Source organism: Longitalea arenae, from assembly GCF_016924755.1.
Taxonomy (GTDB): Bacteria; Bacteroidota; Bacteroidia; order Chitinophagales; family Chitinophagaceae; genus Niastella; species Niastella arenae.
The window spans coordinates 57,672-115,342 of the sequence record NZ_JAFFJX010000015.1 but is presented as its reverse complement, the minus strand read 5'-3'; the positions used below and the strand labels follow the sequence as shown (position 1 = coordinate 115,342).

The 57,671-nt window shown below is 46.7% G+C and carries 44 protein-coding genes and 1 tRNA gene (2 of these 45 cut by a window edge); 26 read left to right on the top strand and 19 right to left on the bottom strand.

Going from position 1 to position 57,671, the window contains the following annotated elements; translation table 11 throughout:
* Both JT717_RS23175 and JT717_RS23170 read left to right on the top strand, forming a co-directional pair.
* A protein-coding gene (locus JT717_RS23175; protein ID WP_205513415.1) for a phosphocholine-specific phospholipase C crosses the window boundary here: on the top strand, positions 1-1,232 show its 3' end. Its footprint begins 1,297 nt before the window's first position; 1,232 of the gene's 2,529 nt are visible here — the last part of the coding sequence; its start codon lies off the left edge, out of view; the stop codon is at positions 1,230-1,232.
* 192 nt (positions 1,233-1,424) lie between these two features.
* On the top strand, positions 1,425-3,815 hold the full coding sequence (locus JT717_RS23170; RefSeq protein WP_205513414.1) for a hypothetical protein: 2,391 nt from the start codon (positions 1,425-1,427) through the stop codon (positions 3,813-3,815).
* 11 nt (positions 3,816-3,826) lie between these two features.
* Here the strand turns inward: JT717_RS23170 and dusB are convergent, their stop codons facing one another.
* The 6 genes from dusB to JT717_RS23140 form a co-directional block, all read right to left on the bottom strand.
* Positions 3,827-4,864 carry a tRNA dihydrouridine synthase DusB gene (dusB, locus tag JT717_RS23165; protein WP_205513413.1) on the bottom strand — a complete coding sequence of 346 codons (1,038 nt, stop codon included), beginning with the start codon at positions 4,862-4,864 and terminating at the stop codon, positions 3,827-3,829.
* A gap of 156 nt (positions 4,865-5,020) precedes the next feature.
* The gene (locus JT717_RS23160) at positions 5,021-7,087 is read right to left on the bottom strand and encodes a RagB/SusD family nutrient uptake outer membrane protein (protein ID WP_205513412.1); all 2,067 of its coding nucleotides are present in this window, start codon (positions 7,085-7,087) and stop codon (positions 5,021-5,023) included.
* A gap of 28 nt (positions 7,088-7,115) precedes the next feature.
* The gene (locus tag JT717_RS23155; protein WP_240348375.1) at positions 7,116-10,550 is read right to left on the bottom strand and encodes a TonB-dependent receptor; all 3,435 of its coding nucleotides are present in this window, start codon (positions 10,548-10,550) and stop codon (positions 7,116-7,118) included.
* A 454-nt stretch (positions 10,551-11,004) separates the two neighbouring features.
* Positions 11,005-12,333: a FecR family protein gene (locus JT717_RS23150; RefSeq protein WP_205513410.1), complete on the bottom strand. Its 1,329-nt coding sequence runs from the start codon at positions 12,331-12,333 to the stop codon at positions 11,005-11,007.
* Positions 12,334-12,433: 100 nt separating this feature from the next.
* Positions 12,434-13,027 carry an RNA polymerase sigma factor gene (locus JT717_RS23145; protein ID WP_205513409.1) on the bottom strand — a complete coding sequence of 198 codons (594 nt, stop codon included), beginning with the start codon at positions 13,025-13,027 and terminating at the stop codon, positions 12,434-12,436.
* A gap of 367 nt (positions 13,028-13,394) precedes the next feature.
* A tRNA-Ser gene (locus JT717_RS23140) sits at positions 13,395-13,481 on the bottom strand.
* A 353-nt stretch (positions 13,482-13,834) separates the two neighbouring features.
* On the opposite strand from JT717_RS23140, the gene JT717_RS23135 reads away from it, so the two are divergent.
* Both JT717_RS23135 and JT717_RS23130 read left to right on the top strand, forming a co-directional pair.
* Positions 13,835-14,752, top strand: a complete 918-nt coding sequence (locus JT717_RS23135) for a hypothetical protein (RefSeq protein WP_205513408.1) — start codon at positions 13,835-13,837, stop codon at positions 14,750-14,752.
* Between the two features lie 211 nt (positions 14,753-14,963).
* Positions 14,964-15,401, top strand: a complete 438-nt coding sequence (locus tag JT717_RS23130) for a CBS domain-containing protein (protein ID WP_205513407.1) — start codon at positions 14,964-14,966, stop codon at positions 15,399-15,401.
* A gap of 169 nt (positions 15,402-15,570) precedes the next feature.
* Here JT717_RS23130 and JT717_RS23125 read toward each other — a convergent pair whose 3' ends face one another.
* A complete protein-coding gene (locus JT717_RS23125; protein ID WP_205513406.1) occupies positions 15,571-17,685 on the bottom strand; it encodes an endonuclease MutS2 in 2,115 nt (704 codons plus the stop codon).
* 90 nt (positions 17,686-17,775) lie between these two features.
* On the bottom strand, positions 17,776-18,222 hold the full coding sequence (locus JT717_RS23120; protein ID WP_205513405.1) for a hypothetical protein: 447 nt from the start codon (positions 18,220-18,222) through the stop codon (positions 17,776-17,778).
* 156 nt (positions 18,223-18,378) lie between these two features.
* On the opposite strand from JT717_RS23120, the gene JT717_RS23115 reads away from it, so the two are divergent.
* Both JT717_RS23115 and msrA read left to right on the top strand, forming a co-directional pair.
* Positions 18,379-19,242, top strand: coding sequence for a hypothetical protein (locus JT717_RS23115; RefSeq protein ID WP_205513404.1), 864 nt, complete (start codon positions 18,379-18,381; stop codon positions 19,240-19,242).
* A gap of 257 nt (positions 19,243-19,499) precedes the next feature.
* Positions 19,500-20,156: a peptide-methionine (S)-S-oxide reductase MsrA gene (gene msrA / locus JT717_RS23110; protein ID WP_205513403.1), complete on the top strand. Its 657-nt coding sequence runs from the start codon at positions 19,500-19,502 to the stop codon at positions 20,154-20,156.
* A 57-nt stretch (positions 20,157-20,213) separates the two neighbouring features.
* Here msrA and JT717_RS23105 read toward each other — a convergent pair whose 3' ends face one another.
* The gene (locus tag JT717_RS23105) at positions 20,214-21,839 is read right to left on the bottom strand and encodes an ABC transporter substrate-binding protein (protein ID WP_205513402.1); all 1,626 of its coding nucleotides are present in this window, start codon (positions 21,837-21,839) and stop codon (positions 20,214-20,216) included.
* A 77-nt stretch (positions 21,840-21,916) separates the two neighbouring features.
* On the opposite strand from JT717_RS23105, the gene JT717_RS23100 reads away from it, so the two are divergent.
* From JT717_RS23100 to JT717_RS23090, 3 genes are all read left to right on the top strand, one after another.
* Positions 21,917-23,650: a M1 family metallopeptidase gene (locus tag JT717_RS23100; RefSeq protein ID WP_369411735.1), complete on the top strand. Its 1,734-nt coding sequence runs from the start codon at positions 21,917-21,919 to the stop codon at positions 23,648-23,650.
* Between the two features lie 189 nt (positions 23,651-23,839).
* On the top strand, positions 23,840-25,342 hold the full coding sequence (locus JT717_RS23095) for a lipopolysaccharide biosynthesis protein (protein ID WP_205513401.1): 1,503 nt from the start codon (positions 23,840-23,842) through the stop codon (positions 25,340-25,342).
* A gap of 379 nt (positions 25,343-25,721) precedes the next feature.
* Entirely contained in the window at positions 25,722-26,156 is a 435-nt protein-coding gene (locus tag JT717_RS23090) for a sensor histidine kinase (protein WP_205513400.1), read from the top strand.
* A 376-nt stretch (positions 26,157-26,532) separates the two neighbouring features.
* On the opposite strand, the gene JT717_RS23085 is transcribed toward JT717_RS23090, so the two are convergent.
* Entirely contained in the window at positions 26,533-27,306 is a 774-nt protein-coding gene (locus tag JT717_RS23085; RefSeq protein WP_205513399.1) for a C40 family peptidase, read from the bottom strand.
* A gap of 327 nt (positions 27,307-27,633) precedes the next feature.
* Here JT717_RS23085 and dnaE point away from each other — a divergent pair, with 327 nt between their 5' ends.
* From dnaE to mqnE, 5 genes are all read left to right on the top strand, one after another.
* Entirely contained in the window at positions 27,634-31,275 is a 3,642-nt protein-coding gene (gene dnaE, locus JT717_RS23080) for a DNA polymerase III subunit alpha (RefSeq protein ID WP_205513398.1), read from the top strand.
* 223 nt (positions 31,276-31,498) lie between these two features.
* On the top strand, positions 31,499-31,816 hold the full coding sequence (gene trxA, locus JT717_RS23075; protein WP_205513397.1) for a thioredoxin: 318 nt from the start codon (positions 31,499-31,501) through the stop codon (positions 31,814-31,816).
* A gap of 90 nt (positions 31,817-31,906) precedes the next feature.
* Positions 31,907-32,326, top strand: coding sequence for a thioredoxin (gene trxA / locus JT717_RS23070; protein WP_240348373.1), 420 nt, complete (start codon positions 31,907-31,909; stop codon positions 32,324-32,326).
* A 317-nt stretch (positions 32,327-32,643) separates the two neighbouring features.
* Complete coding sequence (locus JT717_RS23065; RefSeq protein WP_205513396.1) at positions 32,644-33,939, top strand: NupC/NupG family nucleoside CNT transporter; 1,296 nt, start codon at positions 32,644-32,646, stop codon at positions 33,937-33,939.
* A 198-nt stretch (positions 33,940-34,137) separates the two neighbouring features.
* Positions 34,138-35,307, top strand: coding sequence for an aminofutalosine synthase MqnE (gene mqnE, locus JT717_RS23060; protein ID WP_205513395.1), 1,170 nt, complete (start codon positions 34,138-34,140; stop codon positions 35,305-35,307).
* A 22-nt stretch (positions 35,308-35,329) separates the two neighbouring features.
* Here the strand turns inward: mqnE and JT717_RS23055 are convergent, their stop codons facing one another.
* From JT717_RS23055 to JT717_RS23045, 3 genes are all read right to left on the bottom strand, one after another.
* On the bottom strand, positions 35,330-36,757 hold the full coding sequence (locus JT717_RS23055) for an L-serine ammonia-lyase (RefSeq protein WP_205513394.1): 1,428 nt from the start codon (positions 36,755-36,757) through the stop codon (positions 35,330-35,332).
* Between the two features lie 86 nt (positions 36,758-36,843).
* On the bottom strand, positions 36,844-37,329 hold the full coding sequence (locus JT717_RS23050; RefSeq protein ID WP_205513393.1) for an FKBP-type peptidyl-prolyl cis-trans isomerase: 486 nt from the start codon (positions 37,327-37,329) through the stop codon (positions 36,844-36,846).
* A 339-nt stretch (positions 37,330-37,668) separates the two neighbouring features.
* A complete protein-coding gene (locus JT717_RS23045) occupies positions 37,669-38,004 on the bottom strand; it encodes a hypothetical protein (protein ID WP_205513392.1) in 336 nt (111 codons plus the stop codon).
* A gap of 115 nt (positions 38,005-38,119) precedes the next feature.
* On the opposite strand from JT717_RS23045, the gene JT717_RS23040 reads away from it, so the two are divergent.
* The 5 genes from JT717_RS23040 (at position 38,120) to JT717_RS23020 (ending at position 43,157) form a co-directional block, all read left to right on the top strand.
* Positions 38,120-39,118 carry a hypothetical protein gene (locus tag JT717_RS23040; protein ID WP_205513391.1) on the top strand — a complete coding sequence of 333 codons (999 nt, stop codon included), beginning with the start codon at positions 38,120-38,122 and terminating at the stop codon, positions 39,116-39,118.
* A gap of 157 nt (positions 39,119-39,275) precedes the next feature.
* The gene (locus JT717_RS23035) at positions 39,276-39,785 is read left to right on the top strand and encodes a cupin domain-containing protein (RefSeq protein ID WP_205513390.1); all 510 of its coding nucleotides are present in this window, start codon (positions 39,276-39,278) and stop codon (positions 39,783-39,785) included.
* A gap of 217 nt (positions 39,786-40,002) precedes the next feature.
* Positions 40,003-40,602, top strand: coding sequence for a 3-keto-disaccharide hydrolase (locus tag JT717_RS23030; RefSeq protein WP_205513389.1), 600 nt, complete (start codon positions 40,003-40,005; stop codon positions 40,600-40,602).
* Positions 40,603-41,059: 457 nt separating this feature from the next.
* On the top strand, positions 41,060-41,803 hold the full coding sequence (locus JT717_RS23025) for a hypothetical protein (RefSeq protein ID WP_205513388.1): 744 nt from the start codon (positions 41,060-41,062) through the stop codon (positions 41,801-41,803).
* A 715-nt stretch (positions 41,804-42,518) separates the two neighbouring features.
* Positions 42,519-43,157 carry a DUF6266 family protein gene (locus tag JT717_RS23020; RefSeq protein WP_205513387.1) on the top strand — a complete coding sequence of 213 codons (639 nt, stop codon included), beginning with the start codon at positions 42,519-42,521 and terminating at the stop codon, positions 43,155-43,157.
* A 171-nt stretch (positions 43,158-43,328) separates the two neighbouring features.
* Here JT717_RS23020 and JT717_RS23015 read toward each other — a convergent pair whose 3' ends face one another.
* The 3 genes from JT717_RS23015 to JT717_RS23005 form a co-directional block, all read right to left on the bottom strand.
* On the bottom strand, positions 43,329-43,964 hold the full coding sequence (locus tag JT717_RS23015) for a hypothetical protein (RefSeq protein WP_205513386.1): 636 nt from the start codon (positions 43,962-43,964) through the stop codon (positions 43,329-43,331).
* 131 nt (positions 43,965-44,095) lie between these two features.
* Positions 44,096-45,733: a chaperonin GroEL gene (gene groL / locus JT717_RS23010; RefSeq protein ID WP_205513385.1), complete on the bottom strand. Its 1,638-nt coding sequence runs from the start codon at positions 45,731-45,733 to the stop codon at positions 44,096-44,098.
* A 156-nt stretch (positions 45,734-45,889) separates the two neighbouring features.
* On the bottom strand, positions 45,890-46,180 hold the full coding sequence (locus tag JT717_RS23005) for a co-chaperone GroES (protein WP_205513384.1): 291 nt from the start codon (positions 46,178-46,180) through the stop codon (positions 45,890-45,892).
* Positions 46,181-46,523: 343 nt separating this feature from the next.
* Here JT717_RS23005 and nusB point away from each other — a divergent pair, with 343 nt between their 5' ends.
* The 3 genes from nusB (at position 46,524) to yajC (ending at position 48,598) form a co-directional block, all read left to right on the top strand.
* Positions 46,524-47,489, top strand: a complete 966-nt coding sequence (gene nusB, locus JT717_RS23000) for a transcription antitermination factor NusB (RefSeq protein WP_205513383.1) — start codon at positions 46,524-46,526, stop codon at positions 47,487-47,489.
* A 165-nt stretch (positions 47,490-47,654) separates the two neighbouring features.
* Positions 47,655-48,092: a DUF1573 domain-containing protein gene (locus tag JT717_RS22995; protein ID WP_205513382.1), complete on the top strand. Its 438-nt coding sequence runs from the start codon at positions 47,655-47,657 to the stop codon at positions 48,090-48,092.
* A 167-nt stretch (positions 48,093-48,259) separates the two neighbouring features.
* Entirely contained in the window at positions 48,260-48,598 is a 339-nt protein-coding gene (yajC, locus tag JT717_RS22990) for a preprotein translocase subunit YajC (protein WP_205513381.1), read from the top strand.
* Between the two features lie 11 nt (positions 48,599-48,609).
* Here yajC and JT717_RS22985 read toward each other — a convergent pair whose 3' ends face one another.
* Complete coding sequence (locus tag JT717_RS22985) at positions 48,610-48,900, bottom strand: hypothetical protein (protein WP_205513380.1); 291 nt, start codon at positions 48,898-48,900, stop codon at positions 48,610-48,612.
* Between the two features lie 42 nt (positions 48,901-48,942).
* Here JT717_RS22985 and coaE point away from each other — a divergent pair, with 42 nt between their 5' ends.
* Positions 48,943-49,557: a dephospho-CoA kinase gene (gene coaE / locus JT717_RS22980; protein ID WP_205513379.1), complete on the top strand. Its 615-nt coding sequence runs from the start codon at positions 48,943-48,945 to the stop codon at positions 49,555-49,557.
* A gap of 99 nt (positions 49,558-49,656) precedes the next feature.
* Here coaE and JT717_RS22975 read toward each other — a convergent pair whose 3' ends face one another.
* Together JT717_RS22975 and JT717_RS22970 are read right to left on the bottom strand one after the other, a co-directional pair.
* On the bottom strand, positions 49,657-50,619 hold the full coding sequence (locus tag JT717_RS22975; RefSeq protein WP_205513378.1) for an MBL fold metallo-hydrolase: 963 nt from the start codon (positions 50,617-50,619) through the stop codon (positions 49,657-49,659).
* Between the two features lie 391 nt (positions 50,620-51,010).
* Positions 51,011-52,201, bottom strand: coding sequence for a pyridoxal phosphate-dependent aminotransferase (locus JT717_RS22970; protein WP_205513377.1), 1,191 nt, complete (start codon positions 52,199-52,201; stop codon positions 51,011-51,013).
* A 324-nt stretch (positions 52,202-52,525) separates the two neighbouring features.
* Between JT717_RS22970 and secDF the strand changes: the two genes are divergently transcribed.
* The 3 genes from secDF to JT717_RS22955 form a co-directional block, all read left to right on the top strand.
* Positions 52,526-55,579, top strand: a complete 3,054-nt coding sequence (secDF, locus tag JT717_RS22965; protein WP_205513376.1) for a protein translocase subunit SecDF — start codon at positions 52,526-52,528, stop codon at positions 55,577-55,579.
* Between the two features lie 213 nt (positions 55,580-55,792).
* The gene (locus JT717_RS22960; RefSeq protein WP_240348371.1) at positions 55,793-57,034 is read left to right on the top strand and encodes a multidrug effflux MFS transporter; all 1,242 of its coding nucleotides are present in this window, start codon (positions 55,793-55,795) and stop codon (positions 57,032-57,034) included.
* A 199-nt stretch (positions 57,035-57,233) separates the two neighbouring features.
* Positions 57,234-57,671, top strand: the beginning of a protein-coding gene (locus JT717_RS22955; protein ID WP_205513375.1) for a trifunctional glycoside hydrolase family 18/polysaccharide deacetylase/glycosyltransferase family 2 protein. It continues 3,057 nt past the right edge of the window; 438 of the gene's 3,495 nt are visible here — the first part of the coding sequence; the start codon lies at positions 57,234-57,236; its stop codon lies off the right edge, out of view.

Genomic DNA, 57,671 nt, shown 5'->3' with positions numbered 1-57,671 from the left:
AAAACCCGGAAGTATGGAAGAAAACGATCTTCATTCTGACCTACGATGAAAATGACGGCTACTATGATCATATGCCACCATTCGTAGCGCCAGATCCGCAGGATCCGTCAACCGGATCTGTGTCCGCCGGTATTGATACCAGCCTGGAGTTCGTGGCCAATGAGCAACAACAATCCGGCAAAGGCGCGCATGCGCGGCAAAGTCCTATCGGGCTCGGATATCGTGTACCCATGGTGGTAGCATCACCCTGGAGCCGCGGCGGCTGGGTGAATTCAGAAGTGTTTGACCATACCTCTTCCCTGCAATTCCTCGAAACCTTTTTATCCCATAAAACCGGTAAGAAGATAGAAGAGCCCAATATCTCGCAATGGCGGCGCACGGTATGCGGTGATCTTACCAGCGTGTTCAGGCCGTATAATGGCGAAAAGATAAGTTTGCCGCAATTCCTGGAAAGAGATGAATTCATTGAAAGCATACACAAAGCGCAATTCAAAGAATTGCCATCGAACTTTAAACGATTGACGGCCGCTGACATTGCAGCGCTCAATAAGGCGCCCGGGACATCACCTTACATGCCAAAGCAGGAGAAAGGCATCCGCAATGCCTGCCCCCTGCCCTATGAGCTCTACGTCGATTGCGCATTGACTGCCGACAGGAAGATGGTAGAGATCACCCTCAAAGCGGGCAATATCTTCGGCGAGCGTTCGGCTGGTTCGCCCTTCCATATTTATCTGCCCGGGAAATACCAGCAAAAGGAGCTGCATAACCGGTCCTATGCAGTGAAAGCGGGCCAGGGTATAAAAGACAAATGGCAGCTAAGCGATTTCGAGAACGGTCTCTATCATTTACAGGTCTATGGTCCGAACGGGTTCTTCAGGGAATTTACCGGCAATAGCCATGACCCGCAGGCGGAAATAGAATTTGTATACGAAACAGATGCAAAGCGGCAGGACCTGCTCACCGGAAACATCTATATCAATTTCACAAATACCGGTTCGCAACCGCTTGTTTTTGAGATCACCGACAACGCCTATCAATCGCCTGTAAAAAGCATTTCAGTACCTGCGTCGAAAGTAACCAAATCGATACGCATTGTTACCAGCAAGCATTTTGGCTGGTACGATGTATCCGTGAAACTGAAAGGCAATCAACAATTTGAAAAGAGATATGCCGGCCATGTTGAAACGGGTGTTCCCAGTAAAACAGATCCTTTAATGGGCAATATATTGTAGCAGGAACATTAATAGCAGCAAGCCGAATGTATAAGTGTGCCACAGCTCGAACCTGTGGCACACTTATTTTTCAGGCGGGTTATGACGGTGGTCATCGTTTCATTAATAAAAATACTTTGGCCGGAATACCTTGGTTAATTGTTAACTTTATAGTCTGCCAATAAAATTTTACTCACTTCTAAATACTGCTATATGCAAGAAACGATTGCTCCTGCCATAGGACCTGCGAACCATGCGAACATAGTGGCGGCAGAAAGCGACAAACTGAATAACGATATTGTTATCGACAGCAAGATCTCCTTCCGGCCATTCGTAAATTATTTAAAAGAAAAAGTAAAGGGCGGCTCTGAAACAAGATCCAGGATCTACAATTACCTGATCCAACGATTTGAAGAAGCACCGGCTTTGCTGGAACCGGTAACGGATGCACATGTGCTCGAAGAGCACCAGGACCTGCTCGATATGCTGGGCACCACGCTTTTCCCCGTCGTAAGCGAACAGGAAAAAAATATGTTCACCATGAGTGTTCCATATGAGTTTTCCGTGTTTAATTACTCTACTCCATTCAGAAACCTGTTCATCGATGAAACGGAAGAACATTTTCTGTTACCAGATGGCGTAACAGCCGAGAACCTGAAAATGGCGCAGTGTGCGCTTATCTATGAACATATCCTGGAGAAATTCTACCATATAAAACTCAATGAAGACCCGCACCTCGTTTACCCGGTTGAAGATAAAAGAACCGGCATGAAGCGTTATTATAAATTGCGGTACGACCGGCGTTTCATCGATATCATGCCCAAAGGACCACTGCCGCAGATACAGGATTGTGGAGTGTGTTTGAATTCACTTCGCATTCTCGACCTTGACCGGCAACTGGAGAAAATGCCGCTTCATCTTTTTGAGGCTGAAGGTTTCGGTGTGTGGATCGCAGAAGACTTCACCATCCAGGAAACCCTGGATGCTATTAAAAAAATATTATTACACCAGGAATCCTGTGATATCAGGATCATCAATGATCTGAAAAAAAATATCCAGGCCCTGGTTGGTTATAAGGAAGTGGAAGTAGGGCTTACCCCTTTTGTACAACTCAATAACCGCTTTGTGCTTGATGAATCCTGCACAAAAAACGGCCTGGTCGGAAGAGACTGGAAAGCATTGGATGCGGAAAGTATGGCTACTTACAACATGTGTGTTGAATTTTTCAGTGCACACCCTGAGCCAATGCCGCTCTCCATCCTCGACGAAAAAGTAGTGGAAGTGGCGCCCTTTACGAAAGTGCTGCTGGATGCAGGGTTTAAAAGTTATATCATTTATCCCATTCAGAATAACGACGGTTTACTGGGATTACTGGAACTGGCATCACCCATTCCCAACCAACTGGACCAGGAAGTAATGAACCGGGTAGAAAAAGCCATGCCCCTGTTGTCATTGGCCTTGCTGAAGAACCGCGATACCTTTACCACCCGCATCGAAAAGATCATCAAGGAAAAATTCACCCCGCTGCAACCGGCCGTGGAATGGAAGTTTGCAGAAGTAGCCTGGGAATACATGCATAAGCAACACAGTGAAGAAGCTACCGAGATCACCGGCAATGTTGTTTTCGATAATGTATACCCGTTATATGGAGCCATCGATATCAGGAACTCTTCGGTGGAACGAAGCCGGTCTATTCAAAAAGACATGAAATCATACTTCCAGCTGGTGGATGACACGCTCGATAAACTGCAAACCCGCCTGCACCTGCCTTTGCTGGAAGGCCTGAAGTTCAAGAATTTTACCTTCAGCCAGGCCATTGATAACGGACTACAGGCTGAAGATGAAATACGCATCAACGAATTTTTTGAGAAAGAAGTGGGGCCCGTGCTTGAACACCTGCGCAACAGCCATCCGCAGGCCCAGCAGCTTATCGACAATTATTTCAACCTGGTGAATGATTTCGAGGGCTATTTATATCGCCACCGGAACGAATACGAAAATTCCGTCGCAACCATCAACAACACGGTACTGCAAAATTTCGAAAAGCAGGAAGAGATCATGCAGCAATCGTACCCCCATTATTTTGAGAAATATAAAACCGATGGGGTTGAATATACCATATATATCGGCCAGTCCATTGCGCCCAATAACCCGTTCAACATGTTGTTCTTAAAGAACATCCGCTTGTGGCAATTGAGCACGATGGCCGATATTGCCCGCATTACCCATGCATTGATACCGGGCCTGCCTGTTCCATTACAAACAACCCAGCTGATATTGATACACAGCCAGCCCCTCAGCATCAGCTTCCGTAAAGATGAGCGGCGCTTCGATGTGGAAGGTTCGTATAATATCCGGTATGAGATCATGAAAAAACGTCTCGATAAAGTAAATATCCGCGGCACCAACGAAAGGCTCACGCAGCCAGGCAAGATCGCAATGGTGTACAGTAATCCCAAAGAAGCCCAGGAATACCAGGAATACATTTTATTCCTGCAAAGTAAGAACCTGCTGAAACCAGGTATGGAAATGCTGGAGCTGGAAGAATTGCAGGGTGTCAGCGGATTGAAGGCAATCCGGGTAGATATTAATCTGGAGAACTAAACGCGTAAAAACTATAACGGGCAATTCTCATGATAGTTCACCAGCTCGATCGGTGTTCTTTCCATCATGTACCCTTCATAACGTTTGGCAATGTCATCAAGCACGGTACAAATGGCTTCCGGTTCGGTAAGGGTTACAAGTTGCGCCCGGAAATCTTTTATGCCCGGTAAACCCTTCAGGTATTGAAAGTATTGTTTCCGCATGCTATAAACTCCCGCCACAGGGCCTTTCCATTGTACTGACCTGCTGAGTTGCTGCTTGCATACATCGATCCTTTCGGCTAGGGTGGGTGCAGGCAGCAGCTCACCGGTTTGCAGGTAATGCCGCACTTCGCGGAAGATCCACGGATAGCCAATCGCAGCCCGCCCGATCATGATGCCATCAACTCCATAGCGGTTCTTGTATTCGAGCGCTTTTTGCGGACTATTAATATCTCCGTTGCCAAAAACAGGAATATGTATACGCGGATTGTTTTTTACTTTAGCGATCAGGCTCCAGTCGGCTTCCCCTTTGTACAACTGGCAACGGGTGCGGCCATGAATGGTAAGCGCCTTCACGCCCACATCCTGTAAACGTTCTGCCACTTCTTCAATATTCTTGCTGGCATCATCCCAGCCCAGGCGCGTTTTCACCGTTACCGGCAAAGTAGTTGAGCGTACGCAGGCTTCGGTAAGCTTTACCATCAGCGAAACATCGCGCAATACCCCGGCCCCGGCGCCTTTTGCCACGATCCCTTTTACGGGGCAGCCAAAATTGATATCCAGCAGTTCCGGCTGGGTAAGGTCTACGATCCTGGCCGCCTGCGCCAGCTTTTCTTCATCTCCACCAAACAGTTGAATGCCGGTAGGCCTTTCTTCATCAAAGATGTCGAGCTTTTTGCGGCAACGGAAAGCATCGCGGATAAGTCCTTCGCTGGAAATGAATTCGGTATATACGAGGTCGGCGCCGTTCGCTTTGCATACGACGCGGAAAGGCGGATCGCTCACGTCTTCCATGGGCGCGAGTAATAAAGGAAAGTCAGGCAATTCTATGTTATCGATCCGCAGCATCGGGGTGCAAAATTGCAACAATACTTTCCATTTTCATGCATTCGTCCCCGATTTTATCATTTTTTATGGTTTCCCGCTCAAATAACAGCCTCTTTGCCGGGCAGAAATAAAAATGCCCCTGGCTGCGCCGGGGCATTTAAACGAAATATCTGCTAACTAATACCCATTAGTGCCAAAATCATTGGCGTTATTGATCTGGTTAAGGAATACAAATGGGATCGGACGATTATAATGTTTAGACGGAACAAAATTCGCATGGGCCGTTCTGTTGTAGGTCTGCAGGCGGCTTTCAAAGGCTTTATTACGCTTGAGCAGCGCCCAGCGGTTATACTCACCGCACAATTCACGGGCATATTCGTCAAATACATCATTCATGGTTGCCGTGGTTAACTGCATGCCGGTACCGGTGTTGAAATCGGCCGGATTGCGGCAGGCGCGTCTGCGCAATACATTCAGATATTGAGCAGCTGCCGCTCCATCACCTGCATTGACATGAAGCGTGGCTTCAGCAGCAATTAAATATACTTCCGCCATCCGCATGATCATGATATTGCCCAGCTTTTGCTGGAAATTACCACCCAGCCATCCGCCATCGAAATTCGTATTGAACTTACTCATGGCAGGAAAGAGATTGGCAAGGCTGGATAAGGGCAATCCATTCGTTGACGTAACGCTTTTATACGTACTGCCTGTAGGATCGGCCGCCAGATCGAAGAGATCGTCAATATTCACCGTTACATACTGGCGTTTACTTTTATCTGCTGCGCTGAGCGGTTCTTTGCTCAGGTAGGCAAAAAAGCGGTTCTCATCTTCAGCGAGCGGATATGGATGTACATTGGCATTGGCTACCTCTACCAGGTCTGCGGTGGAGCCTGACGTAGCCCCTTTCTGCCACACCTTTGGAATGTATTGCCAGGTAGCATTCCGCGAAGCATTGCGGGCGTTCACATCCACGTAAGGGTAGATCTTTTTTCCTACATGCGAAGCATCGAGGCCATACTTGTTAGCCATGGCAGCCGTTAAGGTAACGGTAGCGGCATTGTAGGTTACATTGGCAGGGCCGGGAACCCCGGCGCCCAGACTGCTGATCGCCTGAACACCTGAATAGTTGGTGAAGGCTGTTACAAAGGTATTCTCCCAACGTTTATCATAATTGGCATTGAAGCAATTGATCAGGTATTTTGTGGGCGCAATGAACTGCTGGTTCAAACGTCCATAGTAGGCATTGGACGTATTGGAGTTGACACTTCTTTTGAAAATATCTCCTGTGCCGAAGGCATCATCCAGCTTGGGATAATAATGCAGGTACAGGTTCGGTTTCGTATTACCGGTGGCATAATCGTATGATTCGCTATAGGGATTAAGTCCATAAGCGGTAAATAATGCTTCCAGGTTATTCCTGTTATTGGCCGATGCGAAGACCCTGGCAAAATCATCATACAATACCGCGTTGTAAGCGCCCATATTGTTAATTAAGCTGTCGGCCACTTCTTTCGCCCGTAACCAATAAGATTTACCCCCTTCATTCAATCCTTCCCCGGCGCCCTGCGCATAAACCCGGGCCAACAATCCCAATGCCGACTTTTTGGTTACCCTTTGCAAATTATTGTCGAGCGGTGTTGTACGCAGGTTATCAAATGCAGAACGTAAGTCAGCAACGATCTGGCTATAGATCTCGGGAACGCTATTGCGCGTTGGACTTAGATTCTTTATTGGATCATCTACGGTTATCAATGGAAGTTCGCCGAAATGCGCCACGAGCACTGAATAATAGTATGCACGCAACAGCTGTGCCTCCGCTACCAATACCCTGATCTCATTGGCATCGCCATCGACCAACTGGTCAGCCAGCTGGATTGTTTTATTGCAATCCTTGATAGAACCCCAGGCAAAATCCCAGGTGTTTCTCACAACACCTGAATTGATGGTGAACTCCTCGTATGCGATCACATCGCGGAACTGGTTGTGGTTGCCATAAGGGAAAGTCCACAGATCAGTACCAGCTTCTGAAACGATCCCATAAGGCATACCTATAAGTGATCCCCAAAGCCCGGTATAACAGTTGGATTGATACGCTTTCCAGTCATTGAATTTACGAAGCACTTCATTTTCCGCTAAGGAGGTAGGATTGTATTCATCCAATTTACAGGAGGAAACGGAAAATGCGATGGTCAAACATAGCAGGGATTTATATAATAGTCTGTTTATTTTCTTGACTTTCATAATTACGCTGTTTTTGATCGTTCTGCAATTAAAGGGTCACATTCAGACCCACAACAATTTGTTTGGTCAATGGATATTCGAGTGAACCGTTCATTTCAGGATCATAGTTCTTTAAATAATGGCTCCTGGCAATGATCAATGGATTCGTAACAGTGCCATATAAGCGGAAACGTTCTATGGACATCCTGTTTATAAGCGCTTTGGGCAAGGTGTAACCAAGCGTGATATTTTTTATCTTAAAGAAGGATCCATCCACAAAGTTCAAACCCGAAAAGCCTGTCATTGTTGAACTCGTTTCCAGGTAGTTCATCATCGGGAAATCGTTCGTTGGATTCGTTGGCGTCCAGTAGTTGAAATGCTCTGGGATTGTTCTCGACGGGCTGGCATTGGTGGCGAATGAATTCGGCTGGTACCATCCCATCATGTTATAGCTGATCATTTGTCCCCACCTGAAATAGGAATAGATAGTCAGGTCAAAATTCTTATAGCTGAAACTGTTCTGGAATCCCAATGACCAGTCGGGTGTATTATGCCCCAGGATCTGGTAATCGTTGGCGCTATAGGTATATCTTCTGGTGGCGTCTACCAGCGCAGGATTGTATTTCTGCGCTTCCGCCAGATCATTATAATAATAGTTCACCGTACCATCTGCGGCTGTTTTCGTATATACACCTTCGCCCAGGCGGGTCATACCCGGAACATTTACTTTCAGGTCGCCCGGCCTTTTATTAAATACAGCGGCATCATTTTCTTCCCCGATCTGCCAAACGCCATCCAGTTTATAATTACGGAAAGACCGTACCGGCTGACCGATCGTAAGCGAGTACACATCGTTTGCGATATTGTTCGCTACCCCACCTGTCAATCGCAGGATCTTCTCTTTGTTGTAAGAAAAAGCAACCGATGAATTCCAGGTAAAGTCCTTGGTAACAACGTTACGCGTGTTCAATGCCAGTTCTATACCCCTGTTCTGCGTTTCGCATACATTCAGGTTGGTTTGATATTGTGTACCAGGCCGGTAGGTACCGTAAATGATCGGGGCGGTAACACTATAGATAACGCCTTTGGTCTTTGTATCATAAAGATCCAATGAAACGTCGATCCGGTTCTTAAGGAATGCCGCATCTACCCCGATGTTCGTATTGTAGGATTTTTCCCACCCTAATTCCGGGTTGGTAATAAACTGCGATTGGCGGTAAATGGGTTGCGTTACACCGCCCAACGACATATTGGTTGATTCCAGGTTGTTTACTGAGCTATACGGGTTGATTTTGGCTGTTCCGGTAATACCCCAGCCTACCCGCAGTTTCAGGTTGTTCAGCCAGCTGGTGGCGCCATCCATGAACGACTCGTCAGAGATCCTCCAGCCTACTGAAACTGCCGGGAAATTATCCCATTGGTTATCCTTGTACAGTACAGAAGACCCATCGCGGCGCACAGAAGCCTGCAGCAGGTATTTGCCCCGGTAAGAATAATTCAAACGGCCGATAAAACCCAGGGTCTTCGACATCGTGTATTCTGATGTCGCCGTCGTGTTTACATCACCGGTAAATTTGTACCATTTGAAATTGTTCGACAAAATATTGCTTTGGGTCATAGACGTGTTGGTATTGCTGTTATCATACCAGGAAGTAATGCCCGTCAATGTAAAAGCATGGTCGTTTGCCACTTTAAAATTATAGGTAAGAATGTTCTCCCATTGGTAACCGGTTTGGCGGTTCTGATCAACATAAGCCCTGGCAATGCCGGCATTGGCATAAGTATAGTTTACGGAACCGATACCATCGAAACGGTAAGTGTTGGAGAAATTAAGCCAGGTGCTCAGGCGCGACAAAAAGCTCAGGCCTTTTAATGGCCTGATCTCTACATAAGGATTTACATAGAGCCGCAGGTTATTGTCTACATTGCCATATACGCCGGGCTGATTATTGAGTAACAGGTTATATACGTTATTACCAAGATCGGGGTTCAGGGTGCCATCGGCTTTGTAAGGCCTGGCCAGCGGATCCGTTACCAGCGCATTCTCGAGTTTGTCCTGCGCTTTGTCCCGGTCTACATACGAAGCCTGCAGGCTGCTTCCGATCGTGATCCAGTTCTTTACTTTATGATCTATCCGCATAGTGGATGCAAAGAGCTTATAACGGTCGCCGAAGTATTGCCCTTTTTCGTCGGTGTAATTGAAAGAGATATAGCCCTTGGTCTTATCATTACCGCCAGATACACCGATACTATAGTTTTGGGTGGCCGCATTTTTTTGCAGGAAAAGATCTGCCCAGTCGGCAAAATAGCCTTCCTGGAAAGTAGCATAGCGTTGAGCACCGAAAATAGCTTCATCATTTGCTTCTGATTGCCAAAGCGCACCGGTCCTTGTCCATTGTTTGTTGGCAGCATCCCACACATAACTGTAAGCATCGCGCTTGGTTTGCAAATAGGCGTCTCCCGTGCGCATTTTAGGGGTCACAGACCAGCCATTATACCCGTAATAAGTATTGAGATCTATGCTTAATTTTCCTGCTTTCCCGCTTTTTGTAGTAATGATAATCACCCCGTTCGAACCTGCAGAACCATACATGGCCGTTGAGGAAGCGTCTTTCAATACTTCAATAGATTCAATATCATAGGGGTTCAGGGTAGCGTAATCACCGGGCAGGCCATTGATGATAAACAATGGAGTGCCGCTGGCAGTAAAGGAGCGGTTACCCCGCAATTGTATATTCAGAGCAGCGCCGGGTTGCCCTGATGACCGGGTAATGTCTAAACCGGCCACTCTGCCCTGCAGCGATTCCATGGGATTGGGCCCAGGGCGGGCGGTGATCTCATCGGGTTTCACCGATACAACTGCGCCGGTAAGGTCTCTCCTTTTGGTTGTGCCATAACCAACCACAACGACTTCTTCGAGTTTTGCATCGATCGCCGTTAAGGTAATACTGACATTCGTATTTTTTCCTACGGTAACCTGTTGCTCCAGGTAACCAACAATCGAAAAAACGAGCACATCACCTTCATTCGCTTCTATTCGGAATTCTCCCGATGCATTTGTCGTAGTGCCGACCTTATTTTTACCTTTAATGACAACCGATACATTATCGAGCGGCAAGCCTTTTGCGTCCACCACGGTTCCTGTAATCGGGATCCGGGCTATTTCAGGATGATCTGTAGAGATAACGGGCAGCCTGCGCGACAGCACGATTGTTTTACCGGTAATGGAATATTCCAGGGGCTGGTCTTTAAGAATGATATCCAGCACATCTTTCAATGGAAGATTGTGGGCCGATATGGTGACTGTCTTAGACTCGTCAAGATCACGTTTATTATTGAAGATCACATAACCGGTTTGCTTTTCAATAGCACTGAACACTGTCTTTAAGGGCAGGTTCCTGCCCGAGATCGTGATGTTCTGGGCTGTTCCCTCGGCATGGGCCGAGAAAAAAGCAATGGCAATAAAAAAAATGGTCAATTTCATCGCTAGAACGGTAGTTTTTCCGACACAGCGATAAGATGTAATGGCATTCGATCCTATCGCAAGCAGCGTTTTGGTGATTGCTCCGGCGAACCCAGGCCCAAATGCCGGCAACCGATCTGAAAATGCGGTCAGGCAGGGCATAGAAAATCCGGAACCAATTGATTTTTTTTGCATAAGTTGCAAACGTTTGGTTGTTAAAAAATGGAGATTACAGACTTTCGTTTTGGGCAACTGAACTTTCTCCGGAAGTGCTGACGACACTTCCGGTTTGGTTTTACCCAATGGCAGTTATGTAATTTGTGATTTTTGCATGGCAATCGTTTTGTTAAGGCAGTTTTATTCTTAGTTATAAGTACTTTTCCCTAGCGGAAAAGGCTTGTCTTGAAACCAGCGACCAGCCTGCTTTTGAGCGCAGGCCGGATGATAAGATAAGGCAGGTTTACAGCGGATTGAATTAACGTTCTATGTACAATTTTCTTCCTTCCAGGCGGCATTGCACGCCGATCTTTTCCAATATAATTACCAGGTCATTTAGCGCAATATCTTTACTGAGCTTCCCATTCAGCTCTATGTCTGTTGGTATTCCTTTTTCATAGACGACTTCTATATCATACCAGCGCTCGAGCTGGTGCATTCCGTCTTCAAATGTGATATCATTGAAATCAAATACGCCATTTTTCCAGGCCATCACTTTGGCTGTATCAGTATTGTTAATGACAGTAACCCCCGCCCCGGCTTCCCCACCGGCCGTATTTTGCGCAGCAGAGAGCGCCGCTTTCACCTGCATTTTCTTCTCGCCAACCAGGATCTGCGCCTGCTGCCCAGGCTTCAGAATAAGCTTTTCTCTACTCTCCATCCGGCCTTTTTTACCAGGTTGTGAGGAGAGACCAGTTTGCTGGTGCTGGCCGGTAGCAACAGAAATCGCAATGGAGCCTTCCAGGAGTGTTGTATTTATGAGGGAATCGTTTTCATAGGCCTTTACATTGAAATGCGTTCCCAGCACTTCTATTTCGGCCTTATCATTTACATTCAGGCGGAAGGGCATCTTCTCGTTTTTGGCCACTTCAAAATATACTTCACCTGTTACTGTAACCCTGCGTTCAGTTCCTGTAAACGTGGTGGGATATCGAATAGAGCTGGCGCTGTTCAACCAGGCTTCAGTTCCATCGGGCAGTATTATATGAAACTTGCGGGCTTTCGGGGTAGACATGATATTGTAAACCACTTCGCTGCCCCGGCCCTCGTAAATAAGTGTACCATCAACAATCTTTGCCCTTGTACCGCCCTGCATGGCAACTACTCCGTTTTGGATACTGTCTAACAAAACTTTGGAACCATCAGCCAGGGTTAAAATAGCGCCGTCTTTTCCGGGTAAGATCTCAGTGGAGCTGGCAACTGGTTGCGGAGATCTTGTGTTTACGAGGAAGTAGATGCCAACGCCGAGTACGAGAAGAATGGATGCGGCAGCTAACCAGCGCTGCCATACAGCGCGCCGGTGGGGCTTTGCCTCCGGATGGCTCACTGCAGATAACCGGCCCCGGGTTTGCCAGCTTTCCTTCATCTCGAGGAAGACCCGCTGCCAATAATCCTGATCATAAGGTTCAACATGCCTGGAAGGAACCGGTTCTTCCTGTGCCAGAAAGCTATCAACCTGGGCGATCAGTTCACCGCTATTGTCACTGTTGATGATCGCTGCTATGCGGGAATAGTCATCTCCGGTGGCGTCACCAGCCCTGGCTTTCCCGAGCAATGCAAGCAGTTCGTCTTTAAGCAGTCTGTCCATGACATTATTGAATTATGGATCAAAAAAGCAGGGCTTGGGGCCCCGCCATTAATTATGTACGATGGGAAAAGAAAACATACCTATCATCATGAAAAAAAACTTACATAATGTATAAAATGAGCAGTGCGGGTAGTACAATGCCATGCTGGGCCAGGTATTCCTTGATGAATTTTACCGATCGTACGAGTGAGTTACGAACTGTTTGTACAGAGATCTCGAGTTGATCGGCAACTTCTGCCGCTTTGAGCCCGGTTTCGCGGCTTAGTTGAAAAATCTTGCGGGCCTGCTCTGGCAATAACGCAGTTGCCTCGTGGATCAGCCGGGCCGTTTCATTGAGGGAAACGGTGTGCTCCAGGCTGTCATCCCCCTCAGCCGGGTGTTGTAGTTTGAACTCGCTGTATTTTTGGTTACGGGACATCTGCCGGGCCAGCCAGCTATAAGAGCGGTTATAAGCGATCTTAAAGATCCAGTTTTGCGGCACCCCGATGTCGGCAAGCGATTCCCGGTCCATCCATAAATACAGAAATACCTCCTGGATAATATCTTTCGCCACCGCTTCCGACCGGGTCACTTTCATTACCAGTGTATGCAGCCTGGGCACATAGGCGTGAAACAAGGTATTAAACGCTTCCTCATCTCCCTGCGCAACGCGGGAAAACAACTCTTTCTCGATATTTATTTGCCTATTATCCAACGCCTTATCTCAGAGGTGGGGCTGTAAACTTACTTTAATTTTAGGATAATAGGAAAGGTGCCGGATGGCGCTAAGTATATTTTAATGGTATGGTGCAGGGATTGCCTTCGGCGATCCCCGGGTGGGAGGCTTAAGTCAAAAGCAACGCAGGCACTTCGTGCCTTTTCATTTTTTATTTCTATGCACCGTCCGGGCAAGCCAGGGATTGCCTTCGGCGATCCCCGTGTGGGAGGCTTAAGTCTTCCTCACAGAACCCGGGCGGCTATAGCCGCCCGGCTTTTTGTTTTCACGGCTGATCCGAACAAGTTCGTCTCATCCGTTCCAAACAAAAACCCCGGCACTGCCGGGGTTCTGTGAGGAAGACTTGCGGAAAGGGAGGGATTCGAACCCTCGGTACAGTTGCCCGTACAACGGTTTTCGAGACCGTCCCATTCGACCACTCTGGCACCTTTCCGAAAGGGTGTCTAAATTAAGCGTTTCCGATAAACCTGCAAAGCAAATTTATCAGCCCTGGTTGCACAGCAATGATCACCTTCCAAATACATATTACGGTTGTATATGCCTGTTCGGTCCAGTATTCCCGGAGGGCATTGCGTACAATTACGTGTATCCATATCAGGTGAATGCAATAACTTTAAACAAAGGCGTACACTTCATTCCGGAATTATCCATCTCTTTAATCCGGTTCCCATTTGTTATTCCATAGTAAGATCATTATTCCCGGAATAATGGGGAGGTTCCTGAAAATCCTTAACAGAGTAAGGCGTAAAGCCTGACTGCGTGAATGCAGGCACTTAAATCGTTTATATGAACCGATTAAACCTTATATCACTTGTCTTTGGACTATTAACCATTGCTTCCTGTAAAAAAAACACTACTGCCGATCCATCATCATCGTTATCTGGCAGCAAAACGGGCACCACCGAAGAATGCCAGCCTGGCATGTACAATCTGGCTGTTGATTCTGCTTCAGGTGCTTCTTTTATCTATAAAGTGACCGGCTCGCCGGGCGCTGGTCCAGTTACGGTAGTTCCTTACGTGGTAAGCGGTACCAACCAGCTGAAAGATTGCAGCGGCACCCCCATTCGCAATGCCAGTGGCCTGGCCTATGATCCTGCAACCGGTATCTTTTATGGCACCACCGGCATCACCGGATCGCCGGTACCAAATGCCATTCTCCGATTTACCGATCCGAATTGCGTAAGCATAACGCCTGCTACCAACACCTGCGGCATTGTCCTCAATTTAAGCGATGTGGAAAGGGATCAAACCACAGGCGCTTACTACGCCATCAACCGTGGCACTGTAGCGCCCAATAACCGCATCGTAAGGTTGGGACTGCCCGGCGCGCCTACGGTAAATTGTTTGCCAAATCCATTGCCGGTGGGACTGAACGCACGTGGTTTGACCTTTAACTGTAATGGTCAGTTATATGTGATGCATACAAGTGGCACTTCGGGCACCATTGTATTTGTGAATAAAGCAACAGGGCTTAATGGCGCCTCTTTCGCCTATCCCGGGCCCATTACGACCTTTGCCGTGGTGCCAACACCTGAACTGGGCTTGCATTTTGACTGTGCCTGTATCGGCCGTTTTATCACCGGCAGTTTCAACCCCACCACTATTCCGCTTATGACCGACGGGCTGCCTACGGGATTGGGTGGACCAATCTATAACGCAGCCCGTGGTGTGTTGAAACCCACCGTAGATTTTGCACGGCCATAATAGCCGGGGATGAATGTTCCGGAATGTACGCCTTACTTATTAAGCTTCCCCAAATTCGTTGTTTGACCGGTAGAAGTGTGAAAAAAAATATTTTCCCCGTCAATAAAGCTTTAAAAACACCGTGTTTTTCACATAAAACGCCAGCCCGCCTTGTTTTTCCCTCGCTTTTTTGTAATTTACTTTAAATGATTGTTCACCAAAACATTGCTGTATGAATAAAAAAGTGGCCGATATTCTGCTTCGTAAAGGAAGCCATATTACTACCGTTTCTCCCAATACTACCGTACTGGAAGCCCTGAAGATCATGGCCGATCAAAATATCGGTTCCGTGATGGTTTTAGAAGATGGCCACTACCTGGGCATTGTTACTGAACGTGATTATTCGCGCAAGGTGGTCCTGAATGGAAAATCGTCTACCGACACAATGGTATCGGAGATCATGTCTTCCGACCTGCCTCGCGTTACGGCACACGATACAGTTGACTATTGCATGCAGTTAATGTCCGAAAAAAACATCCGGTACCTGCCTGTATTCGACGACGCAGAAGTAACCGGGATCATTTCCATTAATGATGTGGTAAAAGAAACGATCCTGTCGCAAGAGGAAACAATCACCCAATTAAAAGACTACCTGCACTCCAGCTTATAAAGCCGCAGGCTGGCATTCAAGAAAAAGGGCCCAACTGTTGTGGGCCCCTTTTATTTCGGTAAGATTCATCAATTGAAACAAGTTATTAAGTTCATTAGTTATTCAGTTTGTAAGTTATAACTCAATAACCCAATACTCAATAACCCAATAACTCAATAACTCAATAAACTTAATCTTCACTCTGTTTTTCAGTAACCACCACAATATCATCCACGGAAACCGTAATAGGCATTAAACCCAGTTGTACCACGGCCTTTTTCCCACGGATCTCCTTCACCTCCCCCACCTGGTGATTCTTCTTCATCAGCACCTTATCCCCTACCTGCACCTCACCGCCTACCTCATCATATTTTGAATTGATCTTTTTCTTCACTTTTTCCGTTGCCTGTTTCTGGTGTTGTTTGAACAGCAGGGCATGCATTTGCCTGATCAGCTCTTTTTTATCTTCCTGATCTTCGGCTTTCTTCCAGTCAAATACGAGCTGCTTCAGCTTACGCTCCATATCCTTCAGGTAAGCGATCCGGTCCTCGGTCACCTTGTTCTGGTGTTTCAATAATTCAACCTGCTGCTGATGCCTTTCCTTATTGATCACCTGCTGCATTTCCTTCTGCAGCTTTTCATTCTCTTTAATAAGCCTGGTCAGTTCCTTTTCCTTCTTTTCAATTTCACGCAGGTCCTGCTCGGTGCGGTTCAACAATTTGTCGAGCCTGAAATGATCCTCTTCTACCAGGTTGCGGGCGCGATTGATCAACCGTTGATCGAGGCCGATGCGTTCGGCTATCGAAAAAGTATAGGAACTACCCGGTTTACCAATAGTCAGTTTATATAAAGGCATCAAACTCTTTTCGTCAAAAGCCATGGCGCCGTTAATGATACCCGGCGTTTTGTTGGCCATTACCTTCAGGTTCAGGTAGTGGGTGGTAACAATACCCATCGCATGTTTATGTCCCAGTTCTTCCATGATCACCTCTGCAAAGGCACCGCCTAAATTGGGATCACTACCGCTTCCCAGCTCATCGATGAAGAAGAGGGTCTTGCCATTGGCATTTTCAATAAAATGCTTCATGTGCAGGAGGTGCGAACTATAGGTACTTAACTCAAACTCGATGCTTTGTGTATCACCAATATGTATCATGATCTGTTTAAAGATCCCAAACACCGAATTGGGATGTACGGGTACCAGCAAACCGCTTTGGATCATCAGTTGGGTAAGGCCTACCGTTTTCATGGTAACGGTTTTACCACCTGCGTTCGGCCCCGAAATAACGAGGATGCGATTTTTTTCATCCAGCGTTACATCAACCGGGATGGTGGCTTTTTTAGATCGCTGGTTGTACAGGTATAACAATGGATGGTATGCCTGCACAAGATGCACATGCGCTTTATCATTCAACAATGGAAAGCTGCCGTTCATATCCAGCGCCAGCTTTGCCTTAGCCTGAATAAAATCAAATTCACCCAATACCTGGTGCCAGGTCTTCAGCAAAGGAGCGTACATGGCTAAACGCGCGGTCAGTTGCTGCAGGATGCGGTACACTTCCCGGCGCTCTTCATTTTCCAGGGAAAAGATCTCATTGTTCAGCTCGATGGTCTCTTCCGGTTCAATAAAAGAAGTGCGGCGGGTATCGCTTTCGCCATGTAAAATCCCTTTTACCTGGCGTTTTTGCTCAGCCACAATGGCCACCACACGGCGTCCGTTCAAAAACGCTTCATCTATATCAGCGGTATAACCCGCTTTGCTCAGCTTCTGCACGATCTTGTCGAACAGGCGGCGCAATTCGGTCCTGCGCCTGTATAAAGTACTGCGAATGCGTGCCAGGTCTTCTGATGCATTGTCCTTCACCTCGCCATTTTCAAGCAACACATCGTCGATCAGCTCCATGATCACCTTTTCATAATAGGTGTCTTCGATCACCTTTACCAGCGCGGGATAGGCCAGCCGCCGGTCACTATCGAACCAGCGGAAAATGTTCTGCATACTTTCTGCCAGTTTACGCACCTGGATAAACTGTTCGCCGGTCAATACGCCGCCGGGAATGCCGAGCAAACGTAATTCCTTCGCTAAATTCAGCACGTAATCATTCGGGAAATACATGCTGTGCTCTATCAGTAATTTGTATTCGTGGCTTTGTCGTAACTCCAGTTCAATAAACTCTTTGCGCGTATGAATGCGCAGTTCCTGCGACTTGCTTTTCGCATACTCCGTTTTACAATGCTCTTCAAGCAAGGCCTTTACTTTATCAAACTCCAGTTGTGATAACGCCGATTCCGGAAAAAACTTCATATAAATAACTCCTCTCGAACCGGCAAAGGTAGTATAGTTTTTTGGTAGTGGAATGATGTGCTGCCCCGGAATAACATCATAGATTGCACCCTAGCGTTGGACGGCAGGCTTTTTTAACAGTTGAACAGCAAAATATAGTAGAAAAATAACCTGAACAGCAAGCAGGCACCAGGCAAACACCACGCGCATTTGATTACGGAATATCAGGCCATCGATCTCAGCATTTGTAAAGCCAACGCCATTGGCAGGCGCGTTATACAAACCCAGCCATAGGAAGCCACCAAAGAATAACAGGGTGAGGGCATTATAAGTGATCGTAAATAATGGATTTATATACTGCCGGCGCCGCCTGATCAGTTTAAAAAGAAAAAAAACAATAAGCAGCCATAACGCAAACCAACCCGTTACATAGGCGCTGTTGATCACGTAAAAAGTATCATGCAAATGAATATCGATTGACACATCACTATGCTTCGATGCACTGAAAAACAATAATACCAGCACCAGAACGATCAGGAAATTTTCAAACTTCTTCATATTAAATCCATATAGCAGGCGTAATAATACAAAAGGCGATTTGATCCTGCAATTCATTTCCAATATATTCAGGAAATTAATATATTAATTTTTCCCGCTTTACAGCAGTTAAACTTTCTCGCCGATCTCCCGTCTGAACTGCAAACCAATTGCAACATGAAGCATCTTATACCCGGAGTGCTTATTTTCATTTCTGCCAGCACTTTACAAGCCCAAACCCGCCATTCCTTACCCGATTCGGCCCGTGTACCCGGTGATAATTTCAGCCTCCAGGGTGCGCTTGAGCTGTTTAAGAAAGCAGCCTCTCCCGAAGAATTTGAAAAATTGCTCAATACCGAAGATAGCAAGGTGAACAACCTCGATCTCAATGAAGATGGCAATACCGATTATATCCGCGTGGTCAGCAAACGTGAAAATGAGGTGCAGATCTTCGTGCTGCAGGCCCTGGTGTCTGAAAACGAAAACCAGGACATCGCAGTGATAGAACTGGAAAAGACCGGTTCAGAAAATGCGGTGATCGACATCGTAGGCGATGAAGACATTTTTGGGGAAGAAATCATAGTTGAACCGGACGACAGTCGCGATCATGCTTATATCCAAAACAATTCAAGGCTGGGCAGTGGTCCAGATACCGATAACACGGCCCTCGGCATCGTTGTGAATGTTTGGGCATGGCCTTGTGTGCGCTATGTTTACGCCCCCTCTTATGTAGTATGGGTTTCTCCCTTTAGCTGGCGCACCCGGCCTGTTTCGTATCGCCCCTGGCGCCCGCTGGCCTGGCATGTGTACCGCCCGGTTCGTTACCGCTACCGCCCGCATTATGCTGTAGTTAGCACCAGGCGTGTTATTGTAGCGCCCCGCATTTACCAGCCCATGCGCGTTTCATCGGTTACCGTAAGAACCCGCCACCAGGTCGCAGTGAACAATTACCGGGTGACCAAAAAAACAACGACTGTTCATGGACCCCGGGGCAGGAAATATTCAAGAACGACAACTACAGTGAGAAGAAGACACAGATAGAATGTGATGATGTGATAATGTGACAATGTGATAATGTGATAATCAATACAGCCTCAATTTGTAAAACTCAAATCAAACTTCATTATTTCAATAATCCCGGAACTTTAAACATAAAACAGTGAACTTTGAACTGCATCCGCCGGATGCAGTTTTTTATTTGGGTACTTTTGTAATTCATTAACATCTGCCACAGCACAGCCCGCGTATATGGTGTGTTTAATAACAAAACAATGATTCATCTGTTAAATCAATATGGTATGAAGCTGCTCTTTACCAGTGCCCTGGTTACCCTGGCCACCCTGTTTTCCTGTGCGCAAAAACAAGCAAAAAAGCATATAAGTAAGGATATGACAACAAATACAAATAATGTTACGAACGCTGCGACCGATACCGCTACTTTTGGTAACGGTTGCTTTTGGTGTACGGAAGCTATCTTTCAGCAATTGGATGGTGTAATTTCTGCAACTTCGGGCTATAGCGGCGGACATGTTGACAACCCCTCTTACAAACAGGTATGTACCGGCAATACCGGCCATGCGGAAGTCCTGCAGATCGTATACGATCCCGCGAAGATCACCTATGATGAACTGCTGGAAGTATTTTGGCAAACACATGACCCTACCACGCTCAACCGGCAGGGCAATGATGTAGGCACGCAATACCGGAGCGTTATCTTTTATCACAATAATGAACAAAAAGAAAAAGCCGAAAAGTACAAGGCGGAACTCGATAAAAGCGGCGCATTCAATAATCCGATCGTTACAGAGATCGCGCCCTTTAACAAGTTTTATGTGGCCGAGAACTACCACCAGGATTATTACAACCAGAACGGCGCACAGCCTTATTGCAATATTGTGATCAGGCCAAAGGTGGAAAAGTTTCAGAAGGTGTTTAAGAGTAAACTTAAACACTAAAGGTTTGTGGTTTGTAGTTTGTGGTTTGTGGAAAAACGATAAACTATAAACCATAAACTATTTTAGATACGTTCGTCTCAATTCCAGCAAATTTAAGCCATTTGCATGAAAGCCCTTCACATGCGGATGCACCAGCCTGATCACTTCATCGTACCACAAGGGCACTACCGGTGCATCATCGATCACCAGCTGATCCATTTGCTGGTACAATTTATACCGCAGGCTATCGTCCTCCGTTACCATGGCCTGCTCATATAATGCATCAAAGCGTGGATTCTGATAACGTGTATAATTAGGCGGCGCCGGATTTTTGCCGTAAAACACACTCAGGTAATTTTCTGCTTCCGGAAAATCGGCGATCCAGCTGCCCCGGAAAAACAAAGCCTCCGATTTGGCCGTATGTTCCAGTAACAGGCTTTTAGGGATCACTTCTATCTGGATCTTAATACCGATCTCTTCCAGCTGACGGGCAATAAAACCGGCAATATCGCTGTACGTGGCAATCGTAAGCAATTTTATCGCCGGTAACCCTTCCCCATCGGGAAAACCGGCTTCCCGTAATAAGACCCGGGCTTTTCCGGGATCATACCTATACCCTTTTACCACAGCAGAATCAAAAGAAGGCAGACCGGCTGGAATAAATCCGCTTTCGGCCGGCATTCCCTTCGAATTATACAGGTACATGATCATCTTGCGCCGGTCGAACCCATAATTGATCGCCTGGCGAACCTGTTTAAAGCGCAATGGCGATTGATTCACCAGGGCATTGTCTTTTTCCATTAAAATACCCAGGTATTCCGTATTCAGGTAGGAATGTTTCGATAAGATGATCTTACCCTGCCATTCTTTATGCAGCTCGCCTTTTTTGGTCAGGATCTCATCTTTGAACGAAGGATCAATATCATTGATAAAATCCAGCTCACCCTGCCTGAACAACAGGAACTCGGTGGCCTTGTTGTCGAAGAACGTGATCTTGATTCCATCCAGGTAAGGCAGGGGCTTTCCGCTGCTGTCGCGCTCGAAGTATTTTTCATTCTTCTGCAGGATCATGGCCTGGCCTTCTTCCCAGGCTTTGAATTTGAACGGACCGGTTCCACAGGGATGGCTGCGGAAATCAGCGCCATATTTTGTGATAACCTCCCTGGGCACAATGGAACAATACTGCATGCTTAACAAACCCAGGATCGGCGCAAAGGGCCTTTTCAGGGTCAGCTGAAAAGTAGAATCATTCAGCGCCCTGAAAGCTTCTTTATCGGCCACCCGCTCGTTAAAGATCCAGGCGCCGCTGCTGGCGGTGGCAGGGTCAATGATGCGGCTAAAACTATATGCTACGTCAAAGGCGGTCAGCTTACGGCCTTTTCCCTGCGGAAAAGCATCGCTGTCATGAAAAAAAACATCAGGCCGTAAATGGAACGTATACACTTTACGGTCAGCCGATACATCCCAGCTATAGGCCAGCGAAGGTACGATCTCAAGGGCTTCGTTTGTTTCAACCAGTGTATTGTACAGCTGATGAACCGCCCAGATGATCGATTGGTTCTTGGCAAAAGCAGGGTCGAGGGTTGCAATACCGGTAGCTTCATTGTAGTGGAACACCTGTTTATTACCGCCTGTACGGCTGCCACATGCATTCAATAAAATGGCGCCGTAAAAGACCGCAAAAAATATAACTTTACGATTCATAATCTTCAAATTAGCAAACGCCAGTCCGCTTTCGGCGTGTTCGCGATCTGCTAATTTGCTAATTTAAAATATATCAAGTGATTCAGATAAAACAAAGCCGTTCATCGAATACTTTTTTATTTTTAATCCTTCATTGCTCACTCCTCCTTTTCATTGCTGCTTCCTGCGACGCACAACCGTTGAACCATAAGAAGCAGTATACCCGCCAGGATACCCTGCGGGGCACCATTACCCCTGAAAGGGCCTGGTGGAACGTTTTACGCTACGATATTCAGCTAACCCCCGATTATACCACCAAATCCATCCAGGGAAAAAACCGCCTCACCATTCGCGTATTAAGAGGCGGGAATAAACTGCAGCTCGACCTGCAGGAACCCATGGTCATCGACAGCATCTTTTTAGGCGCAGAAACCGGCAATAGCGCCGTATCGGGTAATCAGGCCCTGGAAAACAAAAGAAAGCTCTCCTTTCAGCAGGATGGCAATGCCTGGTGGGTGACCATGCCCGATCTCAGGGCAAATTCAACGCAGGTCATAGAAGTGAGTTATCATGGTACACCGCGCGAAGCACTGCGGGCGCCCTGGGATGGCGGCTGGGTGTGGAGCAAGGATAAACAGGGCCGTCCCTGGATGACCGTAGCCTGCCAGGGCCTTGGCGCCAGTGTATGGTATCCCTGTAAAGACCACCAAAGCGATGAACCCGACAGCGGCGCCAGTGTAAGTATAACAGTACCTGATACCCTGGTAGCCGTGGCCAATGGCCGCCTGCAGGCCAAAACACCCGGCAACAATGGAACTACCGTGTATACCTGGCAGGTCACCAATCCGATCAACAATTATAACATTGTTCCATACATTGGCAAATATGTAACCTGGCATGAGGACTATAGCGGTGAAAAAGGCCGGCTGAATTGCGATTACTGGGTGCTGGATTACGATCTTGAAAAAGCCAAAAAACAGTTCAGGCAGGTTCAGCCCATGCTGAAATGTTTTGAATACTGGTTCGGCCCCTACCCTTTTTATGAAGATGGGTACAAACTGGTAGAAGCGCCGCACCTGGGCATGGAGCATCAAAGTGCGGTCGCCTATGGCAACGAATTCAAGAACGGCTACCTGGGCCGTGATCTTTCGGGCAGCGGCTGGGGCAGCAAATGGGATTTTATTATTGTACATGAAAGCGGGCACGAATGGTTTGCCAATAATATCACCAGCAATGATATTGCCGATATGTGGGTGCATGAAGGGTTTACCAATTATTCCGAGACCCTGTTCACCACCTGTGAATATGGCGCAGCGGCCGGTAACGAGTATTGCATTGGCACCCGCAAATTGATCCAGAACGACATTCCCGTCATCGGTCCCTATGGCGTGAACCAGGAAGGCAGCGGTGACATGTATTACAAGGGCGGCAATCTCTTACATACCATCCGGCAGATCATCAACAACGATTCTGCCTTTCGCACCATTTTGCGCGGGTTGAACAAAACCTATTACCACAAAACGGTTACCACCAAAGAAGTGGAAAACTATATGAGCCGTGAATCGGGCATTGATCTTTCAAAGGTCTTTGATCAATATCTTCGCACCACCCAGATCCCGACCCTGGAATATTTGATCAGGGGAAAAGAGCTGCGGATCCGGTTCACCAATTGCATTAAAGGATTTACTATGCCGGTAAAGATCAAATGGGGCAGTGAGGAAAAATGGATCCGCCCGAATGAAGAATGGACGATCGTTACGGGTAATGCGAATGCCGCGAATTTTAGTGTTGACAGGAATTTTTATGTCAATGTGAAAAAAGCGGGCAATTGACAGTTGGCAATTCGCAATTGGCAGTTTCCGTTGATGTTCCAATTGTTAACTATTTGATATCAACCTGAAATGCGAAGAGTTAGTGTTTTATAGGCAAATCTTAAAATGCGCAATAACTATGAACTGCAAACTGCCAACCTGATAACCGGAGATCTGACATCCAGTAAACAATTCTGAATTAAAGAAACAATGAGCATACGGCGGCAAAGTATCATTTCTTCCATTTTGGTGTATATAGGATTTGCGATCGGCCTGTTGAATACTTACCTGTATGCAAAGGGATTTGCTGAAGCAGAATACGGTATTATCGGGTCGTTCATGGCTTTTGCTACCATAATGCTCGCTTTCTCCAATTTTGGGGTCACCTACTATATTTATAAATTTTATCCCTATTACAACGATAACCTGCCGCCGGAAAAGAACGACATGATCACGGTGGCCCTGGTCACCAGCCTAATGGCCTTCGCCTTTGTGATGATCAGCGGTTTTGTGTTCAAAGATTTTGTGATCAGAAAGTATGCAGAACATTCTCCCGAGATCATTTATTACTATTACTGGCTTTTTCCTTTCGGCCTGGGACTCTCCCTGTTCACCATTCTCGAAGCGTATGCCTGGCAATTGCGCCAATCGGTAGTCACCAATTTCCTGAAAGAGATCCTGTGGCGGCTCTTTGCCACCATTTTGATCGTGCTTTTGTTTATGGGCGTGATCAAGAATTTCGACCTGTTCATAAAGCTGTATGCATTGACCTATGCAGGCATTGCACTTGCCTTATTTGGTTTCCTGGTGTATAAAAAGCAATTCCATTTAACCTTTACGCTTAGCCGCGTCACCAAAAAGTTCTATAAGAAAATAATCCGCCTCGGATTATTCGTGTGGATGGGCACCCTGGTGCTTAACATTTCACAGGTATTCGATACGCTGGTGATCGGCGCCGTTGTAGCAAGCGGTATGGCCAATGTGGGCATTTATACGCTGGCGCAAAATATATCCAGCCTGGTGCAGGCCCCGCAAAGAGCGATCAATGCCGCCTCCCTGCCAGCCCTGGCGCAGGCCTGGAAGGACAAGGATTTCGGCCGCCTGCACCGTATTTACCAACGCAGCAGTATTAACCAGTTAATTTTTTCCATAGCCATGTTCCTGCTGATATGGCTCAATTTTACCGATGGGGTGCTCACCTTCCATTTAAAGCAGGGCTACCTCGATGCCCGCTTTGTTTTCTTATTCATCGGGCTACAAAAAATAGTGGATATGGGCACCGGCGTGAATTCGCAGATCATTGGCACCAGTACCTATTGGAAAGTCGAGCTTATCAGTGGAATGATATTGGTGGCGATCACCTTACCGCTGAATTATCTTCTTACCAAAGAGTATGGCGCGGTAGGCCCTGCCATTGCCAATCTTTTTGCAATGATCGTTTACAATGGCATCCGGTGTATTTTCTTATGGCGGAAATTCCATATGCAGCCCTTCACTATAAAAAGTTTGTATACCGTCTTATTGGGCGCTGCAGCTTATTTACCCTGCTATTGGTTGTTCCATAACTCCCAGGGCATTGGCTATATCATCCTGCGCAGTGCTTTGTTTGTATTATTGTTTGGCACGGGTGTATTGTATTTACAACTCTCTCCGGATGTATTACCTGTTCTGGAAACAATTAAAAAAAGACTCGGGATCAAAAGCAGGAAATAAGAATATCCACATTCACTTTTATTTGCATTTCATTAACATCAATTGTCAAACTAACGTTAATAAGTGTAAAAATATCACTTATCCTATAAAATCGGTGTAACCGATTGCGGAAAAGAACACCAGAATTTTACAGGAAAACCTTTAGTGCATTTTTATGCTTTAGATTATTTTTCTATAGAAGAACACCTTCTTTGATGCGTTGCCTCATTTCGCTTCGTTACTTTGACTCAGCAACACAATGCTGGAGTTCTTGAACAGGTCCCTGATAAAATATAGCTGATCCTTACAATGATGACAATAACTGATCCGTAGCGTATACATTCCGTTTTTAGTTCGTATCCCTTTGAGACTTTTTATTTCGCCATTATAAATTCCATTTATGAAAAGCTTGTCAGTTCCCCAATTTGCCACATCAACATTCACCCAAACAGCTAATCCCGTCCCACTGCACAAACTGGTTGATCAGCTTATGAACAGCTTCGTTCCCCTGGCTGTAAACCAGAACAGTTTCATTATAAATGATATAGATGAGTCTTTCCAGCTGCATGCCGATGAGCAGGTGCTGGCCTTTATCGTTGGCAACCTCATTAACAATGCAATCGCCGGTTCACATGGCGTATGCATCCGGGTAGAAGCCGTAAAGAAGCCGGAAGGCGTACAGATCCGCGTAAAGAACAATGGAGCTAATTATTATAGCACCGTAGCCCATAGCTTTTCCCAGATAGTAGCGGCAGCCCGCAGCATGGGTGGAAACATCAATATCTATAACCAGCGCCACGAAGGAACGGTTATTACCCTCTCCGTGGCAGCCTAGGATCGAAGTGCTGATTTGGTAATGTGCTAATGTCACAATGGAGTCCCCAGTATAAATTGATCCAATATCCAATGAGCAATCGAAGGTCCAATAAGCCCCGGAAAAGCGCAAGCAAGCAATAAAACGTACCCGTGATGCTATAAGTTAATTCAATATTCTCTTTGGAAAATCGTGCCCCTGCGCTAATGTTAATTCCAATATCCTGTGGGGAATCGGAGCCAATTGGCAATCAGCAATCGGCCAATTAGCAAAATGGTAACGTACTCTTTGAATAGAATTTGAGGTAATATCCCGCGAAAATCGATGAAGGGCAAAAGACAATTGGTATTGCAGCAAAGGCAATCATTGAAATTTCTTGCCAATTGTCTCTTGTCTGTTATTTAACGATCCGTCCGGCCCCGGCGTATCGCGCCTTGTAATATTCTTCGTCCAGATCGCTGATAATCACGCCGCTGCTGGTAGATGCATGCACAAATTTGTTATTACACAGGAAGATGCCCACATGGGTGATACCCCCCTTCGAACCCCTTGTTTTAAAGAACACCAGGTCGCCCTGTACTAATTTCTTCTTTTTTACTTTGGTAGTGCATTGTTTATACTGGTCTTCCGACCTCCTGGTCAATTCCACATTGTAATAGGAACTCATAAATGCCCTCGCGAAACCGCTGCAATCAATGCCCTCCCTCGAATCGCCCCCATATTTGTATTTGGTCCCATACCAGCTGTCGATCAATTCCAGTAATTTATTGTCATTGATCATTTCTACGGGCATATCCAGTAAAATGGCATATTTGAATTGTAAGGGAGCCAGGAGCTCGATACCAATCGCTTTACGGTTCCTGCTTTTCAGATCGGAGATCATATTCTCCTCTTCCGGCGTTAATGCGGCCAGCTTCTGGCTGGGACTGGTAACTCTTTTTGATCTCGTAGTAGTGGTGCTTTTCGAAGATCTGTCAGCACTTTTCTTTTTTGACTTTCTATCCTGGCTGGCTTCATTGCCCCCTGCAACAATATCTTCGAGGAACTCAGGATCATCCGCCGGGTAAACAGCAGTGTCTGCCGTCAGCTTCTCCCAGAAGAACGGATGATGGGCGGCCGCCGGAGCGGTTTGCATCAACAGGACGGATATAATGATAATCAGATACTTCACAGGTTGGACGTTTTTAGTTGCAAGGCTCCCGGGTTAACCGGGGATGGGCCCAAAAATAGCAAATACATTGCCAAATGCCTAAATAAAACGCTTACTGCTTAAGGCTGAGGGCTTAAGGCAAAACCCGATAGTCAAAAGGGGAAGGCTCTTTTAGCCATCAGGCTTAAGCTGTGCATTTTCCGCCTAATTAATTTATTCAGGCTTGTGGATAGAAATTCTTCCCGTTCACTATTGATTAAAGAACTTTATACCACAATTTCGTGTTTTTATTCAGGCAGGTTTCCAATTGGAAATGAGCATCTTAGAACTTTCTAACAAGAACGACCCATGTGCAAGTTTTCTCATTTACATGTTCATACCCAGTTTTCGTTGTTAGATGGCGCAGCGTCGATCCAGGCGTTGTATAAAAAAGCCATCAAAGACAACATGCCCGCCATTGCCATTACCGACCATGGCAATATGTTTGGCGCCTTCGAATTCGTTTCTGAAGCTTATAAACATAAAAATGAAGATGGCAGCCTGAAAGTAAAACCGATCGTGGGCTGCGAATTCTATGTGGTAGAAGACAGGCACCGGAAAATATTTTCAAAAGAAGTAAAAGACGAACGCTACCACCAGGTACTGCTGGCAAAGAATAAAACCGGTTACCAGAACCTCGTTAAACTAACCAGTCTCGGTTATATAGAGGGAATGTACAGCAAATATCCGCGGATTGATAAAGGCCTTATTGAGCAATATAAGGAAGGCCTCATCGCCACTACCTGCTGTATAGGCGCCTATGTGCCACAAACCATCCTGCACGACGGTGAAGAAAAAGCCGAGCAGGAATTCAAATGGTGGCTCGATATGTTCGGCGAAGACTATTTCATAGAAATACAAAGGCACAACCTGAAAGAACAGGAGATCATTAACCAGGTGCTGCTGAAGTTCTCGAAAAAATACAATGTGCCTGTTATTGCCACCAACGACAGCCATTATACCGATCAGGACGATTACAACGCCCACGACATCCTGCTTTGTATCAATACCGGTGAAAAGAAAAGTACCCCGGGCTTCGATGACTTTGTAAACGACGATACCAACATAAAGGACCGCCGCTTTAAGTTTCCCAACGACCAGTTTTATTTTAAAACGCAGGAGGAAATGAAGAAGCTGTTCAGCGACATTCCCGAGTCGATCGATAATACCAATATGATCGTTGACCGGGTTGAACTGCTGAACCTGAAAAAAGATATCCTGCTGCCCGCATTCCCCTTGCCCAAAGAATTCCAGGTGCATGAAGACAACAACCTGAACCAATGGGAATTCCTGCGGCACATCACCTACGAAGGCGCCAAAGAGCGCTATGTTGATATTACGCCCGACATCCAGGAGCGGCTCGATTTTGAGCTTTTCACCATCAAGACCATGGGTTTTGCCGGTTACTTCCTTATTGTGAGCGACTTCATCAAAGCGGGTCGCGAACGGGGCGTATTTATTGGTCCGGGTCGTGGATCAGCTGCCGGTAGCGCGGTGGCTTACTGTATCGGCATCACGAACATAGACCCCATCAAATACAACCTGCTGTTCGAGCGCTTTCTGAACCCCGACCGTAAGTCGATGCCGGATATCGATACCGACTTCGACGATGAAGGCCGCCAGAAAGTGATCGATTATGTGGTGGAAAAATATGGTAAGAACCAGGTGGCGCAGATCGTTACCTATGGCACCATGGCTGCCAAAAGCAGTATCAAGGACGTAGCGCGGGTATTGGACCTGCCCCTGGCCGAATCGAATGCCCTGGCGAAAATGGTGCCTGAAAAGCCAGGAATTGAACTGGGCCGCGTATTGCATGCGCCGCTGACAGCCAGGGACGGTGAGAAATCACTGGAAGAAAAAGAAGGCATCGGCCCCGATGAAATCGAGGTCATTAAAAAGCTGCGCGAAATCTACAATGGCCAGGGACTTACCGCCACTGTTCTGCACGAAGCAGAAAGGCTGGAAGGTTCTGTACGAAATACCGGTATCCACGCGGCGGGCATCATCATTGCCCCCAGGGACCTCACCGACCTGATACCGGTTTGTACCGCCAAGGACTCCAGCCTATGGGTTACCCAAATAGAGGGTAGTATCATTGAAGACGCCGGGGTGATCAAGATGGACTTCCTGGGTTTGAAAACCCTCACCATCATCAAGAACGCCTTGCGGATGATCAAGGAGAACCACGGCGTTGACCTCGATATTGAGACCATCCCATTAGACGATCCAAAGACATTTGAATTATATCAAAAGGCAGAAACGGTAGGTACGTTCCAGTTCGAAAGTCCGGGTATGCAAAAATACCTGCGCGACCTCAAAGCTGACCAGTTCTCTGACCTCATCGCCATGAACGCCTTGTACCGGCCGGGTCCGCTTGCCTATATCCCCAACTTTATCGATCGTAAACATGGCCGTGAGACCATCACCTACGATCTTCCTGAAATGGAGGAATACCTGAAAGATACTTATGGTATTACCGTGTACCAGGAGCAGGTAATGTTGCTGGCGCAGAAACTCGCCGGCTTCAGTAAAGGAGATGCTGACGTACTGCGTAAAGCGATGGGTAAAAAGCAAAAAGCGGTGCTCGATAAAATGAAAGCCCAGTTCATCAAAGGGGCTTCTGAGAAAGGACATCCCGCTGATAAACTGGAAAAGATCTGGACCGACTGGGAAGCATTCGCCCAGTATGCCTTCAATAAATCGCACTCTACCTGTTATGCCTATGTGGCATATCAAACAGCTTACCTCAAAGCCCACTACCCTTCGGAATACATGGCGGCAGTGCTTAACAACGCCGGCAATATTGAAAAGATCACCTTCTTCATGGAAGAATGTAAACGGATGGGCATAAACTGTTTGGGTCCTGATATCAACGAATCGAAAAAAGGTTTCTCGGTCAATAAGAACGGGGATATCCGTTTCGGACTTGGCGGATTGAAGGGCGTAGGTGAAGCAGCGGTAGAAAGCCTGATCGAAGAAAGGGAAAAAAGCGGTCCCTATGTGTCGGTCTTCGATATGATAAAACGCGTTAACCAGCGTACGGTGAACAAGAAAACGCTGGAAAGTCTTATCTATGCCGGCGCCTTCGATTGCTTTACCGATCTGCACCGGGCGCAATACTTCTTTATTCCGCAAAACGATACCAGTTCCGGTTTGGAAAAGATCGTGCGGTTCGGCAATATCTTCCAGGCGCAAACCACACATGCCAGCAATACGCTGTTTGGCGACCTGCCTACGGTGATGGACATTCAGCCGCCCAAGATCCCGCCCTGCCAACCCTGGTCATTAACCGAATTACTGAACTACGAAAAGGAAGTGACCGGTATGTTCATGAGTGGCCACCCGCTCGATCATTTCCGGTTCGAAATAAAACATTATGGTATCACTACCATGGCCGAGTTCAATGAAATAAAAGAAACCCTGGCCCTGCAAAGCAACCCGGGCCGTCCTTTCCGGCTGGCCGGACTGGTAACTGATGCCCAGCACCGGGTTACCCGTACCGGACGTCAGTTCGGGTCTTTTATCATAGAAGATTATTCCGGCAAAAGCGAGTTCATGCTTTGGAGTGACGACTATATGCGTTTCACCAATTACCTCGAGAAAGGCAAGAACCTCTTCCTGACCGGCCAGTTCAAACCGCGGTTCAATAAGACCGAGTTTGAATTCAAGATCGACAAGATCAGTTTGTTGGAGAGCATTAAACAAAACCTTACCAAACAGGTTATAATAGATGTTGAAGCAAGGTATATCACCGAGGAGCTGATCAGGTTCTTCGAAAAGAACATGAAAAGCTATCCGGGGCGTTCAGGCTTGAAATTCAATGTAAAGGATATGAAGACTTTATGCCGGGTGAGCCTCGCGACCATCGAGAATGGATTTGAGATGAATGACGAAATGGCTGCTTTTCTCCAAAGCCGCCCCGAATTGGATGTGCAGGTTGTCACCGCATAAAAGGCGATAAGATCAACTCGATCAATGTTTTGCCACTAAAACAAGTTGAAAAGACCTGACAGGAATGGTAAACAAATGGAGTGGCACAGAATTCGACGATTGTAACCGTGTTACGGTCTTTCTGACCGATGCAAAGCAACCAGCCAGGTTTTCAACAGGTTTAAAACTTTGCAAAACGTTTAAGAATTTATTTATAAACTTTACACATTAAAATATATACTTTATGGCTTTAGAATTCACAGACACAAACTTCCAGGACAAAGTCCTCGACTCTGATAAATTAACGGTGGTTGATTTTTGGGCTGAGTGGTGTGGTCCCTGCCGCGCGATCGGGCCGGTAATTGAAGAATTATCGAAAGAATACGATGGCAAAGTGAACGTAGGTAAAGTAAACGTTGACCATAACCCACAGTTATCAATTAACTATGGTGTTACTTCCATCCCTGCTATCCTTTTCATCAAAGGTGGTAAAGTGGTAGATAAACTGGTTGGTGCACAACCTAAAAGCAACTTTGTAAAAAAGATCGAACAGCATATATAAGCCGGTGCTTATAAAGAATTTTCAGCCGGTCACGATTTGAAACCGTGACCGGCTTTATTATCTTTATACATCATTCAATTAATTTCGTACATGAGATCATCTTTTTTGTTTTCGCTTTTAATTCCGGTAATAGCCCTGTTTATGCTGGCCAATCACCAAATGGCGGCAGCTGCTGACAATACCAGCGGCGGTGGTACAGTAGAATTCACCGATGCCAATTTTCAAAAAAAAGTACTTGCTTCAGATAAATTGACCCTGGTTGATTTTTGGGCCACCTGGTGCGGCCCCTGCCGCAGAATAGGACCTGTGGTAGAAGACCTGGCAAATACATACAGCGGTAAAGTAAATATTGGCAAACTGAATGTTGACCATAACCCGAATGTATGTATGAAGTATGACATCCGGAGCATTCCCACGATCCTGTTCATTAAGAACGGGAAAGTGATAGACCGGGTGGTAGGCGCTGTTTCGAAGAGCACGCTTGATAAAAAGATCAAAGCGCATATGTAAGCGAACAAAAAGAATGTATGTATACAAATAAGCGGTTTCCTGTGCGGTCCGCCAAAAATTAATAAGCGATCCTGAAACAGGATCGCTTTTTTATTGCTCCCTACCCGGTCGCCTTAATTATTACACGAGCCTATTGGGATTTAAAATTTATCCGCTATATTGCTACGTCATACCCTTTATGCTGGCCATGGTTCGCGTATATTCTGTCGCAGCGGAATAAACACGAACCATTGTAAATTTTATACTGTAAATACCAGACGACCCTGTCACGGTTGTAAACCGTAGCACGGTTCACATAAACACACCAAAATAGCAATATGACCCCTGTAATTGAAAACATTAGCCGCGGTGCATTAGGTATGTTCTTCCTGATCTTCGTGTGTTTTCTGCTCAGCAATAACCGAAGGGCCATTAACTGGAAACTGGTGGGCATAGGCGTAGTTGCCCAGGTGTGTTTTGCATTGGGTGTTCTCAAAGTTAATGTGATCAAGATCGTCTTTGGCTGGGTATCTGATAAGTTTGTTGACCTTATTAACATAGGTCATAAGGGCATTGAGTTCATCTTCGGTAACCTCGCCAATGCCAACGGCAGCTGGGCGTATATCTTCGCAGTACAGGTATTACCGAACATTATCTTCTTTGCAGCCCTGTCGGCCATGCTGTATTACCTGGGTGTACTGCAAAAGATCGTGTATGTATTTGCCTGGATGTTAAAAAAGCTGGGCATCTCCGGCCCTGAAAGCGTTTCCACGGCGGCCAATATATTCCTCGGACAAACCGAAGCGCCCCTGATGATCAGGCCCTTTCTCGATAAAATGAACCGCAGCGAAATGCTCTGTATCATGGTGGGTGGCATGGCCAATACCGCTGGCAGCGTACTGGCTGCCTATGTAGGCTTTTTAGGCGGAAATGACGTTGTGCAGCAAAAGTATTTTGCCCTGCATATGTTAAGCCAGAGCATTATGAGCGCCCCCGCCGCCATCGTGGTATCAAAGGTGCTGTTCCCCCAAAACGAGACCATCATCAAGGAACTGAAAGTGCCCAAAGAAAAGATCGGCGATAATTTTTTAGATGCCATTTCACTGGGTACTACCGATGGATTGAAACTGGCCGTTAACGTAGGCGCCATGCTCATCGTTTTTACAGCCCTCATGTATCTGTGCAACTGGATCCTGGGCTCGGTTGGCCATTGGTTCAGCATTAACGACGATATCGCCCGCCTGACGAATGGCCGCTATGATTCGTTATCGTTACAAATGCTGCTGGGTTATATCTTTTCTCCCGTTGCCTGGCTGATAGGTGTTAACAGCAATGAAATGATCCAGGTGGGCCAGCTGTTGGGCGAAAAAACCATCCTGAACGAATTTGTGGCCTATGTTTCTTTCGGCAGCATGAAAGCTTCCGGCCAGATCGCAGATCCCAAATCCATCCTCATCACCACCTATGCGCTTTGTGGTTTTGCGAATTTTGCTTCTATCGGCATCCAGATCGGCGGTATCAGCCAGCTGGCGCCTAACCAGCGCCGCAATCTTACCGAACTGGGCGTAAAAGCCCTTATCGGCGGCACCATTGCCTGTTTGATGTGCGGAACCATTGCGGGGGCGTTGATGTAGTTACCGGTTACCAGATACCGGTTACCAGGCCTACATTTATAACAGGGCTGGTATCAGGACAGAATACCTTAACTGCAGGCAACCGGCAACTGGTAACTGGCAACTGACACTTGGACCATTGACCTTTCACGATTTCCCCTAACTTTGTGATCGCTTTTTTGTTACAAGTAAGAACGAAAGCGAAAATCCCAGATCATAATGAGTACTAATATTCAGCAGCTTATTGCAGCAGAACAAAATCCAGCCCTCCGCACTATTGCCGAAAAGATCGTGAACCGGCAACGTATTTCCCCCGAAGACGGTTTGTTATTATTTGAGCAGGCAGGTTTGCCTTTCGTAGGCGCCCTCGCCAATTTTGTGCGGGAACGCCTGCATGGAGATACTACTTATTTCAATCGTAATTTTCATATAGAGCCTACCAACGTCTGTGTGTTTGCCTGTTCTTTCTGTTCCTATTCGCGCCTGTATGCGCACCGCGAAGAAGGCTGGGAACTGACCACCGACCAGATGCTGAATATTGTGAAAAGCTATGATGGCAAACCGGTAACGGAAGTGCATATCGTGGGTGGCGTTCATCCCAAATTGAACCTCGAATTCTTTGCCGACCTCCTGCGCAAAATAAAAGCGCACCGGCCTGAACTGCATATAAAGGGCTTTACACCGGTAGAGCTGGATTATATGTTCCGCAAAGCCAAAATGAGTGCCGAAGAAGGTATGAAATACCTGCATGAAGCCGGCCTCGATTCTTTACCCGGCGGCGGGGCAGAGATCTTTCATCCCGAGATAAGGGAAAAGATCTGTGCCGATAAAGTAAATGCAGAAGGCTGGCTGGCCATTCATGAAGCCGCACACAAGCTGGGTATGCACAGCAATGCCACCATGTTGTATGGTCATATTGAAGAGTTCCGTCACCGCATCGATCATATGGAAAGGCTGCGCCAGTTACAGGATAAAACAGGCGGCTTTAATACTTTCATCCCGCTCAAGTTCCGCAATAAAGAGAACGACATGAGCCAGGTGCCCGAGTCGGGTGTTATTGAAGATATGCGCATGTATGCCATTGCCCGTTTGTACATGGATAATTTCCCGCACCTGAAAGCGTACTGGCCTATGCTGGGCCGTCATAATGCGCAACTGACGCTGCAATTCGGCGTGAATGATATCGACGGCACTATCGACGATTCTACCAAAATATATTCCATGGCCGGCTCCGAAGAGCAAAACCCGGCCATGAGCACTGCACAGCTGGTGACCCTGATCAAACAGGCGAAAAGAAAACCGGTGGAAAGGGATACGCTGTATAACGTATTACACGACTATAGCGACATGGACATTACGCAGCTGGAAGTGAATCCAAATATGAATTAGCTGGTGGTAAACGCGCCATCGGTCAGCATTCCGGCAGGCTAAGCGGTATATGTACCGCTAAACCTCCCTCCGCTGTCTCTTTATACTTATGGCTCATATCAATGGCGGTATCCCACATCGTTTTTATGACAGTATCGAGCGATACTTTGGCAAAATCAGGCGTGCTTTGCAGGGCCAGTTGGGAAGCCGTAATGGCTTTGATAGCGCCCATGGTATTCCTTTCAATGCAGGGGATCTGAACCAGTCCGCCAATAGGATCGCAGGTAAGTCCCAAATGATGTTCCATCGCAATTTCTGCAGCCATCATGGTCTGGCGCTGACTGCCGCCCAGCACTTCGGTTAAACCGGCAGCCGCCATGGCGGAAGACACCCCGATCTCGGCCTGGCAGCCACCCATTGCCGCAGAGATGGTGGCCCCTTTTTTAAATATGCTGCCGATCTCGGAAGCGGTGAGCATGAACTGCATGATCCGGTCATCATTATAACCATCGCAGAACACCACGAAATAATGCAGTACGGCGGGTATTACGCCGGCGGCGCCATTGGTGGGCGCCGTAACCACGCGGCCAAAAGAAGCATTTTCTTCATTAATGGCCAGGGCAAAACAACTCACCCAGTCCAGGATGTATTTAAAATCGTTACCACCGGCGCGAATGGCTTTTAACCAGGAATCATAATCTCCATAGGTTCTGCCCTGTAACAGCTTTTTATTGAGGTCGGCAGCCCGTCTTTTTACCTGCAGGCCCCCGGGCAGCATCCCCTGGCTATGGCAGCCCCGGTACATACAATCTTTCATCACCTGCCATATTTGTAAAAGCCCTTTGCGTGTAGCCTCCTCAGGCCGCCAGCTATGTTCGTTTTCCATCACCACCTCACTAATGCTCAGTCCGGTTTTACGGCACCAGTGCAGCAGGTCATCGGCCGTATCGATGGGGAAAGGCAATTGTACAGCAGTACCGGCTGCGGCCTTTTCATTTTCCTGCTGAACAAAGCCGCCTCCTACCGAATAATAAGTAGCGGCGAGCTGATCCCCGTTTGCAAGGGTGATCATAAATGTTAAGGCATTAGGATGATAAGGCAGCGATTCCGTGAAAAGGAATTCAATATCCGCTGCCGGATCGAGCTCTATTTCATGTTGGCCATGCAGGAGGAGTTTTTTGGTGTTGCGGATGCGTTGCACCTTTTCATCGATCAGCTCAACAGCGCAGGTAACCGGGTCTTCCCCGCTCAGGCCCATCAGCACGGCCACATCGGTACCATGTCCCCTGCCGGTTTTGGCGAGCGATCCATACAATAAGACCTTTAATGACCGTACTTGCAGTAACTGCTGCTTTTGCTCCAATGATCGCAGGAATAGTTGCGCTGCACGCCAGGGGCCTAATGTGTGGGAACTGGATGGACCTACACCAATTTTAAAGATATCGAATACAGAAATTGATTCGTGTGGCAACGGTTTTACATTTTCGCAAATGTAGTGAAAAGAAGTTAACAGTCGTTAGTCACTCCCTGGGTGAAGGGCCTGCCGGCCGCCTGAGATCAATAAAAGGAGGTAAGTCTTATGTCGAAGACCAGGATGGAATTGGCGGGGATGATCACTTTTCCTGCATCGTCTTTGATCTCCCTGGAGCCATAGGCCAGTGTAGGTGGAATATAGAGTTTAATGTGGCCGCCTTTTTTGATGATGGGAATGCCTTTTCTTAATCCTTCGATGGAAGAGCCCAGGGTAAAGGCGGTGCTTTTCTGTTCAAAAACAGTTCCGCTGGTCAGTTTGCCGGAATAGGATAATTCTATCTGTGAGCAAAGATTGGGACTATCGCCATCGCCGTCATTGATCACTTCATAATAAAATCCGCTGGAATCCTTGGCCGCCGCATATACATTAATGGAAGTAAGATACTCTTTTACCAGTTGCTGTTCGCTTACAGGCGCCACGATATTTTGCTCGTTGTAGCCACAACCCGACTCCTTTTTACAACTGTAAAAGAGAACTAAGTACAGGAGACCCCAGACAAGATTTTTCATGAAGATTGATTTGATTAATGAACCCGGGTTAAAGACAATGGTGTTTGGGTTATAGCTGCATATAATCAATTGGCAATTGCCTGTTGTCTATTGCTTTTTGTCTATTGCCTATTGCTTTTTGTCCTTTTGTCTATTGCTTATTGCCTATTGCAATTGTCTATTGCCTGTTGCCTGTTGCCTATTGCCAATTGCCAATTGTATATTGCCAATTGCAAATTGCCTATTGCTTATTGTCTGTTGCCTGTTGCCAATAGCCAATTGTATATTGCCAATTGCAAATTGCCTATTGCTTATTGGCTATTGCCTATTGCCAATTGCCTATTGCCAATTGCCAATTGCCTATTGCTTTTTGTCTGTTGCTTCTTCCTGTTCCCTTGCTTTCAATTCAAGGTAATGCTGTTCCCGCTGGTCCCACTGATGCCGTTTGTAAAAAATGGCCACGAAAACGGCAATACATATTATAGCGATCATTAGTATGACCGGACTGCTCTGGCTATTGGCCTCCATATTGGCGCGTTGATACCAGAATTTACCGGAAAATAATAAAATCAGCACGGGAATGGCAAATATCAGCCCAATGGGAAGGCCGAGCAACAGCTGCTTGTTTATCTTTTTTTCCCGTAAACGATTCGCCTCCCAGTATTCCAAAAACCGCTTTTCTGATTCGTTAAGCATGCGTAATAAATTAATCCACAAACGAATAAAACCTCCGGCAAAAGTAATAACTTCCCCTCACGTGTTTGTAGCACAGGTAAATAATACTTAACTTACACCAAAAATCCTTAATCTCTTGAAAATTTCGGTATTAGTAGCACAGTATTTTTACCAGCACAAGGTACTGAACTTACCAGGTATAGGCAGTTTTTACCTTGATGATGCAGTAGACGTACAACATATTGCGGATAGAAATTCGCGCGACATTATCGAACATATCCATTTTGCCCAGAAAACTATTACCCGCCCGGATGAGGAACTGATCGATTTTATACGCAAACATACCGGCAAGATCAGGCCATTGGCAGAATCGGATCTTGAGACATTTGTAGCCGATGGCAAACTGATGCTTAATATCGGCAAGCCCTTTCACATCGAAGGCATTGGCACTTTACAAAAGAACAAAGAAGGGGTATTTGAGTTTGTACCCGGTCATCCGGTAGTACAACGTCTTGAAGCGCCTCCGCCACTGACCACCCATGAACATGAACCAGTAAAAAAGAAATCGGTATTTGATGATGATCCCAATGAGGCCCGTAATGCTTCCATTCGCAAAATGGCTATTGGCATTGGCCTGGTAGTAGGTATCGGTATCATTCTCTGGGGTGGTTACAGCTTATTCTCTTCAAAGGTACAAACGGATACGAATACGGTTACCGCCGTTGCAAGTGAGGACACAACACAGGGACAAACATCATCCTATCTGCAAAATATAAACGATCCCAAAAAAGCGCTGGACGATGTAATGAAGAAAGACAGCGTAATTCTTACGACAACTGCTGTTGATTCTACCCGGCCAGTCAGGGCTGCAGCAAACTTGGCCTCGCCTCCGCTTCCAGGTGCGTCAAAAACGTATAAATATGTTCTGCAGGTCACTAAGTCCAGGAATACCGCCGTTAACATGTATAATAAGTTGAAGCCACGGGTTCAACTGGAAGCAGCCGCTGATTCCAGCTTCTTTAAAATAGTAATTAACGTACCCGGTACACCGGCAGATACCACACGCATCAAGGATTCCTTACGCTTCTGGTATTGGGGCCCGCGGGATGATAAGCGGATCACGATAGAACAATAAAAACGCAAAACGCTTAATGCAGAATGCGAAACCTTGAAAGCGCAACGCAAACCAACGCGTTTAACGCTCAATCGTGAATGTTAAAAAGCCAAGTAGTTATGTAACTGCCCGGGTTTCGGGTATTTGCGTTAGCCTTAAGCATTCAGCTTTAAATATTATGAGTAAACGAACAGCAGCGTACTGGATCAACCGATTACAACTGGCAACCCATGTTGAAGGCGGGGCGTTCCGGGAAATATACCGGTCGGCCCTATCGGCGCCTTTGACGGCATTGCCGCCCACATTTGCAGCCGACCGCTCCTTTTGTACCAGCATTTACTTTTTATTACAGCAGGATCAGTTCTCCGCATTTCATAAGATCAAAAGCGATGAGGTATGGCATTTCTATTACGGAGATACCCTCATCGTATATGAGATCGATGCCAAAGGCGAACTTATTGAACACCGGCTTGGCTGCGATCCCGATAACAATGAATCCTTTCAATGTGTAATAACGGCAGGCAACTGGTTTGCCGCCCGCCTGGCCCCTGGTGGCGATTATGCGTTGGTGGGTTGTACCGTTTCTCCCGGGTTCGACTTTGCCGATTTTGAACTTGCGGATCAGTCAGCGCTGACGGCAGCCTATCCCCAACATGAAGACCTGATCAAAAAGTTGACGATCGGGTAACCCTGAAATAATAATACGCCGGCGCTCCCGGCGCCGTAACCGGTAATTCCGGGAGGGAATTGATCACTGGTGCCCGGCCATGGATGCAACACCTTCTTCATTTTCATGCTCTACCTGAGCATCTACAAATTGCCTGTAAAGAATGCTGACAAACGGCTTATAAGTAGTAATTTAATACATTAAGCACTCTTATCCGGTTAACCACCAAAATATACACATGAAACAACTATGGCTCTTTTTGGCGTTTGTGCTTATAACGGGTAGTCTCATGGCACAAAAGAAAAGATCACTGTTCAACGGCAAAGACCTTAGTGGCTGGACGATCCACGGCACGGAGAAATGGTATGTAGACAACGGCGAGCTGGTGTGTGAGAGTGGGCCGGATAAAGAATACGGTTACCTAAGCACCAATGAAAAATATAAAAACTTTGAACTAACCCTGCAGTTTAAGCAGGAGGCCAACGGCAACAGCGGGGTATTTTTCCGTTCCAGTATTGAAGGCGTAAAGATCAGCGGCTGGCAGGTGGAAGTGGCCCCCTTGCATAAGTTCACCGGGGGCATTTATGAATCATATGGCCGCGGCTGGATCATTAAACCAAAACCGGAAGATGAGCAATGGCTGAAACCGGGTAAATGGAATACATTAAAAATTAAGGTCATCAATGATGAAGTAACTACCTGGCTGAATGGCCACCAGATGATCTACCTGAACGATGAAAAGATCGGCCAGGGCGAGGGTTTTATTGCGCTGCAGATCCATTCAGGAGGGGGCATTAAGGTGAGATGGAAGAATATCAGGATCAAACAGTTCAGTTGAGGAGTTGATTAACCTGCTAATTCTCAACGCATCAAGCGGCCGGCATGTCAAGGTCATCAAATTATCGGCATCCATACAACGCGCGCAAATAAATTCCCGTCTTTATATCGCTACCCGTTCCCTTTTTAGCCCGTTTTATACCCGTAATCAATCTTTGAGACTTAGGGCTCAAAGTATGAATGTTCCTCTAACCCGTTTGGGATCCGTTATGGGTAATCTTTGAGACCACAGGCTCAAAATTACTATGATAAGGCTGGGCCCGCCAATTGGCGGAACCTGGCCTTTTTTTATTTCAGCATCAAAACGCATCCCCGGTTATCAGCAGCTGCCAACCGAAATTGTGTTGCATATTTACTTTTTTATATATTTGAGAGCTCCAAGTATTAACCCGGATTCATGCTCCTGCGCTCCTTTGTTTCCTGGAAGGGATCATTTCAAACTCTAAATGTGTATTACTATGTCCCTGTTCAACAAACACGAGCGCCGCAACATTCGCGAAAGCCGTATTCTCAGGTATTATGAAATGGAAGAGCAATACTATGTTCTTACGACCTTTTACCCCGCACAGCAGCTTACTATCACGCTTACCGGAGAAGACGTCAAACAATTTATGAACTGCGACTATTCAACGGCCAACGAACTATTAAGAAAAGTACGCAGGAAAATGGGCAAACATTCAGCCCTCGATGATGTAAGAACTTCTGAGTTTTGTGATTGCCTGGGAATTGAGTCTACATTTGTTCATTTATTTCTCGCATCCCTGAAAACAGATGGCCCCTTACCGCCGGTAAAAACGATCGATAAACCCGTCATTCCCGACAGGCCCCGGAAAATAAGGGAGGTGGCTGAAGACTTACGGCAAGGCATAATGGAAAGTACGGAAACACTGGCACTGCGGGCAAAGTTATGGGAGGAAGCTAATCCGCTGGGTGAACCCATGTATAAAAGGAAGAAATGGGTGCAAATGGTCATCCGCGCTTTCGAGGTGGCACAGATCTATAACTGTCACATAAAAACCGCTCAGGCAATGATAAGGGAAGTGCGGGACAAAGACCGGGAGAGTGACGGGGATGCTGTTAGAAAACAAAGAAGATCTGTTTCCATCAAAAAGTTTTGCGCTGTTCACGATGAGGATGAAGAAGATCTGAGAAGGCACCTGGCTATATTACATGGTGCTGATGATGAAGATCAGGATGATTAGGCTGTAATGACAACGGCCCCCAGCACAAACCAGGTTTACTGTTTATTGCAAATAAATGATAGTGGTCACCACAATTGCGGTGATCACTTTTTTTATGTGCAGGCAGCAGCACTATAGTTTGGGTTAGGTTATGGTTTGGTTGTCGTTTGGTTGCGGTTTGGTTAGGTAAACCTTTTCTTTACCCCTGAGGTAAAAAAAGACAATGAAAACGAAACGGCAATATAACGCTAACCAAAAGGTGATCACAAGAAAAGGAAAGGAACAGGCAGGCAGCGGCCATGAAAAGGAGAAGAAGAGGTAAAGAAAAGGTAATGGATCCTGAAACAGGAGGTAACGGGGAGGTAAAGAAGAGGTAAACAAGAGGTAAGGAAATAAAAATGGACCTACTGCAAATCAGCTGATTGTGAAATACAGAGGTAACCAGGAGGTAAAGAAGAGGTAAAAAGCCGTATTACGCATCTGACATATGATTACTGTCTCTGCATAAAAACTACAACAACAGTATGCGACTTCAAAAAAACGCGACATAAACGTCAAAAAGGGACATAAGTTAGTCTAAGTGAGTTTAAGTGAGCGTAAGTGAGTAAACAGGGATTGCGTCTTTTCCTGCCGGCGTATGTTTGTTATGGGAATCGGGACCACTGGATATACCGGTTACACCAGCAGGCCGCTTCCGTTAGTAAACCAATTGTTCACCTTTTTAAATTCATGTGTTATGGCACAAGTAAAACAGGGACCTCTCGGTAAGGTTTCCGGAAAAATCGGGAATATCAGTTTCTCGTCCTGGAAAGAAAAAACCGTTGTAAAGGAGCGTCCATCAAAATCGAAAAAGCCAGCTTCAAAAAAACAACAGGAGCAAAGGCTTAAAATGGCAAAAGCCAATCAGTTCATGCGTACCATCAAAGAAGTGGTAACCCTGGGTTATCGCGACTTAACGGTCAAAATGACCGGGTACAATGCATCGGTAAGAAATCTTCTGAAGAATGCAGTCGTGGGCGAGTATCCGGACTATAGCATTGACTATAGCCTGGTGCAGATATGCCGCGGCGAGATCAGGCAGATCTTTAAACCCGTTGCGTCATCCGCAAAGACTGATACTGTAACGTTCACCTGGACTACCAGCAGTGGTGTAGGTAAATCCCGGCCCGGCGATAAAGCCATCCTGGTGGCGTATTGCGAAGCCATGAAGGTAAGCGCATATACAATAGAAGGGCCGCCGCGTAGTGCAGGCACCGCTGATCTGGAAATGCCAGGTTTCAGCGGCCAGACCGTACACACCTGGGTAGCCTTTATATCGGAAGACGGATCAGATGTTTCCGATAGCGTATATGCAGGTAAGTTAACCATCGCCTGACGATGAGAAACCGTTTATCCTTACACCACAGGTTTCTGCCAAACAAAATAGGGGCTATACACCTTGCAGCTGTCACCCCATGTAAGCCAGACAATTCTGGGATCAAGCCGGAACCTGTTAATTAAAGCATTCCTCACCGCGGGAGGGATGCTTTATTATTGATGTACCGGCTCATGGGGTAGCTAAAAGTTCATTGTATTTTTTGACGACGAGTATAAAATCTTCGGGCGATTGCATTTTGAGCTGCTGGCTGGAGATAAACTGGGCAACAGGCTCTTTTTTGTCTGCAAATGTGGAAGGGAGCTCATTCCGGTTGGCCGGTAAAAGCTGCATCTGTCCATTCTGAAGCAGGTAATAGTATTCCGCTTCTTCGAGCCGCCGGTTCATGCGGCCGCTTACGGCAACCAGCTGTTTTTCTTCTATGATATTGCGCGTAACCAGGCGAAGCAGGGAAGCTTTATCCTGCAATAAGACATTAAAAAAGGTTTGGTCTGTTGTTTTATCGGTGCTGGGAAATCCACGGCGAAAGAGAATGGAATCTTTATTCTTTGGGTACATGACGAATTCCTGCACCTTGCTTTCGGCGGCAAATGCACTGCCGTTGAACTGTAGCAACAGCATGTTCTTTAAACAATCGAATTTGAGCTTGAACTGGGTCACTGTACGACCGCTTGAAAAACGCACAACACCATCACACCATTCTTTTAATAAATAAGGATTTCCGGTTACTGTATGCTGATCATCTTCTTTGTTTTGTCCAAGGGCGCACTGGCACAGCAAGAGCAAACACCAGGCAATATGTTTCATGGCTGCAATTTTGGTTGGCTATAAGTTACGAAGAATTTACCCCCTAACCCCTAAAGGGGCAAAAAAAAGCCCCTCGGTATTCCGAAGGGCCTATTATCTTCCGACTCTCCCCTTTTCGGGAGTGGTGGGTATTAATAATCCATGCCGCCCATACCAGGAGCGCCACCGCCATGTACATGGGGTTCTTCTTTCTTCGGTTTGTCGGCAATTACGCACTCAGTAGTGAGCACCATACCGGCAATTGAAGCGGCGTTTTCCAGTGCAATACGGGTAACCTTGGTAGGATCAATTACACCAGCGCGGAGCAGGTTCTCGTATTTCTCAGCGCGTGCATTGAAACCATAATCATTTTCACCTTCTTTTACTTTCTGTACAACGATGCTGCCTTCGATACCGCAGTTAGCAACGATCTGGCGAAGCGGCTCTTCGATAGCGCGTTTTACAATAGCAATACCGGTGTTCTCATCTTCGTTAATGCCTTTCAGTTTATTTAAACCGGCAATAGCACGGATGTAAGCAACACCACCGCCAGGAACGATACCTTCTTCAACAGCAGCGCGGGTAGCGTGCAGGGCATCGTCAACACGGTCTTTCTTCTCTTTCATTTCAACCTCAGTAGCAGCACCTACGTACAATACAGCTACACCTCCGCTTAATTTAGCCAGGCGTTCCTGTAATTTTTCTTTATCGTAGTCAGAAGTAGTTACTTCAATTTGTGCTTTAATTTGGTTGATGCGGGCGTTGATATCATCTTTTTTGCCTTTACCACCTACGATAGTAGTGTTGTCTTTGTCGATGGTAATAGAAGCAGCCTGGCCTAAGTAAGTGAGGTCGGCACCTTCCAGTTTATAACCCTGCTCTTCGCTGATAACGATACCTTTGGTAAGGATCGCGATATCCTGCAGCATTTCTTTACGACGGTCGCCGAAGCCGGGCGCTTTAACAGCAGCCACTTTCAGGGTACCGCGTAATTTGTTTACTACGAGGGTAGCCAGTGCTTCGCCTTCCAGTTCTTCTGCAATGATCAGTAAAGGACGGCCGCTTTGAGCTACCTTTTCCAGGATATGCAGAATATCTTTCATAGCGCTGATCTTCTTGTCGTAGATCAGGATGTATGGGTTTTCCAGTTCAGCCTGCATTTTTTCGCTGTTGGTAACGAAATAAGCAGAAGTATAACCACGGTCGAACTGCATACCTTCTACTACTTCTACAGTAGTGTCGGTACCTTTAGCTTCTTCTACAGTGATAACACCTTCCTTACCTACTTTAGAGAAAGCCTCAGCGATCAGTTTGCCAATGTTCTCGTCGTTATTGGCAGAAATAGAAGCAACTTGCTGGATCTTTTTGCTGTCGATACCAACAGGTTGTGATTGACCTTGCAGGTTTTCGATAACAGCTTCAACAGCTTTGTCGATACCGCGTTTCAGGTCCATTGGGTTAGCACCAGCAGCTACGTTTTTCAAACCTTCGCTGATGATAGCTTGTGCGAGAACGGTAGCAGTAGTGGTTCCGTCACCGGCGATGTCGGCGGTTTTAGAAGCTACTTCTTTTACCATTTGAGCACCCATATTTTCAATGGGATCTTCCAGTTCAATTTCTTTAGCTACGGTTACACCATCTTTTGTTACAGCAGGAGCACCGAATTTTTTCTCCAGAACCACATTACGGCCTTTGGGACCTAAGGTCACTTTTACAGCATTGGCCAGGGTATCAACACCTTTTTTCATTTTATTACGGGCGTCGATGTCGAAGAAAAGTTGTTTTGCCATATCTCGTTAATTTATTAATTTGATAATTTGATAATTCGATAATGTGATAATTGAATACAGGCTTTACTGAATGCTTAGGTCTGGGCCTTGCTTTTAATGGAACTGCTCGACCTTGGAGCATTATCAAATTATCACATTATCACATTAGCTAATTGACTATACGATTGCTAAGATGTCGCTTTCACGCATGATCAGCAGATCATCGCCTTCGATCTGGATCTCAGTTCCTGCATATTTACCATACAGAACTACGTCACCAACTTTTACAGTAACCGGCTCATCTTTTTTACCAGGACCGGCAGCTACTACGGTACCACGTTGAGGCTTTTCCTTAGCAGTATCGGGAATGATGATACCACCGGCGGTTTTCTCTTCCGCTTTAGCTGGTTTAACAATTACCCTGTCATGCAGTGGGGTAACGTTTATAGCTTCTACTTTCTTAGCCATAGTGTATTAATTTTTGATTTTAGATGATGTAATAGAGGATATGATTTCCCAGAAACTGGGTGGCCCTGCCAAAAAAGCCGGGCGGCAAAAGTAAACGAATTTTGTACCAATCCCTTTCTAAAGGTCATTTTTTCAGCGTTTTTGGTTAAGTATGGCAGAAACTGCACTGAATTCAACCAAGGCATTGTTTCATCTTATGCCATTTTTGCAGCGACAATCGGTTCTGCCTTAATATATTGCCGTTGAACAAGAAATAGGTATTATTACAAAGTTCATAAACACGATTTTGGGTGTACCCGGTAAATCGCATAGCTTTGTGCCCTCAAAAACAAGTTCTTGCAAGATGATCAGTAGAAGAAATATTCGTGTGAAAGTTATGCAAACCATCTATTCTGTAGAAAGTCAGTTTGCTGAATCAGGCGGAGAAATGCCCACTAAGCCTGTTGATACCGTGAAAGTTTTACAGAAGCACTTCGATCAAACCCGGCAGCTTTTTATTTATTTGATCCATTTTCTAACTGAAGTAGCCCGTTATGCGGAAACCGATGCCCGCAACCGCGCTTCGAAACACCTGCCAACAAAAGAAGACCTGAACGTTAATATTAAATTAGCCGGCAACGAATTGTTATGGAAGATCCTCGATCATCCCTCTTACAAGCAAGCCGTAAAAGACGATAAACCTGAACAACTGGTAAATGCAGAATTGCTGCGCAAGATTTACCTGGAACTCGTAGATTCTGAAAAATACCAGCAGTACATTGCCATCCAGGGCCGTGATAAGAAGGATGAAAAAGAGATCCTGGAGTATATCTTCGACACCCTGCTGTTGCCAAACGAAACCTTTACCAGTTATATTGAAGAGTATTTTTCCAACTGGGATGATGACGCGGAAATGCTGGTAGTGCTGTTGCAGAACTTCCTGAACAAACCTGCCGCTTATAATTTCCAGGAATTGCTGAGCAAGGAAAAATGGCAGTTTGCGAAAAACCTGCTGCAAACCACCCTGGAGAAAAAAGACCTGGCGCTTCAATATATTAAACCCAAACTCAAGAACTGGGACCCTGACCGTATCGCTTCATTGGACATGATCTTAATGCGTATGGGCGTGTGCGAGTTCTTATTCTTTGAGACCATTCCACCGAAAGTGACCATTAACGAGTACATCGACCTGGCCAAGGAGTACAGTACCCAGCAAAGCGGTCAGTTCGTAAACGGTATCCTGGATAATATCCATAAAGACCTGGTGCGGGACAATCAGATGCATAAGGTGGCGTTTTCGCCCAATGGAGCACAGACTAATAAGTCATAGAAACTATATAAGTCTTATAGTCAGATAAGCCATACAAGTCAAACATGTCATCCGCCATTTACCCATATCGCTCGGGATCATATGACTGATTTGACCATTTGACTGATTTGACCCCATTTGACTGATTTGCCCGGATAGACTAGATTTGCAAAAATTAATTCCTTGATGAAATACTTTTTGGCCTTAGTTGTAGCAGCAACCATTGTTGGCTGTGATTATGCCGATAAAACGCCACAGGGCGCCGCGGGGGTATCCAAAGAGGCGCTTGACAGCAGCAAATTCACGACCATTGAATGGATCGATTCAACCAGGGATTATGGCAAGATCAATGAGGGACAGAAGCTGGATGTATCTTTCCGTTTCCGGAATACAGGTGATAAACCCCTGGTCATCCTTGCCGTTCGGCCGGGTTGCGGTTGTACAGCTGCCGAACCGCCTAAAGAACCGATAGCGCCGGGTGCCGAAGGAACCATAAAAGCTTCCTTTAACAGCGATGGCCGGGAAGGGCATAACAGCAAGGACATTTTTGTAGAAGCCAATACAAAGGGCACCCAGAACCATAAGGTGCATTTTGATGTTGAAGTAGTAAAACCTAAATCTTAATTAGCTAATGTGCTGATTAGCTAATGTGCTGATGAAAATTACAAGGTGCTGATAATAATTAAGGATCTTGAAGTACAGTATTAGCACATTATCACATTAGCAAATTAGCACATTCCTTATTTTTGTTTCGAAGCATAAAATTTTAAAATTTTCAAACAGATATAACAATGACAAGTTTAGTTATTTTTTTGCAGGCTCAGGGTGGCGGCGCCGGATACATGCAGTTGATCCTTTTAGTAGGTATGATCCTCGTATTCTGGTTATTTATGATCCGTCCGCAGGCCAAAAAAGCAAAGCAGGCCAAAACATTCCAGGAGAATTTACAGGAAGGCGATAAAATTGTTACCATTGCCGGCATTCATGGCCGGGTAAAGAAAATGAACGTGGATGGTACCATCGACCTGGAAACGAGCCCCGGCAGCTATATGAAAGTGGAAAAAAGCGCCATCTCTATGGAGATGACTGCCAATGTAAATAAAACCGCAGCTGCTACTCCAGCGAAATAATACTCCCGCCCCTAAAGGGGAAGAAGAAGATACAACAGGCCCTTCGGTATACCGGGGGGCTTTTTTATGCGGGCTTTCACCATTTTCCATTCACCCATTGACGCTGGCAACCGGCAACCCGTAACTGGTAACCGGCAACCGGTAACCGGCAACTGGTAACTGGTAACCGGCAACCGGCAACCGGTAACCGGCAACCGGTAACTGGCAACCGGCAACCGGTAACCGGTAACTGGTAACCGGTAACTGGTAACCGGTAACTGGTAACCGGCAACCGGCAACTGGTAACCGGCAACCGGCAACATTATGACCTGAAACTAGTAACTTGGAACCCGAAACCTGGAACTATGACCCTACGGATCGGCCTAACCGGTGGCATTGGCAGTGGCAAAAGCACTGTAGCGAAAGTGTTCGAAGTGCTCGGCATTCCCGTATATTATGCCGATGAGGCCGCCAAACGCATTATGAATGATGATCAACAGTTACAAGAACAGATCATACAGCATTTCGGGCCTGCCGCCTACAAGAACAACCAGCTCGACCGCCCCTATATCGCCAGCCAGGTATTCAACAATAAAGAAAAGCTGGAACTGCTGAACGCACTTGTTCATCCCGCCACCATCAGGGATGCTGAACAATGGATGGAAAAACAAAGCGCGCCCTATGCCATTAAGGAAGCAGCCCTGATCTTTGAAAGCGGGTCCCAGGATCAGCTTGATTATATTATCGGCGTTTCAGCCCCTGCCCCATTGCGCATCTTGCGGGCTATGAAAAGAGATGGTTCTACCCGTGACCAGGTACTGGCCCGGATGGGCAAACAGATCCAGGAAGTGATCAAAATGCGTTTATGCGATTTTGTTATTCATAACGATGAACAACAGGCCGTGATACCCCAGGTAATAACCCTGCATGAGACTTTGTTAAGGCTTGCGGCGACAGCGCAACCGCTATCCATTCGTTAATGTGTTACATGTAATAATACTGCTTAATGCAAAAAGCCGGCATCACCGGCTTTAGGAATTGAACAATAATCGAATTATCAGATCTACATTATCGAATTACTATATTGAACTAGCTTTTCTGCTACTGTAAACATACCAGGCCGTCAGGGCCAATACAGCAACACCCGCCACCACAGCTACTCCAGGCGCCACCTTGCTCACCGGTTTAGGTACATAAGTTACGCCGCCTTCATCAGCAAGTGCCGCCTGCCGGGTATACCGGCCATGCATCGGAACAGCGATCTCATTGAAATTATTAGCCAGATTGTGGAGCATTTTCCGCATTCCTTCCCCCTTCATTGGCTGGCCATGTCCTGTCGCAACAATATCCGGTTCAAGAGCTGCCAGCGTTTTTACCGATTTAGCGGCCGCCTTCCAGTCGCTGGTAAAATATCGGGGCGGGCCGGTGATCTTTTTGGTTTGCATCATGACCGACCAAACCGATTCCTGCCGGGTGGTAACGAAAGCGTCGCCCGCCAGCAGTACGCGGTCGCGGCGCCTGAATAAGCTGATATGGCCGGGAGAATGCCCGGGTGTATGAATATATTTCCAGTCTGGCAGGTAGGGCAAACTTCCATCATCGGGCAATATTTGAAGATGTTCGCTGATATTGATAGGCCCTTTGGGAAATACCGGTGACATAACTGTCATTAAGCCACCACCTGCCCAGGGATCAGGCGGCGGATAAGATGAAAGACCCGACAAATATGGCAGTTCCATTAAATGGGCAAATACGGGAACTTCCCATTCCCGCGCCAGTTCCAGTACTGAGCCTACATGATCAAAATGTCCATGCGTTAAAATAATGGCTGCCGGCGTTGATTCTGGCCAGAAAAGGTATTCAGCCAGTTCCTTTATTTTGGCGGCTGACCGCTTTAAACCTGCATCAACCAGCACCCACTTTTTGTCAACCGCGTTATGAATGAAATACACGTTTACGAATGCATCGCGCATACCCCAGATCCCCGGCGCTACCATAAACCAGTTCACGTCGATCACTGATTTTATCGTTCCACTTTTCATTGATGAATTTTTTAAGATTGGAAGAAAAAGATAAGGTGTTACATAGCAGATAAATAAAATCTATGCCATGTTACATTTACAGGTATTTGTCAATGGGAAACAGCAACCATCCCGATGTTTCCGGGTGGCATTAGCGAGGCCTGTAGTTTGGTGCCGGCTCTATTAAGATCATTCAATTTTTTCCGGTAAATCAACGTAAGATCCGGCTTTTCACCGGTTCCGCCGGCTGAACAGAGCGGTTATCTTTTTCGGATGGTGAACACCGTTTGCGATCGTTGAAGCACACCAACTGCCGATGTCGCTTTTTGCGCAGAAACCCTGCACCTGGCAAGCCCAAAATAAAAACCCCGGCAAGTGCCGGGGTTATATAACTTATCATTAATTCATCATCTTATTTCAGCTTTGCCAAAGCAGCAGTGATGCGCTTCCAGGCTTCTTCGATCTTCTCCATGCTGTTGGCAAAAGAGATCCGGATGGCGGTAGGCTCACCAAAAGCACGGCCGGTAACGGTACTTACATGCGCTTTGTTCAGCAGGTACATACACAGGTCGTCGGCATCTTTGATGGTTTCCTCACCATCGCTCTTACCAAAGTAAGCGCTTACAGTAGGGAATACGTAAAATGCGCCATCGGGTTCAGCGAAAGTTAAACCGGGGATAGCTTTCATCAGCTCGATCACCCGCTTTTTACGACGCTCGAACTCTTTGGTCATTTCCATAGAAGGCTTCAGATCGGTGGTCAGCGCCGTGATGGCAGCACGCTGGGTGATACTGTTGGTACCACTGGTGAACTGGCCCTGTAATTTTTCACACGCTTTGATCACATCAGGATGCGCCGCCAGGTAACCTAAGCGGTAACCGGTCATGGCAAAACCTTTACTCAAACCGTTCAGAACGATCACGCGGTCTTTCAGTTCTTCGAACTGCGCAATGCTCTCGTGTTTGCCAACGAAATTGATGTATTCATAAATTTCGTCAGACAGGATATAACAGTTTGGATATTTCTTGAATACATTGGCCAGGCCTTCCAGCTCGGCTTTGCTGTACACGCTTCCGCTGGGGTTACAGGGAGAAGAGAAAATGAACAGCCTGGTTTTGTCGCTGATGGCGGCTTCCAGCTCCTGGGGCGTGATCTTGTATTTGTTCTTCAAGGAAGTAGGCACCAGTTTCACAACGCCTTCACCCAGTTTCACGATCTCGGAATAAGTAACCCAGTAAGGAGTGGGGATGATCACTTCATCGCCTTTGCTCACAGTTGCAAATACCGCATTCGCCAGGCTGTGCTTGGCGCCGGTAGAAGCAATAATATTTTCGGGTTTATAGTTCAGGTTATTATCACGCTTCAGCTTGGTACAAACCGCTTCACGCAGTTCAGGATAACCGGCTACAGGTGTATAGTGGCTCCAGTTGTCGTCAATTGCCTTCTTGGCAGCTTCCTTAATATGCTCGGGGGTATCAAAATCTGGTTCGCCCAGGCTCAGGTCGATCACATCAATTCCTTTGGCGCGCAATTCACGGCCCAACTTAGCCATCTTCAGGGTTTCCGGCTCGTTGAATAACTGTAAACGGGATGATAGTTGCATACTAAAATTAGGTTGGTAATTTTTTTGTGCCGCAAAAGTAGTTAATTTGAAATTGCAGAATTTCTAAAATTTAAATGTAAGTGAAACGTTATTGGTTTTCGATGTATCAGAGACATGGGTTCCCGGTTCCCGGTCACCGGTTACAGGGGACCAGAAAACCGGTCCGAAACCCTGAAATTCAGCGCCCGGTAACCGGCATCAGGTAACCGGTGACGGAATTTCCGGAAAATGGCCGCCAGTAGCGAGTTAAACGCAACAAACTACCTGGTTTCTGACCGAAAACACTATCTTTGCCAACTCTAAAAAAATAAATGACACAATCCAATGAGAGCACTGGTTAGCATTTTTGCAGGTCTGTTGATCCTGATCTCTTTATACCAGCTTTCGTTTACCTGGTTTGTTAACCAGCACGAAAAAGAAATGGGTAAAAAAGCAGATGCCTATGTTAAACGGACCTATCCCCTTACTCCTGCCCAAAAGTATCCCACCAACACCGAAGCCCGGGCCTTATACAAAGACACCGTGGACAATGCACGCGACGCTTTCCTCGATAGCTTGCTGACTGCTTCAAGAGACAAAAAAATTACCTGGTGGGGTCAGTCCTACCAGAAAGCTAAAGAAAGCGAACTGTTGCTGGGTCTCGACCTGCAAGGTGGTATCAACGTAACAATGGATATAGCCCTCGACGGTCTCATCAAAGGCCTGGCTAACAATCCCAAAGACCCCCAGTTACTGAAAGCGATCGCTGAAGCCCAAAGACGGAAATTAACCAGCGATCAAAACTTTATCGATCTGTTTGCCAACGCCTACCGTGAGCAGAACAGCGCCAACAAACTGGCTCCCCTGTTCGCGAACGCCAACAACAAACTGAGCGCAACCGCTTCCGATAACAGGGTATTAGACTACATCCACGAACAGGCCAATGCCGCCATGAAACAGACCTTCCAGGTGCTGCGTAAACGTATTGACAAGTTCGGTGTAGCCCAGCCCAATATCAGCCTTGACGAAAATAAAGGTATCATCACCGTAGAACTGGCCGGCGCCAGCGATCCTGAAAGGGTTCGTAAATACCTGCAATCAACCGCCAACCTGCAATTCTGGGAAGTGTACACCCTTGAGGAACTTTCCAGCTCAGTAATGAACGCCTCTAAAGCGCTCGATGACTACCTGTCATATACAAAGCTCGATTCTACCGGTGCTATCGATTCTACCCAAAAAGATACTTCTGCCGCCAGCCGTAACATTCTGGCCAGCAAAATAAAATTCATTCCGCCGCAGCAGGATCCCAACACCGGCAAGGTGAGCTACTCTCCTTCTATTGGTTTGGCCCTCCTGGCTGATACCGGTACCGTGAACAGATACCTGAGCATTCCTGCTGTTCGCAACAGTTTCCCTGCCAACGTTAAATTCCTCTGGGGCAAACAAGACCGTGACGACGATGGAAAACTGAGCAATTTCCTCAGACTCTACGCCATTAAGACCGTTCCCGGAAGAGACCGCGCAGAACTGGAAGGCGATGCGATCGTAGACGCCCGCCAGGAATTTGACCAGGTTACCAACGAAGTGGCTGTGGCCATGGAAATGAATGCCAGTGGCGCCAAGAACTGGGCCCGCATGACAGAAAAGAATGTTGGCAAACCCATCGCCATTGTGCTCGATGACATTGTTTATAGCGCACCCAACGTTATTCAAAAGATCGAAGGCGGCAACTCCCGCATTACCATGGGTTCAGGTGGTAAAAACCAGCAACTGGTGATCGAAGAAGCCAATGACCTGGCCAACATCCTGAAAGCCGGTAAACTCGAAGCCCCCGCCATCATCGTTCAGGAGCAGGTGGTTGGTCCCACCCTCGGTGAACAAGCCGTAAACGGCGGTATCATGGCCTTCGCCATTTCATTTATCGTAATATTCATTTTGATGCTGGTTTACTACAATACCGCAGGTATTGTTGCCAACATCGCCCTGATATTGAACCTGTTGTTTACCATCGGCGTACTGAGCGCCCTGAATGCCACCTTAACCGCACCCGGTATTGCCGGTCTGGTATTGACCATTGGTATGGCGGTAGACACGAACGTGATCATCTTTGAGCGTATCAAGGAGGAACTGTCGAAAGGCAGCAATTACGCGCAGGCGGTGAAAACCGGGTACCTGCGTTCATTACCTCCGGTACTGGATGCACACATCACCACCCTGTTAACGGCGATCATCCTGTTCATTTACGGTTTAGGCCCTGTATTAGGTTTCGCTACCACCCAGATCCTCGGTATTTTGTTATCGTTGTTCTGCGGTATCCTGGTATCACGCCTGATCACAGACTTCTATACCAATAAGAACAGGCATTTTAAATATTTTACCGCTTTATCAAAACGCATCTTCAAACACGCTGCTTTCAAATTCATCCAATACCGGAAGATCGCTTACGTGATCTCAGCAGTCGTATTGTTAGTGGGTATAGCTTCTTTCTTCCATGGTTTCAGATATGGTGTTGAATTCAGTGGTGGTAGAAGTTATGTGGTGAACTTTGGTAAAGAAGTGAATGCAGAAGAAGTACGGAATGCACTGGAGAAAACATTTGGAAGCACGCCGGTTATTAAAACGTACGGCGGCACCAGTAAACTGAATATAACTACTGATTACCGGGTAGCAGAAACCGGCCTAAGCGTTGACTCAGCCGTGCAAAGCACCCTGTATAGCGGTTTGAAACCTTTCCTGCCGGAAGCAACCACCCAGCAGGATTTCAATAACCGTTTGCTGGAAGGTAGCAACAAGGTGAACCCCACCATTTCCGATGACCTGAAAGCAGGCGCCCAATGGGCAACTTTCTGGTCAATGCTGATCATCGCTATTTATATCTTCATCCGTTTCCGCGACTGGAGATATTCTGTGGGAACCATCATTGCCCTGCTGCACGACGTACTGGTTACCATGGCGGTATTCTCCTTCCTCAAAGATGTGGTGCCTTTCCCGCTTGAAATTGACCAGCACTTCATTGCTGCGATCCTGACCGTGATCGGTTTCTCAATGAACGATACGGTGATCGTGTACGACCGTATCCGCGAATACAGTCATACCATGCACGGGGCCGATAAAACAACTATCATCAACAAAGCGATCAACGAGACCCTGAGCCGTACCATCATGACCTCGCTCACGGTATTCCTCACCATCCTCATCCTCTTCCTGGTCGGCGGCGAGGTTACCAAAGGTTTCGCCTTTGCGATGTTGATCGGTGTTATTACCGGTACTTATTCATCCATCTTTGTGGCAGCGCCGATCCTGATCGACTTTGCCAAAAACAAACCACTGGGTGAACCCGCTCCTGAGCCAAAAGCAAGCAGTACCGCTCAAAAACCGGCACTGGCCAAGAAAGCTTAATAAATTAATCTTTCATTATAGCAAGGCCCTCCGTTAACGGAGGGCTTTTTGTTTTCAGGATGCGCTCATAAGTTGATAGCTTTGACCGAGTTAATATAGGGTCATCATTGGAGAGCCAGGAGTTTGGCCAGATCTACCCACCAATTTGTCTGTTTCACCCCCGGTTGCTCTGCCATTCAGCCAATAGCTTTGCCATGAAATCAAAGCTCCGTTATGAAAAGTAATGATTCCCGCGCGGTGGTGGAAACGCCTGCTGAAAGCCGAATGACAATGAAACCAGCTGAATTTATCAGCCTGTCTGCCTGCACCATGATGCTGACAGCCCTGGGCATCGACATCATGCTTCCTGCCTTTGCCCAGCTGCGTGTGCACCTGGGGCTTCCTGCTGATTCCACCGCTACCGCAAAGATCATTTCCTTCTTTTTCATGGGGCAGATAGCACAGATCATTTTTGGCGTACTGTCGGATCGATACGGCCGTTTGCCCATACTGCGGGTTGGGTTTCCACTCTACATCATTGGCGGAATAGTTGCGGCCCTTGCGCCCCGCCTGGAGATCATGCTGGCAGCACGTTTTGCAGCCGGCATGGGCGCCTCAGCCGTATTTATGGCCACCATTGCCGGCGTTCGCGATCGCTTCGTAGGCAACAGGATGGCGCGCATCATGTCGCTGATCTTTACGATCTTTTTGTGCACCCCGGTTATTGCACCTTTTTTGGGAGTGGCCATTCTTTCTGTTTCCTCCTGGCAGGCGGTATTCCTTACCCCACCCCTGTTTGCGGTGATCGTATTTCTTTGGTCGCTCAGGCTGGAAGAATCACTGCCCCGGGAGCAACGCGTACAGCTCGAATGGATAAACACCGGGCGTTCTGTACGGAAAGTTTTCAGCAACCGGTCCTTTCTCCGGTATACCGCAATTACTACCATTCTTTTCACTGCCTTAAGTTCTTACGTAGCCAGCTCCGAATACATAGTTGGCGAGATTTACGGCCAGCCGCATTTATTTGCCTGGATCTTTGCTGGTATCGGGTTGGTGATGTCGCTTTGCACCTTACTGAATGCCCGTTTATCGTTGAAGTACGGAGCACACCGGGTCATAAAATGGCTACTGAGCAGCTACACATTGACGGGAGCCCTGTTACTGCTGTGCACATTCCTGTTCGGTGATCCGCCCAATATCGTTGTATTTTTTATTGCCTGTGCCCTCCTGCTGGGCATCAACCTAGCGGTTGAGCCCAACAGCAGCGCTTTAGCGCTGGAACAAATGGGCAATATGGCGGGTATGGCATCTTCCATCTACGGAACATCTTTCTTCTTTATAGGTGCAAGCCTGGGATCGTTTATCAGCCAGTTATTACACCATGGCGTGTTGCCGCTTGTGATCAGTTTTTTTTTATTAGGATTAATCACAGTATTCCTTGCATTGAGCGACCGCCGCCATTCAGCCAGACAATAATTGAGTTAAGTGATAAAAACCGGCCAACCATTCCTAAAGATGAACGCTTAACAATCGGTTAACCGTTAACCGGGGGTTAATGAGCCCCCGGCCGTTTATCATCGCCCCAACTTTGCAGTCACATCAGTAAGGGCGGTACTTGCAAACACAATAGTTGACTTCCATAACAGCAGTACCGCCCTTTCTTAAACCGACGTGTATGCAAGTTTTTCAAACCAATTCTTCCACCCGGTGGAAGCGCTTCAAATGGATCATCAGTTTTCTGCTGTTGTTCATCTTTATAGCTGTGGCGGCTCTGATCGTGGCCTTACGACAGGTATATACACCTGCCCTGCCGCGGTTGAATAACCATATAACGAACTTATCAGACTGGCAACCCGGGACGCATAGCAACCTGTCGTGTAAGGAACTGGCGCCGGGCTTTCAGCAGTATATCATTAATAAAGAAAAGAAAGGAACTAAACCTGGTAACGCATTACGCAGCAAGCCTGCGGGAGCCGACAGCACAGGCGTTGGCCTCCTGCCCTTTCAGCGGGAGGCAGGCTTAGGGTGCGGCATCCGGTCAGCATTCTATGTAGCCTGGGACCCGCAATCTTTTTTCTCGCTGCAACGGAATATTTCCCAGTTGAACCTCGTG

Coding starts and splice junctions, on each gene's coding strand:
- mqnE (WP_205513395.1), top strand. CDS start 34,138: ATGAGTACTAATATTCAGCAGCTTATTGCAGCAGAACAAAATCCAGCC.
- JT717_RS22975 (WP_205513378.1), bottom strand. CDS start 50,619: ATGAAAAGTGGAACGATAAAATCAGTGATCGACGTGAACTGGTTTATG.
- JT717_RS23015 (WP_205513386.1), bottom strand. CDS start 43,964: ATGAAACATATTGCCTGGTGTTTGCTCTTGCTGTGCCAGTGCGCCCTT.
- JT717_RS22995 (WP_205513382.1), top strand. CDS start 47,655: ATGAAATACTTTTTGGCCTTAGTTGTAGCAGCAACCATTGTTGGCTGT.
- yajC (WP_205513381.1), top strand. CDS start 48,260: ATGACAAGTTTAGTTATTTTTTTGCAGGCTCAGGGTGGCGGCGCCGGA.
- nusB (WP_205513383.1), top strand. CDS start 46,524: ATGATCAGTAGAAGAAATATTCGTGTGAAAGTTATGCAAACCATCTAT.
- JT717_RS23115 (WP_205513404.1), top strand. CDS start 18,379: ATGAAGCATCTTATACCCGGAGTGCTTATTTTCATTTCTGCCAGCACT.
- JT717_RS23005 (WP_205513384.1), bottom strand. CDS start 46,180: ATGGCTAAGAAAGTAGAAGCTATAAACGTTACCCCACTGCATGACAGG.
- dusB (WP_205513413.1), bottom strand. CDS start 4,864: ATGCTGCGGATCGATAACATAGAATTGCCTGACTTTCCTTTATTACTC.
- trxA (WP_205513397.1), top strand. CDS start 31,499: ATGGCTTTAGAATTCACAGACACAAACTTCCAGGACAAAGTCCTCGAC.
- JT717_RS23090 (WP_205513400.1), top strand. CDS start 25,722: ATGAAAAGCTTGTCAGTTCCCCAATTTGCCACATCAACATTCACCCAA.
- JT717_RS23150 (WP_205513410.1), bottom strand. CDS start 12,333: ATGGACAGACTGCTTAAAGACGAACTGCTTGCATTGCTCGGGAAAGCC.
- JT717_RS23160 (WP_205513412.1), bottom strand. CDS start 7,087: ATGAAAGTCAAGAAAATAAACAGACTATTATATAAATCCCTGCTATGT.
- JT717_RS23170 (WP_205513414.1), top strand. CDS start 1,425: ATGCAAGAAACGATTGCTCCTGCCATAGGACCTGCGAACCATGCGAAC.
- JT717_RS23130 (WP_205513407.1), top strand. CDS start 14,964: ATGAATAAAAAAGTGGCCGATATTCTGCTTCGTAAAGGAAGCCATATT.
- JT717_RS23035 (WP_205513390.1), top strand. CDS start 39,276: ATGAGTAAACGAACAGCAGCGTACTGGATCAACCGATTACAACTGGCA.
- groL (WP_205513385.1), bottom strand. CDS start 45,733: ATGGCAAAACAACTTTTCTTCGACATCGACGCCCGTAATAAAATGAAA.
- JT717_RS23095 (WP_205513401.1), top strand. CDS start 23,840: ATGAGCATACGGCGGCAAAGTATCATTTCTTCCATTTTGGTGTATATA.
- JT717_RS23045 (WP_205513392.1), bottom strand. CDS start 38,004: ATGCTTAACGAATCAGAAAAGCGGTTTTTGGAATACTGGGAGGCGAAT.
- msrA (WP_205513403.1), top strand. CDS start 19,500: ATGAAGCTGCTCTTTACCAGTGCCCTGGTTACCCTGGCCACCCTGTTT.
- coaE (WP_205513379.1), top strand. CDS start 48,943: ATGACCCTACGGATCGGCCTAACCGGTGGCATTGGCAGTGGCAAAAGC.
- secDF (WP_205513376.1), top strand. CDS start 52,526: ATGAGAGCACTGGTTAGCATTTTTGCAGGTCTGTTGATCCTGATCTCT.
- JT717_RS23050 (WP_205513393.1), bottom strand. CDS start 37,329: ATGAAAAATCTTGTCTGGGGTCTCCTGTACTTAGTTCTCTTTTACAGT.
- JT717_RS23020 (WP_205513387.1), top strand. CDS start 42,519: ATGGCACAAGTAAAACAGGGACCTCTCGGTAAGGTTTCCGGAAAAATC.
- JT717_RS23120 (WP_205513405.1), bottom strand. CDS start 18,222: ATGAAGAAGTTTGAAAATTTCCTGATCGTTCTGGTGCTGGTATTATTG.
- trxA (WP_240348373.1), top strand. CDS start 31,907: ATGAGATCATCTTTTTTGTTTTCGCTTTTAATTCCGGTAATAGCCCTG.
- JT717_RS23135 (WP_205513408.1), top strand. CDS start 13,835: ATGAACCGATTAAACCTTATATCACTTGTCTTTGGACTATTAACCATT.
- JT717_RS23125 (WP_205513406.1), bottom strand. CDS start 17,685: ATGAAGTTTTTTCCGGAATCGGCGTTATCACAACTGGAGTTTGATAAA.
- dnaE (WP_205513398.1), top strand. CDS start 27,634: ATGTGCAAGTTTTCTCATTTACATGTTCATACCCAGTTTTCGTTGTTA.
- JT717_RS23155 (WP_240348375.1), bottom strand. CDS start 10,550: ATGAAATTGACCATTTTTTTTATTGCCATTGCTTTTTTCTCGGCCCAT.
- JT717_RS23030 (WP_205513389.1), top strand. CDS start 40,003: ATGAAACAACTATGGCTCTTTTTGGCGTTTGTGCTTATAACGGGTAGT.
- JT717_RS22970 (WP_205513377.1), bottom strand. CDS start 52,201: ATGCAACTATCATCCCGTTTACAGTTATTCAACGAGCCGGAAACCCTG.
- JT717_RS23105 (WP_205513402.1), bottom strand. CDS start 21,839: ATGAATCGTAAAGTTATATTTTTTGCGGTCTTTTACGGCGCCATTTTA.
- JT717_RS22960 (WP_240348371.1), top strand. CDS start 55,793: ATGAAAAGTAATGATTCCCGCGCGGTGGTGGAAACGCCTGCTGAAAGC.
- JT717_RS22985 (WP_205513380.1), bottom strand. CDS start 48,900: ATGTTGCCGGTTGCCGGTTACCAGTTGCCGGTTGCCGGTTACCAGTTA.
- JT717_RS23025 (WP_205513388.1), top strand. CDS start 41,060: ATGTCCCTGTTCAACAAACACGAGCGCCGCAACATTCGCGAAAGCCGT.
- JT717_RS23065 (WP_205513396.1), top strand. CDS start 32,644: ATGACCCCTGTAATTGAAAACATTAGCCGCGGTGCATTAGGTATGTTC.